The organism is Halobacteriovorax sp. HLS (assembly GCF_004006665.1).
In the GTDB taxonomy this organism is placed as follows: domain Bacteria; phylum Bdellovibrionota; class Bacteriovoracia; order Bacteriovoracales; family Bacteriovoracaceae; genus Halobacteriovorax.
In genome coordinates this window covers 172,795-230,465 of record NZ_QOCL01000003.1, presented here as the reverse complement: position 1 = coordinate 230,465, position 57,671 = coordinate 172,795, and the positions used below count along the sequence as shown (strand labels likewise).

Below are 57,671 nucleotides of genomic sequence, written 5' to 3'. Positions count from 1 at the left end.
AAAGCCTAATATTAAAGCCGGCTCCAACTGGAATATCATCCTCAAAAGAGTCACCTGTTCTAAATCTATACTTGGTTCCTACAGACCAGATTGGAAGACCAGTCACTTGAAATTCATATGGAATACTAAGCTCAACTGAACTTACTTCAGCATTACCTCGTCTCATGCCAAGACCTCCATACCAGGCCCATTTTTGTATTGAAGCAGGGTTATTATAGAAATAATAAAGAAGCTGCCCACCAAATGAACCTGTTGCAAACCGTCCATTAATGCCACCCAAATCAATATTTTCAATACTTCTTTGCGCAAAGATCTCTATCGAATATTTTAAAAGAGACATTGAAGTTCTCATAAGGTGATACTCATAACCTAAACTAAGAGAATAACCCTTATTTTGATGATTAAGATCTTCTGAAGATGAGTGACTAACTAGACCACTAGAAATACGAATAGATAGTTCATTTCCAGATTTTTGAGTAAGGCTTTCATATTGTCTTCGCTCTTCTTCTTCAATACCACTTTGAACCATATATCTTCTAAGACCATCATCACTGAAGTCTGCTGACCACAGATCACCATCACGATCAATCTTTCTGGCCTTAGTCTCACTTAAAACACGTTTACGCTTTCTATCCTGTCTAGCTGTTTCATAGACATTTTGAACATCAAGACGCTCTTTTAGAAAAATCATATTCTTATCTTTTTCTTGATCGTAGTAAAAGCCTGTGAGCCCATATTTCATATTATTAACTTTAGAAAGAAAGCCATCGATTTGCGCACGATAAATAGTTCTCTTTATTCTATCGCTTTCTTGTTGAGCTACAGAGCTATCTTTAAAATTCTCATCAACGTATTTACGCTCAAACTCACGCATAAAATCATCGACCTTAGTAAGTCCATTCCGTTTCGCCCAAGTATCGAATTGATGAATTTCAATATCGTGTTCTTTCGTTACTTTAGTATCTACTATTTTCTTAGAAACAACATAGTCATCTTCAGCGTGAACTAAATTTTGAGGTATACCATTTTCATTTTCATAAGTGACTTCACTATTTGTTGTGGATTCAGGGTAAACGCGCTTACGATTCACAACTTTAAACTTACGATTTCCCATCATATGTTTAGATTTTATATCCATTACAACTTTTACTGACTTATTAATTTTTCCAGGATTAAAAACTTTGTGCAAGAACCAATAGGATTTATTATCTAATGAGCGGACCAGTTCACCTTCTGCTAACTTTTCGAGCTTTGGAAAGTCCAAACTTCCCGACTGAATAAAGAATGTTGCGACCTGACCATCTTTTAGGCCGTGTAACCGACCATTTGAGATGACGATACTCTTACCCGAAGAGCTTGCTAAGATAATTTCTGAGCTTTCAAGTCCATTAGAAAAGGCATTTATGCTAATCAGAGAGATAATAAAGATCTTCACCAAAAAGAGATCAAACTTCATGTCAGATATCCTAAATTCCTTTTTAAGATTAATTACTTAAGTATTTTAACACATAGTGCTCTTTTTACTCAAATTTTGGAAAAAATCGCCACTTTGTCCACCATTCACAACGCGTCATTACTTGAATAATGAGCAAATCTGACCTATAACAGTCTGGAAATACAAAAATAAGGAAAAACAGTGGCCAGAAAACAAAAGAAACAGATTTTTCGTTACGAATGTTCGCTTACAGGTGAGTCATTTAAAACTACAAAAAAAGCTAAGAACCCAGATGAGCTTGTCTCTGTTGCAGCATACTATGAGATGCACCCTGAAAAAGAAGACAGACCAGAACATATCTTGAAAGAAATTCAAGAACAAGCTGAGGCGAAGGAATTGATATAATGGAACAAAGAAAGCTTGTTATCATTGGATCAGGACCTGCTGGATATACGGCGGCCCTATATGCATCTAGAGCAAATTTAAATCCTTTAGTTATTGAAGGACATGAGCCAGGTGGACAATTAACAACTACTACTGATGTTGATAATTTTCCAGGTTTCCCAGAAGGAATAATGGGTCCAGAACTCATGGCAAATATGAAGAAGCAAACGCTTCGCTTTGGAACTGAGTACTTACAAACTCATGTTACTGCTGTTGACCTTTCTAAGCGTCCATTTAAAGTAACATGTGAAAATGGAACTGAGCTACATGCTGAAACATTGATTATTTCAACAGGAGCTAGTGCAAAGTACCTTGGAATTCCAAATGAAAAAGAGCTAATTGGTAAAGGTGTTAGTGCTTGTGCAACATGTGATGGTTTCTTCTATAGAGACAAGATTGTTCACGTTGTTGGCGGAGGTGATACTGCAATGGAAGAAGCAACATTTTTAACTAAATTTGCTTCTAAAGTTTATATTGTTCACAGAAGAGATACTCTAAGAGCATCTAAGCCAATGCAAGAAAGAGCTTTTGCGAATGAAAAAATTGAAATGGTTTGGGATAGTGCAGTTACTGAAATTATTCACGACCAAACAGGTGTTACTGGTATAAAAGTAGAGAACTTAAAGACAGGTGAAACTACTGAGAGAAAGACTGATGGACTCTTTATGGGAATTGGTCATACTCCAAACACTGGTTTCCTAAATGGACAAATTAAAGTAGATGATCACGGATTTATTATAACTGGAGAACATCCTGATACAAATGTAGCAGGTGTATTTGCTTGTGGTGATGTGCAAGATAGTTACTACCGTCAGGCCATAAGTGCCGCTGGTAGTGGTTGCCAGGCAGCCATCAGAGCAGAACGTTTTCTAGAAGATCAAGAATAAAAAAAAGCTCCGAAGGGAGCTTTTTTTATTTCGCTTTCTTTTGACCAAAGCCTTTTTTAATTCTCATTATATTATACCTATTACTAATTACGTTAAAAATTGAAACCTCAGGCTTTTTAACAATATCTTCATCTTCATACACATACTCTTCATCTTTTCCAAGACCTGCCTTTAAATTTGAATAATCTCCACTTATATTATTATTTGAATTCAAACTATCTTCATCATCTAAATCATCAAGATTAAACTTTTTGATTTTAATAACAGGAGCTTCAATTGAGGTTAATAGTTTCTGCTTTTCTTTTTTCAATTCTTTTGGAACCTCGGTATCTTCAATGACCCCCTTAACATTCGACATATCTCCAATACCAAAGTCCGGAGAATTATTAAAGTTTAACTTCCCATCTCTTGTTGCACTCTTAACAAGCGCTGCAAAAGTTTTATTTTCATCAAAGAAGTCAGCGTCTGCTTTAGTAAGCTTTCCAGACTTATCAAGGTGATCTAAAATTCTCTTCTTAATTTGACGTGCTCTTGATAAATCTCTACTAAGAGCAGTACTTACATCAGGAGAACCGAAATCTAAATCCCCTTGTAACGTAGCATCTGTATTTGAAACGATATCCTCAACACCAGAACCTGTGAACATATCTCCTACAGAGGCCGGGGCTGAAGTGAAACTGAAAGTTGGACACTGTTTTCCAGCATCATTACAACAACCAGTTTCAGGCAACTCACGACATAGTCCTTTTTCAGCTTCAGTTAGATTCTTATTCGCAAAGCTATCTCCATCAGCGTCGGAGTTAACCTGCACATTTACAGGTGCATTTCCACTACCAATAACCTGTCCAGTCTCTGCTCCCGGAAGTTTATGAGAGCTAATAATTTGCTTAGAAAAGAATTCTCTATACTTGTTTAGAATTTGAGTAAGCTTTGCTGCTTCATCGTTATACTTCTTCTTAGCATCTGCGGCTCCTTTCTTGAGCAGCATACTGAAGCCAATCGTAACACCAGAAGATACTCCTGCCCATGCCGCACACTTTGCTCCTGGATAATTTGCTGCAGGAGTTGTACTCATATATACAACAAACTCTACTGCGGCCACGGCCATAACAAGAGTATGAAGAGTAATTTCTTGTTTATAGCCATTTTCTCTTTTGCCAGCAGCTGCTGAGGCCGCAACTAGAGCATCTCTATAAGCTTCCATGAGCTTAATCTGCATTTCAAATGATTTACCTTTAGATCTCTTATTCTCTGCAATCAATCTATTAAGCTTTTCAGTCGACTCTCGTAAATCCTTCTTTACCTCTTTATTCATTTTTATCTGATTATAGGTACCCATCACATAAGCACCAAGACCAAGAATCGCAGCATAACAAAAACCTGATTCCGCTTCAGCAATTCCGGCATAACAAATATCGATTGCATCCTTGGCCTTAACTAAGGAATAAATAGCTGAACCAGTTGAAACCAAAGATGAAACAGTATTAAACTTTCCTGTTTTTTCTAACTTTGAATTTCGAGACTTCATTACGGCGCTACCCTTAATTTTGTCTCCGGCAAATTCACGTAGTTGTTTATTACATTCGTCTCTTCCTGGCCCCTCTGGTGTATGCTGACATTCTATATGCTTATTATTAAGCATAGTATTATCTTTATGGTTTACACATACCTTTGCATATTCATTATAAAAGAGAGGGCGCTCACAAACCTCAAGAGGTTCTTCTTTGACTTCTGTAGTAGTATTTGAGGCAGCTCCTTCTTGACTGGCAAGCCCAACAGGAGCATGCAACATCAGAAGAAAGTAACTTATAACAAAATGTATTAATCTCTTTGTTTTCATAAAAGTCTCTTTGTATCGCCTTATATCTTATTATCTCTCGTAAAAAGACCATCAGCTAATCAAATATATTTAATAGGATTGCACTTATATATTTTCGGACACTTAACTCTATTACTTAATAGAATTTGTAAAAAATGACTGCATTAATAAGTTGGCAATATCAACAATTATGAGACGTTTTCTAGATCTTCAAGTTTTTGCTCTAGCTCAGGATAGAGCTCTAAGAATTCAGATTCAGTTAAACCGTGTGAATCACAAAATCTAGAAATAATTACGGACTTCAATTTATCGTTATCAACTTTAGAAAAGTCAATTTCAAGGTCTCTAAAAAGACCAAACTGACGAGCATATTGTCCAATAACAGGAAATTCCTTTTGAGGAAGTTCATCAATGAATCTGATATATGGATAATAATTTACAAGTCTTTCTACTGTCCTTTCTAACTCGCCTACATTTCCAGGCCAAGTGTAATTTTTAAGAACTTCCATTACTTGAGGGCTAACCCTCTTGGCCGGAAGTCCATAATTATGGCAGTAAAGATCAAGGAAGTGATTAATCAGATAAGGTATATCACTCTTTCTTTCCTTTAGATCTTCTAAGAAGAAGTCATTCACACTAATAATATCTAGAAGTGGTGTATCAAACTCACCAGCTAAAGAGAGCTTTTCAAGATTAAATACAGTGGTTACAATTATTCTTATATCTTCTCTTTTAGACAATTCTTCACGAAGTACTTTTTGGTTTTCAAGACTTAGTTTTGTAGGCTCATGAATTAGAAGAGTTCCACCAGAGTAAAGCTCAAGTCTACCAACATTTTCATCATCACCAAGTAAAAGAAGGCGAATATCATTACTGCCGATACTCTCACAATGGATCTGTCCAAAAGACATATTAGCACTATCGCTTTGTTCATGTATTTTCTTTGCCAAGTGAATTTTTCCCACACCATGGCTTCCCTGAATAAGTATATTATCTCTAGAGGATTTCGTAGATTCGATAAACTCAGATATTTTATCACCATTTTTCTGAGTGGCAACAATTTCACCATTATTCGTAAATTCGAAATTTTCAACGAGGTGATCAACATACTCACTCTTATCAAGATTTTCATAACACATCGTAAAAATGCTACTGAAAATCTCGATTACTCCAAGGTCGCGATCAGTATAACCACGCTCAGACTGAAAGTTAATAAACTCAAAAAATCCACACACATTTTTTTGAGAATCCAACATGGGAAAAAATAAAGCATGTTTAAAGTCTTGACCTTTGGAGTCTACAGCAAGACTTGGAAAAGTCCTTAAACTCAAGTGTCCACTTGTTCTAATTATCTTATACCTCTTCTTTGAGAGAACTTCGTTAATGAGATCTTGCCCTTCTAAAGAACAAAATTCACGCCTAGAATTATCCGAAATATCAAGTTTTAACAATTTGTCACGCTTCTTATTTAGAATAAAAATATTGGCACACTCAGAGTTTGAGATACGACAGCACTCATTAAATATCATGGAAAGAAAAGACTCCATCCCTTTAAACTGCTTCATATCTTGAAACAGATTCATAGAAAGAGCTAATTTTTGACCATCTGAAAAAGTATTTATATTACTTTCGTTAATGAGAAGATTAATTAAATGCCTCTTTAGTCTTTTAGAGCTAAATCCTGAGATAAAATGAGAAATAAAATCTCGGCCATTTTCTTGGTCTTGCGTAAAAAACTCTACTCCGTATAAGTAATTAACAATTTCAGAAAACTCATTATATAGAGGAGTAATACGAATTATTTTAGCACTCGCATTAAAACGGAATCGCTTATATTTCAACTCAATCTCAAGTACTGCGGACTCGTCAAACTTGGCACTACTTTGAAAGGCAACGCCTGTTAAGCTTACATTTTGAAGCTCCCACTTTACATGTTCATCACTGAGGAGAATACCGTCACATTTCATCAAGCTAAGATAAATATTATCAGTACTCTTAACTGGTATTCTAAAAGATCTGTAAGACTTTAATTTTGCGATATTTTCCATTTTAATTCCATAAAAGTGCTAATAACATATCGGGATTTTTAGCTTTTTCCTTAAATATATATCATCTTTATACCGACAAAGTTTTATGAGCATAGGACTAACAAATTTCAAATTTTATAGATCATTTAGAGTTAAAACCGACGAAAAAGACAAGGTTTTCATAAAAATTACAGTCTTAGATGGGGAAAACAGAGGTCAGATCATTCATGAAAATGTTTCAATAATTGACTTCAACCTATTTAGTATGTCCTTTAAGACAGATATTGAAATTAAAATTGATACCCATTTAAAGCTAGAGCTATATACCAAAAAGATATTTAACAAATGGGACTTCGAAGTAAATGCCAGAGTGATAAGATCTTTTTCAGAGAGTAAGGACTCAAAGCTGTATAACTATGGCGTTGAACTACTTAATCAAAATAATGACTCCGAACTTAAGTACTTTATCACAGATTACGTAGCTGGATTCTCTGGTAGTAAGTTAAAGAAGTTTCTTATAAAGTCTGCCCTATCGGCCAGAGAAATAAGTATCTCCGATGGGATTGAACTATTTAGCCTACTTAATGTTCTTTATAAAGAGTTTAACGAATCAAGTATTATTGAAATTATAGATGAAAGTAAACACCTTCTAAACTGTGAAGAAGTAAGGTTATGGAAGATAAATGTTGATAATGATAAGCTTGAAAATATTTATTCAAGTACGGGCTCAACGACTCTAAAAGAGAAGAACTTTTCGATGCAAGAAGTTGGAATGTCCTTTACCACTTCTCAATGTATTAACAAAGTTCTTAAAGATGGTAGAAAAAGAAAACAAGATGAAGTTGTCGAAAAAAGCATTTTATGTCTACCTATCTTAAACAAAGAACAGAAATGTGTTGGGGTTTATCAATTTATTAATAAATCTGAGAGCAGATTTAGCTTACAAGATGAAGTCACAGCAAGTTTTCTTAGCATGGTGATGTCAAAGTTCTTTCTAAGTTTTAGCCCTAAATCTAAATCAACTCGAATTGCTCATCTAAACCCAGAGCTTGAAGATGACTTTATCTACTTCGGCTCTGGTCAAAAGTCCGCCGCCATACGATCCACACTTAGAAAGCTTAAGTATGGAAGGAATAATATTCACATTGTTGGAGAAGTTGGACTAGGAAAGGCCTTCTTTGCAAAAGAATTAGCAAATACGAGCAAGACTGAAATCTACAACTGTAAAGACAAAGAAAAGCTAAAAGAGTTATTTGAAACATCTACTCCTTTGGCCAAGAGTGTTTCAATAGTTCTAAAGAATATTAATTATTTGACGGAAAAAGAACAAAATGAGTTATTCAATTGGTCTCAATTTCACGAGTGTCAAATTATATCTACGACCACAGAAGATCTTAATTATAAGGTAGAGACAGCAAAATTTAACAAATTACTCTATAAGAAATTATCACACTCTCTCTTTCATATAACTCCTCTAAGAAATAGAAGTGAAGACATTCTTCCAATAGCAAAGTATTTTATTAAGATGGAGTGCAAAAAAAGAAATTTATCTAATATTGAACTCTCTCCAGAGAGCCTTAGTTATCTAACAACATACTCATGGCCAGGTAATATTACACAATTAGAAAAGAGTATTATAAAAGCATTTATGGTTCGTGCGGATCAAGAAAGTAAAATACACTTGATAGAGGCAAGTAGCGACCTAGCGCAATCACCCAAAGAGATTGAATCAGTTATCGCAGATCATTGTGATTACAGTATTCATCCATATAAACTATTTGAGCTACTTGAGCAGCTCAATTCTAAGAAAGAAGCTTCATGAAAAGCATCTTTTTAATTCTTCTATTCGTTTTATCAATTGATCTAAAGGCCGAGATTTTTGTTAGTTCTATAAAAGGAAATTCTTTTATCTTTCAAGGTACGAACACTCCTACCAAAGTAACAACCATGGATAGAATCTCTAGTAATGATATTATTGTAACTTCAAACAATGGAATTGTTCTAATCGACTTTAATGATGAGGTTATCGGCACTGTAGTTGTTGCACCAAATTCTAAAGTCTTACTCAGGAAAACAAACTCTCATGGAGTTAGACTATTAAGTTTAATAGAAGGACATCTAAGATTTTTTAAACAAAAAGATCAGCTAAAAAAGAGATCTGGTCTTCTTATAAATATAAGAGAAAACTCTACTGCCTACCTTGGGGAGCATTTTGAAATCCAGTACACAAAAGAGCTCAAAAGCCTAACCAGTTTCTCAGGGAAGCTATCTAAAATCTCTCTGCTCAAATCTCAATCTAGAAAGAAAGAGCAAGTTCTTAAAATCAGAAATTCAACCGAGCTTACCGATCAGGAACTAGAAGAAGATCTGAAATTTCTTATGACAAATTAAAGTCTTAAACTACTGGAATTACTTTTTTTTTGAAGTTTTATGGTCCTATTACCAACTTTTTTTTGACAGAGTTTTACATAATTGAAAAAATTTATTTATGAAATCAAGGATCGATTTCAAAAAGACACCAAGGAAGGATAAATGTCACTGTTCAACTACAACACACTAAGTGTTAGTTTGAATAAAAATACAAGAAGTATTCTTATTGAACTAAACAGACCTGAACTAAAGAACGCTCTAAATACAGAGATGATCTTTGAACTTGAAACACTTTTCACATGGCTCTCAACTCACATTGAAATAAAATCCGTCTATCTTACTGGTAAGGGAGATTACTTCTGTAAAGGCCTTGATTCTGAAGAATTAGCAACTTGGAGTGATGAGAAAAGACAAAAGAACTTTGATAAGGTTCAAAAGATTATCTACAGTATGTTCTACCTTCCTCAAACAATCATTGCCGATCTTAAAGGTGGGTGTAGTGGTTTAGGTGTCGAATTATCAATGGGCGCAGATATAAGAATCGCTTCTAAAGAAACCCAAGTTCATTTTGATCATTTATTAAACGGAATTGTTCCAAGCTGTGGAGGAGTTGGTTTTACAACTGCCCTATTTGGAAATGCCATAGCAAGACAGTGGTTACTATCTTCTAAGAAAGTAAACTCTAGTGAATTACTTGCGACACAAACGATTGTTGAAGCGTACTCTGAACAAAGTACGTATGAGAATTACTTACAAAATATTTCAAACCAATCAGATATTGCAAGGATTCAGACTAAGAGAAGCTTACTAGAATCTATTATGCCTGAACTAGATAGAACGATAAAATGGGAAAAGAGATTTAGCATAGCAGGGATGTGCACTGGTGATTGGAGAAATATCGCCAAGAACTCTGAAGGTGCAAAACTAACAAATGTAAAAGAATTTGCGACAAGACTAAAAAGAGAAAAGGCCGAACAGCTTAGTAATTAAAAACGATACAGTGGCCGAATCTCATATTGATCCAATTCGGCCATGGCCTCTTTTATATTAGGAGTCATTCCTAATAGAAAGCCTCCACCTCCAGCACCACAAAGCTTAAGATAGAAATTTTCATACTTTAGACCATTTTCCCATAATTCATTATACAGTGTAGGAATCATTGGACCAAAGTGTCTGAATTGAAAGTCCGAAAGTTCTCGAAAGAACTCGAAAAGGCTTTCTTTATCTCCACTTAAAAATGAGTTAATGCAATTATTGGTTATTGGGGCCAGGACATTGTCACACAGATTTGAATAGGACTTCGATTTACATTTTTCTAAAAAGAGATTTACCAAAGGTTCAGTTCTTCTAGGACGACCAGTATTGAGAAGAAAGATCGCTCCTTCCCCCGAAGTCTTAGGTATATCGACTGTTTTATAACTAGTTTTTCCATCGATCAAAATAGGAGCATTTAAATAACTTATTAGTGGATCTGCTCCACTAGATGAACCATGAAAGTGAGACTCCATTTGAGCAAATACTGTTTTTAAATAAGACAAATCACTTAAGTGATTGTCTTCACAAGTTTTGTAATTTTCGAAAATAGAAGCAACTACTGCACCGGAAGATCCTACACCATATCCTTGCGGAATAGACGAATCGAAAAATATCCCCTGTCCAACATCAAATTCAAAACTAGAGAGGTCCATAGGACACAAGAGTTCATCTTTCGAACTCAGTTTCTTTAGATACTGACAAAATGCCTTTAGCTCACTATCAATACGAAAATTCTTATCTCTAGGAAAGGTCAACTTTCCTTCGAACAAGGAATATGGCACGGCAAGTGCCATGGAATTTCTTATTATGGAATACTCTCCAAAGAGAAGTACTTTAGAATAGAAGGATTTCATTACTATAGATACCTTTCAGGTCCAGTTCCAACATGATCATAAATAATCTTATTAGACTCAGTAAAACTCGAAAGCTCTGAAATGATAAATTCCTTAACTTGCTCAGAAATATTTTCTGGATACAGAATATGAACATTTGGTCCAGCATCTAAAGTGAAACAAACTGGCAAGGATGTTCGTTCTCTAAAGTCCCTTATTCTTTCAATGATGGCCAAGGTGTTAGGCCTCATTAAAATAAAGCTAGGGTTTGAATTCATCATTAACCCATGAAGCTCTAAGGCCTCAGACTCAACGATATTGCAAAACTCTAATAGGTCTGCAGTTTGCATCGCTTTAATGATTTTTTCGATATTAGTTCTAGCATTAGAAAACCTAATCTGAGAAAAAGGATGCTCAGTCATAAGAGCATGACCTGCTCTTGAGCTAACGGCCTTCTGTCCACTATCAACGATCAAAATAGTATCTTGGTAAGTTTTAAATACTTCATCAAGTTCTAAAACTTCTCCTGCAATCTCATTAGTTGAATTTATAAGCTGATGCTCAAAATCCCCCCAACTTACAACACCACCATAAATAGAACGACACGCGCTACCTGATGCTAATCTTGCCATGAAAGTTGCTTTTCTTTTTATTTCTTCTTGAGATAAGTCAAGGCCAAAGACCTCACTTTCTATTGTACATAAACCTAAGGCGAGAGCACTCATACTCGATGCACTTGAAGCAATTCCTGCAGAATGAGGAAATGTATTAGTAGATTCTATCTCTAAGCTGATATAGCGAAGAAATGGAAAATAATCAAAATGCTTTACGAGGTATTTGGATATTTTCTCTTGAAAGCTTTCATTCTTCTTGCCTTCAAAATAGAAATCTAACTGCACTTCAGTAGAGTCCTTGTCCTTAGGAGACCAAGAAAAATCCATTGTAGTCTTTGCTTCATTAAGAGTTAAACTTATAGAAGGATTTGAAGGCAGTTGGTCACCAAATTTTCCCCAGTACTTTACTAGAGCAATATTTGAGGGACTAATCCAAGAGATTCTCCCTGAATCATCCACTATATCTTTCTTTTTAAATTTTCTAATGAAAGAGTTCATTCTTTGTTTCGTCCCCTATGGCACCGAGTATTAAGTCTTCATATGGAATGAAAACATCATGACCCTTATTAAAGAAGTATTTCTTCGTTTCCTCAGGACTTCTATCACTCGTAACAAGAAGGAAGTCTCCTCCCCATGCTCCAAGAGACTTAACTTCTCCCCAATAGTTTGAGAATAGCTCATCCTTAACTGGTCTCAAATCTAGTGTTTGAGCAACAATCTTCTCGTGAGCGCCAATAAGGAACTCAAATTCTTTCAGGCTAGTTGTTGTTGAGATCTCTTCAGTAATATCTGAGATGCTCAAGATAATACCATTATCTATTGGCCTAAGAGAGTTATAATACTCTATCGCCTTTCTAGAGTCTTGCTTCTTTCCTCTATAGACAAAATAGAGGTTATCTTTAAAGCTTGGATTAAAAACTGTTGGAGACCATTTTGGCCCATGAGAGTTCTTAGAGTAGAAAATAGGCCCCTCAGATTGAGCGCAGGCCACATCATATCCAGATCCACCATATGTGTTAAAAAGAAGCTCAAAAGGGCTTACATATGCCCACTGGGCCATATTATGAACTAGAGTTGAACTAGAGCCAAGTCCCCACTCCATTGGAAAACCAAGATTAGTTTCAACGTGCACATCCACATTATCTCTTAGAAAATGAGGATTTTGTTTTCTTGCTTGACGTAAAATATTCTGAAGAACAAATTCTTCAGGTCTTGGGTCGTCACTGATAATCTCAAATCGCCAAAACTCAAATACCGACTCAAACCAAAGATTCGAAGCGACATCATAACTTTTCCAATATAATTTAGGAGAAAATGAAGGGGAATACTTAACATTTAATGACTGCCCCACTGTCGTTGGAAGAGCTAATGACTTAGCTCCATCAAGAACAAAGTATTCTCCAGTAAGTAACAATTTTCCATGTCCATAAAAGAAGTGATCAGACTTGTTATTGTCTATATCTGCATTTTTACGAATGTTCTTTATATACTCAGGTGTAATATTTTGATTAATCACTGATAGTTCCTAAGGGCCGCAATATAGTCTCGCACACCATTAAAAGTTATGACTTTAGTATCAAACTCTTTCTTCGCCAAGGCCCGCTCTTCATCATTGGCCTCTAGATGATTAAGTATATTCATCAAGTGCATTTTCATGTGCCCTTTTTGAATTCCAGTTGTCACCAATGAACGAACAGCTCCAAAGTTCTGAGCAAGTCCAATGGCCGCAGTTATCATCATGAGCTCACTTGCTTTAGGATGACCAAGCATATCTAAAGAAATCTTCGCCATTGGATGTAAAGAAGTTAGGCCACCTATTGTTCCAAGAGACAAAGGTATCTCAATTTCAAATTTAAACTTTCCATCTTTAACTTCACAAGTTGTAAGACTTCTATATTGGCCATCTCTTGCCGCGTATGCATGACCACAGGCCTCAATTGCTCTAAAGTCATTCCCGGTAGCGAGAATGACAGCATCAATACCATTAAAGATACCTTTATTGTGTGTGACTGCTCTACTCACATCTGCCCTAGCAATTCTAACCGCTCGAGCAAACTTTGAAGCAAAATCTTCACCACTCATTCCTAGCCCTTTATCAGCTAGATCTTTAACATCCGCCTCTACCCAACACTTAACCAAACAGTCTGGTGTATAGTTAGAGAGAATGCACATAACAATTTGAACATTTCTTTGAGCTTCATCAAAACTATCTTCTACATTAATGAGCTGCTCAAGCTTTTTTCCAAATCCTTCAAGTACACTATTAATAAAATTTGCACCCATAGCATCGCAAGTTTCAAACTCAGCATGGATTTGGTAGTAGTCAGTTTCTAAATCCGTGCAGTTTTTTAGCTGAACAGACTTTATTCCTCCTCCTCTTTTATTCATATTTTGAACAAGAGGAGAAACAGCTTCGATTAATTCATTCTTTTTTTCATTGAAGAACTTTTCGAGTTCTTCAAATTGTCCGCTCCAAATAAAGTGAACTTGCCCAACTTTTGTTGTTGAGACGACTTCAGCTTTAAAACCACCACGATCAAGCCAAAACTTAGCCGCCTTAGCACTAGCTGCTACGACTGAACTCTCCTCAATAACCATAGGGATACAGTGTAATTTACCATTGAGTAAAAAATTAGGAACAACACCATATGGAGAATAGAAGTTAGTTACTGTATTTTCAGAAAAATCATCGAACACTTGTTGCTCTTTAGCATTATCATGCCAATAGCTTTGGATCTTATTCTTAGAGAATTGATTATTTTCTAAATAGTTTTCGACAAGGTAATTAATTTTTTCTAATTTCGAAAGTCTAGAGAAACCGCTAATTCGATTCAACTCTCCCCCTTACTTAGCGACCAGGTAAGCCTTGGCCATTTTTAGTGTGTCTATCTGTCCTTGCACAAAAGCTCTAAGATCTGCAATATTTGAAGCATGATCAAGATAACCCTTGGCCCTTCCTATAACACTCGAGCAATTAAGCTTTTCACTCAGCCACAGGCCATGAAGTGTATTGCTAATTCCACCTGAGATAATAATATTCTTACACAAGCATTTATTATTTAATTCATTAATAAAAAGGTTGATCTGATCTACCATCTCTAGTGCACTATGTCCAACAAACATTAAGTCTTCAGGCCTAGTTAGATTGTGACTTTTTTCACGTAATTTCTCTAACTTAGAGAAGTTAGTACCACCAAAAGCAGCAAGTTCTAACCCCTGAATGGGTAATTCTAAGAGCTTCTTAATAGACCTAGGCCCCATTCCCTGACCCACCTCTTTTACGACAACAGGAATCTGCGAATTGAGTATGGTACTAATAGTCTCAATAGGAGATAATCTGAAACGATCACCTTCAGGCTGATACCATTCTTGAAGTGGGTTTACGTGGATGATCAATCCATCTGCATCTAGCCGAGTAAGCATATCTCTGATTAAAGATACTTTTCCATCAGCAATAATTTCTTCGAGTTGAGCTATCCCTAAATTCGCATAAAAAGGACACTGCTCCCCTAAGTACTTTCTTAGGTCGAAGTCACTAAAGTCCTTCGAATTATCTAGTAAAGGACGACAAGAACCTAGCCCCATCCCTAATCCATACTCACCAGCAATCTTAGCAAGATTTTCATTAATTATCTTCGCACTACCAGTTCCACCAGTCATGCTAGAGATCCACAAAGGGGCCTTCATAGTTTTACCTAAGAACTCAAGAGACAAGTCCACTTCACTTGGATGAGCACTAAATAATGGTTCATAATCAAAATGTTGATTAAGGAAGGAGATATCTGTTTGAGACTTCTCTGCCAGAACTATATGTTCAAATTTTCTATCAGCTATATTTACCATAGAGCGTAATTAACATAGTTCCTATGGCCAGTCTAGTTTGATGGGCCAATTATTAAAATGAACTCACGCTTGAAGTCACTGATATTGTTAATAAAAGAAGAAATCTTTCCAAAGTAACACTCTTGCGTCTCGCAGTTTAGATCCATGGCCAAAAAAGCTATTCGCCCTGAACTATGGGATTGAATTTCTTGTAAGAGCTTTTTCATGCGATAGGGAGTATCCATGAAAATAGTGGTTTCACCTCTTTTGAGAAATTTATCTAATTGCGACTCTCTTTCAGGAGACTTAATAGGCAAGAAACCTGCAAAACTAAACGAGTTGTGATCTAGGCCACTCATTGCAAGGGCCAGTGAAATTGAATTTGAAAAAGGTGCTGAACAAACTTCAATACCACTTAAATGGCACTCCCTAACCAAGTCAACACCTGGGTCACAAAAAGCTGGTAGTCCACCATCGCTCATTAGAAAGACATTCTTTCCAGACTTCAAGTCTTTTAGTAAGGCCTTACATGCCTCTTTCTTCGTATGTTCATTATACAAGACAAAGTCTTCTACTACATCACGAGTAAGACCAAAGTGGAGCCATCTCCTTCTTCCTGGTTTAAGGTCTTCAATGGCGAGCGTATTCTTTGAAAGGTCACTAGCGGCTTCACTTAAGAGATTGAAAGCAGTTTGCTCTAGAGGACTAGACTCATCGATGGGAGTAGGAATAAGAGTTAACTTACCTTTCATAAATTCTCCTTACAGAAACAGGAATTACACTTGCAGAAAATTTGTAACTGAAGATCACAAGTGGAATTGAGCTAATTAAATCTAATGTATAGTGATATCTTAATGAAACTGTCGCAAGAATAATACTAATTCCCATAAAGCATGAAAAATAGAAATGCTTTGATTTCATTTTAAAAAACCACAGGCTCATAAGCAAAGAGATACCAGTATGACCACTAGGAAAACAATCTATAAATGTAGGTTGACCATTTTTAACGATAGAATTCAAAAAATATCCGTAACTAGATAGAGGTAATGGCTCTACAAAAGCAGAAGGAATAAAGAACTGCGGGCCAGTCACGGGGATAACAATGTAGAGAAAATAATTAAAGCAAAAAAAGATGGTCACACTGGCCATAGGTCTTGCGACTTTAAACTTTAATTTCTCAGGTAGAGAGCAATAATAGACAGTGCACATATAAAAGGGAAATAGGAAATAAAAGAGATAAGCAGTTTGAATCCAATCATAATAAAGAGTAGCAAAGAAGCTAGTTCCGGCCAAACGTTGAATAATATTTGCAATGGAATCACCCCAAAGCTTCTGGTCGAAAGTAGCAAAGAATTCGTCAAATCTTTGCAGACCATGACCTGTTTCATCAAGAATTCCTGTTTGGTCATATAAAAAAGGAATCATAGATCCCAGAAAAATTACATTAATCAAAAATTTAGCGAAATGAGACGAACTCTTAATCTTTGCTCCAAAAAGAGTCATGCAATAAACAATCACAATTGGTATCAAGCTACTAAAGCGAGCATCGTTTAAAAAAACCAAAGAATAGATAAAAATGAAGAGACAAAAGAAGCAAATAATTAAAGAGATACGGCCAAGTCCGAAGTCGTCTCTATAATTGTCCCATGATTTCTGTAATTTGTACTCAAACATGACTTGCTCTTGCTCACTTAACTGATTGACTATATATTGGCACAATGACAACAAACAGTATATCTCAATTTAGCTTAACCATAATACCTGGACTAGAAGAAATTGCCATAGATGAATTCAACACCCTATGGAGATTAGTAAATACTTCTCAAGCTCCGGCCATAGAAAGAAAGAAAGGAAAGCTCTATTTAGAAGCTGATATCTCTCTATTTTGTAAAATAATTCCATTTTTAAGAGTTCCTACTCAGGCCCTAATGCTAATTGACACTTTCGTTTGCAAGGATACACCAAAGTTATTTAATAAAATTTCGAAAATAGACTGGTCAAAAATAGTAAGAGGTCAAACACCCCTCTTTACAGCGAGTGCTAAAGAATCAAAACTAATAAATACAGCAATGATCAAAGAGAAAGCGCAAAAAGCATTCTTAGCTTCGGCCAAACATTCTCCGATAAAAGGAGCTCCGAAAGAGAAAAGTGAACTCAAAAATAAAGTTCACATTGATATCTATCAAGATACTGTGAAGATTGAATTTAATCTCGGAGGAGAAAGGTTAGACCGAAGGGGATTAAAGAAGAATACCGACCAGGCTCCTCTGAGAGAGAGTATTGCAGCGGCAATGGTTTGGAAACTAAGAGAATTTGAAAAGCAAAGACTCCTAGATCCTATGTGCGGTACAGGAAGTTTCTCCCTTGAGGCCGCCACTATATTTATGTATAACAAACATAGGGATTATGATTATCAGTATGCTCCATTTTATACCGGCCTACCTCTCCAAAAAAGAGTTCAAATCCAAGAGAGTACTTTCGAAGAGATTATTTACTGTGATAAAGAGGCAAAGGCCGTAAAAGCAAGTAAGGAGAATCTAAAGAAATTAAACTCCACTAAACTGAAGTGCATTGATGTCCAAGACTTCTTTAAACTAGAGGATTGCGAAGAGGAATACTCAATTATTCTTAATCCTCCTTATGGTAAGAGAATAAAGCTTGATGAAGGTCTACAAGATCTTCTAACTAAAATTATTACTAAGAGTAAATCCCTAAAAAAGGCCCGCCACCTAGCGATGGTATTTCCCAAGTGGGCCATCTCGTCTCTAAAGAATGAAATAATTGAATTTAAAACTGAATTCAGTAATGGTGGCATCGAAGTGGTTTTTATTATTGTGAAATTAAACTAGAATTAAGAATTTTCTGTAAATCTTTATATAATATCCTACTTCTGCGAGGATGAGCTTTCTTCTTTGATGCAAGCTCTCTTTCATTACTCTTCATTATTGGACCAACAAAGCGAGAATCTTCTTTCTTGTTTTCTAAAATTAATTTTTCTCCATCAGGTAATTCAATGACAATTGAATCCTCACCTTCAAGAAGTAAACTTTCCAAGAAAACCTCTCTATTACTAACTGGTATCGTATCAAGATCAAATTCCAATTTTACTACACGAGAATCCTGTGTTGCTTCAACTCCTGTAGACTTCCTTAATGAAATGGAACTTGAATCAACAATCCCTAGTAGGTTCAGTCTATCTGCTTCAACATTACTACCTGACAACACGGCTCCAGATGTACTCTTAATTTTAGAGTTATCATTGTTAGCTAGACTCGAAGAGGAAGAAGTATTAGCAGGAGCAACTATTTTACTACCTGCAACTTCTGTTTTTGAACTACTCGTCCGCTCTCCATTAGTAACACTAGGTCTACTTATTTTAAAGTCCTCGGACTCACTAACCCGTTCACGATCAAAGCTCTCTCTAGTACTAACCTTAGTGGCCCCCTCATCGTTTTGAACTCCAGTAGCGGGTTTACTTTGAAGAGCTTGCAACTCATTTTCCAAACGTATTTTTTCGTTCTTAACTTTTTGTAACTCGACTTCTTTTTTTAGCGCATCGATAGACTTATCTTCAATATTTGTTTTTACTACTTCTTCATTCTTATTGTTATCTTCAATGTACTTCTTTAAGCGATCAAGCTGCTTTAATAACTCTGTCTCACGTTTAGAAGGCGTATCAGACTTAACTGAATCTTGAATTTTCACCTTATTAAAGTCTAAACTTGATTGGCGTTTCCCTATACTAAAGTACGGATCACTTTTAGGCACTTTTGATATCACCTCAGATCGATCATCTCTATTTATTAATTCAGAACTTACAGATTTCTGTGTATTCTCTTTTTTCTTAATTTCTGTCGCACTAGATACAAGAGTTTCACTTGCAGACAACTCCTTAAAGTAGGTCTTTAATCCTCTCTCTCTAGATCTCATATAGGTTAAATCATCTATCGTATTAGTTCTTTGAGTATCTTTATACGTTTTAGCAATATTTAAGACTCTACCAAGATGATGATTTGTCTTTGCATTTTCCTTACTTCGATCGCGTATGAATTCAGCTCGCGAAGTCCCCACTCTAACCTCAAGTCCTCTAAAAGTTTTATTTATTTCATCATCTATAGCTTGAAGCTTTTCTTTTAGTTTTGCTCTTTCTTTTTCTTTTTCAGCTAATAGAGTCAAATTCTTATCATTAACTTCCTTATTAGCATCAACAGACATCTTAAAGTAGTCCTTAAAATCTTTTAGACTCTCAAGATTAACAATTCTGTGACTCTTTCCGTTTTCATCGATATGCTTAACAGAGATCTCATCTAGAAATGGATTTGATTTGAGTTTACTAGTGAATTCTTCACTGACATTATCTAGATTTAAAAAATGGCCGTCTTCTGTTTTATTTTCAGGATTGATTAGATTTTCAATTTCAATCAGAAACTCTAAAGACTCTTTGTCTTCTCTTGTTGTGTCAATAAGGCTTACGACTTCCCCTTTAAGACCTTCAATCTTTCTATCAAGCTCAAGAATCTCAGGAACGACTTCTTCTCTACTAGCATATAACTTAACCATATTATTCGAAGCTTCTTGCTCATCTAAGTTTTCATAAGTTGGAGGACTAACTACTCTTCTATTATGTTTACAGAAATACTTATCAACATTGAATATAACTTCATCTACAAGCTCTTTGAATACTTTTTCTTTAGTATCTTCATTACTCATAACTTCTGGATATTTTCTTAAGACCACCTTCTGCGCAGCGATTCTAAGTTGTTTAGAAAAGCTATCATTTTCATCATTAAAGTCTTGCCCACCAGTATCTAAAATATTTTGAAAGATTGCTTCTTTTTGTGGTTTATATGAGTCCATTTGAGACTCTATCTGATTCGATACTTCAAGACATCTATTGTCAAAGTGCTTCAGAAGTCTTTGCTTAGAGTCTGTGAGAATATTCCTTATATTCTTATTCGAAATTTCAATACTAGACCTTTGAGTGACAAACTCAACCCTATCTTCTTCATTAAGGATATTTAACAAAGGAATATGTTCAAAACTCGATAAGTCTTTTTCAGTAATTTCTCTATTCTTAGAGCTAGATTTCTCTAGGAGAAGCCTTCCCATGACCATATCAAAAGGCACGTTTTTATAAATTGGTGAGTAAGTATCATAATCTTTTAATAATGTGTGATAATACTCTAATTTTGCCTTTTCTAAACTCGATAGTTCACTATCCTTCTTTTTCTTAAGTGTATCTATCTCTTTAAAGACACCATCTTTTCCAGAAAAGCATTTATCAAATAGTTCATCAAAGTGAGATGAACCCATAAATTCCCGATATGAAGTTGTATTAGACTTTAGGTCGTTATGAAAAGAGTCTAACAGTATTGTGTCAGAAACATTATTAAGCGTTTCCTTGGCCAATGCCTCATCTTCAGCAGTTAAAGTGAGCCCATTACTGGAGATTTTTTTCACACACCTACAATAAGGAACATGCTCAACTTGATTATTGCAGTTGAACTTCATCATATTATTACTTAATTGCTCTAGTGGTGAGATACCTTGAGTAAATTGATTCTGACATTGAATTGCTTCAGAGCTAAATAGCGTTTGAGACTTTGAGAAATCATATTGCACAGAAACCATTCCAGGCAGTGCAAAAACCTCCGCCATACATGTCACTAAAAATATTGAAAGTAATAATTTCTTCAAAGCATCCTATATCGTAAATTTATATACAATAATCGGAATACTTGAGTGAAAACTTAATTTTAAAGTATAAGTGAGCTAAACTATTCAAATTCTTGCTGTGAAGTGCCAACCTTTAGAAGTTTTTTAAGGTCAACATACCTCTTTCGGTCATCCTTACTTCTTTTTGGCCTTTGCTCTTTCTCATCTTTTACAGCTCTCTTTAACTGACCAGTCTTCTCAGTTTTGGCGACTTGATTATTTTCAACAAATAGCTTCTCTCCATCAGGTAGCTCTAAGATTAAAGAGTCTTCTCCACTATAAAAGAGATTTTTGATAAAGGCCTCTCTTTCAGATGAATCAATCTTATTAAACATAAAATCGATTTTGACAACTCTTGAGTCACTGGCCCTTTGAGTATTATTAAGATCAGATAGGTTTACAATTTCAAAACTAGAGCTACTATCTTCTAATAAAGAGAAGCTTGAGCTAGCTGGTGCTCTGCTTGATCTAGCTTCCGAACCTGTAGTACTTGCAGAGATACTCTCAGCAGATACGCTTGAAGAGCTTACAGCACCTGAGCTTGCAGCAGGAGCACTTGGCACGGCACTAGAAACTGGTAATGAGCTTGATGCTGACTTGCTAGAGTTAAAAGAAGCTCCAGTACTCGCACTTAGAGTTTCAAAACTAGCTGGTCTTGAGCTATTTTTTGAAGCTGGGTCTACAAGAGAGTTCGTATCATTTGATTTAGCGAGTGCCTTCTTTTGCTGTAAATTGCTCTTTTCACTTTTAGTTTGAGCAATTTTCTTTTCAAGATTTGCCTTTTCAATATTTAACTTTTCAAGTTCAATTTTATTTTTTAGATTTTCAATTTCTTTGTCTTCAGCTGATTGCGAAGACGAGCTGAGTTTCGTTTTTTCCGAGTTTTCACTAACTAGCTTCTCTAGCCTAGCAATAGCATCCTCAATCTCGCTCTTCTTTTGCTGCTGATCTTCTTGTTCGACTTTAGATACAATTGTATTAACTTGTGTATTATCAGTAACTGCCCCAGGAGCTTTAAAGTACTTCCCTAAGCTTGAAATGACACCTTCACTTTTAATAATACTTGGTTTCTGGATTGGTAGTGAGTCTTGAACTAATTTCTTAGGAGTGGAATTTGTACTTGTCACATAAGCCTTTTCATTTACTTCAAAATTAAGCTTAGAAAGAGCGTCCTGAACTCTCTGTCTACGACTCTTTCTACTAGTCGTCAGGCCAACGTTTTGGTTGAATGATCTCATATGTTGTCTACCAACTTCAGAAGAAGCAATGATTTCGCTATACCCTTGGTCTCCGAACTCCTTTTTCAAGTCAGCAATAAATGCATTTCTACCTTTATTTAAATCACTATAACCTTGGTTCAAACGAGATAATTTAGCTTGAACATCTTTTTGTCTCGTGGTCAAGACATCAATCTTCTTTTGTCTGTCTTCAACTGAAGTCTCTTCATAGCCTTTAAGGATCATATCAAGCTCTGGCTTAAACTCATCATAGCTGATATGAGGAACAAGACCTACCGCTGTTAAAAGAGGATCGCACCTTTGTGAATCACAATTATTTAGTAAATTTCTTAAATCTTCATTCTCAAGATCAATAACTTTTATTCCATCAACAACTTTTGAAAACTCCCCTTTACTAAGAGAAGTAAAAACTGCTTGCTCAACATGAGAATTCTCTAAAGACTCTTGCTCATAAGCAAGCTCATTATTAATTGCTTCCAACTCATTAGAGGCCTCTTCTATAGACCCATGAAGAAGTTTAAGAGAGTCATCAAATGTCTTAAATGTTGCAGACTTAGATTTTATAATTTCTTCATTAATTTCAAGAGACTGAAAAACATGAGTTAGTTCTTTTTTTGAACAATAGAGTTTATCAATATCAAATAAAAGAAGCTTTTTCGTAATGTCATCATCTGCAAGATTTTTAGCTAAGAAGCTTTCAATTTTTTCTAGAGTAGCAAAATCCTCTTTAGTCTCAGGATTAATAACACTTTTCATCATGACATCATACTGCTCATCTAAATTAAAGCTTAATGCATTATCTACAACTTTTCGAAACTCTCTACATTCACCTTCAACAATTTTATTTGCAAAGTTCTTTGTGAGCATTTTATTTTGATCACTCTTAAGTTTCTGTAATCCTAATTTAAACACTGAACGCTGATCTAAAGACACCCCTCTTAAGCTAACATTAGGTACAGCATAACTGATATCTTCAAATTCTGGATATGCGCTTAACTGCTTACTCAAAAGAAAATTTCTTCTTTTGTTTTTGGACATCATTTTAAAATACGGTGAAACAGTTGATAATCTTTCCCAGTCAATTGCTTCAGACTTAGTCTCTTTTAAGCTAATCATTAAGGCATTCAGTTGAATAAGCTCTTCACCTCTATCAAAGTGAGTATTCTTTAATTCATTTACGATATCATCAAATGCCGTAACCTTTGCCTGCTGATTAATTGAGGCCTTAGCGTCTGATCTCGAATTATTAACTTCTTGAATATTCTGATTAGAGACAGAGGGACTTAAACATTTATCAACAAGGTTAGTTCCAGAAATAGTCATTGAGAGATTCAAAAAACTATCAGAGTTATATATGTGCTCCTTAGCTTTTAAAATATTTCTCTGTGCAATCATATTCTTTACATATTCCACAACTTTAATTTCTTTTTCTGCAGATAGATTAAATTTATCTTTTGAAATTATGGCAATACATTCACAAAACTCTTTCGGATCACTCTTACTATTACAGTCAATTTTATTAAGGTAATTCGAAAGAACAGCGAGCCCTTTTTCAGAAGAGTTTGCTTTTACACATTTTAGAGCTTCAGTTGAAAGAGAGCCCTCTAGATTGCTAAAGTTCATCTGAACATTTGTCATGCCTGGTAAGGCCCATGAGCTAGAGATACTAAATGTGAAAAGAAATAATATTGTTTTCAATTTCTATTACCCTCGTTATATCTGACTATCGTGATACGAAGCCTTTTACTTAAGTAATTTTACAGTTAAATCATGGTTAAAATGTAGTGAATACAGGTAAATAAAAGTTAACAAAAATAATTCTTCTTTAAGTTAGTATGAATTTTTGGAGACTTAACGGTAATAAACAATAATTTCTAATTAATGAGCTTTTCATATTTTTCTAAGCTCAATAAAAAATACACTAGCTCTTTATTTAGGCAATTTTACTCTTTTAAATAAACAGCTGTCTTCACACTCACACCAGAGACATGTTTAATAAAACAAATTTCATTAGTAGATGCCTTTGTTATTTGTTCATGCTTAGAGTTTAAAAGATAATCTATTAAAATCTCTTTGACTTTACCATCGGGTGTTTTGAGAATAAGTACTGAACCTTGTTCAACTCCAAGATCTCTACTCTTGACCATAATTGCAATATGCTTCTTCTTTTTAACATCGAGAACTTCACCGATATAACACTTATCAGTTCTTTGAGTTATTTGGTTTTTAAGTTTCTTAAAAAGAATATCCGATTTATTAACATGGTAGAAGCCACGAATAATGGTCCCAGGATATGCTTCTTTTAGATTACGAGCATTTTCATCGCAAGGGTTGTTTAGTTGTTTGGTAGTTAGTGAAACAAGCTCTGAAAAAGGCACATGCCGAAGGTCAATTCTAACAGTATCAATTCCAATATCCATGAGTTCTTCTATATGTTCACAAAGATAGTGGTCTTTAGTATTAAACATAAAAGTTCCATGAATATTCTCTACAATTGGAAACCCTTTATGTGGACTCTCTTCACTTGATCCTGCTAATTCGATATAGCTTTGATTAGAAACCTTTTGCTCTTTTTCATTATTTAAAATAAAGGGAGACACAAGACTTCTTGGCGTATAGAAAAGTAAAATTCTTCCAAATGCTAGAAACTCTATCGGAATATTAATTTCTTGAATATACTCTTTTAGAATATTCTTAGGAAGTTCAATTGATAGAACGACTCTTTCAAGATTATTTCCTGCCAGCTCAATCCACTTCTTGATTCCAATGAGGTTATGATTTCCATTTTCCAGAACTAACTGTATTGCTAAATTCTTATTATTCTTAATCCAATTCAAGGCACCTGCATCTTGAACTCTTACAGCATCAATATTAGAGAAATCGACTTGTGCAATCTGATCAATTCTTTGATTAAAGATAGTTTCAGTCATTAAGATATCCCAATCAAAAATGACTCTAAAACCCATCTCTTTTAATTGGGCCGTAAATTCATTGTATCGGTTTGGAGAAACTTTTCCAAAACGAGAAAATAACATATGACCAACAATAACTTCTTTAACTTGGTTTTCTTTTAAAACCATAGCTTGTTCAATCGTATCAACAGGACTAATTATCTTCATCTAGAATCCCTCGATCTTAAGAGGTTCCACTGCTTTGCCCCTTCAACATAAGGAATCTTAAGCAATATTCCTGGTCGTGAACGATTCGTTCTTTCTCCATCCGTCTCAATTAAGAAGTCTGCCTTAAAAGCGACACTATCTCTATCAAAAGGAACTAGCTCTAGATCATCCCCTTCCTCAAAGGCACTTCTTACTTCGACTAGAAGAAAATCATTCTCAACAACCTCTAAAACGACTCCTGCGATGGTATAGTCGCCTTGCTCATGCTCTCGATCAGAATAGATGGAAGTCGCATCAGCGGGCTTAATAAGACTCGCTTGGGTGTACTCACGATGAGTGATTTTTCGAAGCTCTCTTTCCCATTCAAGCATTTGTTCTGAAAGGACGTGGCCATGCTCACGGTAATATTTTAGAGCACTAGAGTAAACCTTACTTATAGTCCCTGCATAGTGAGGGCTTTTCATACGCCCCTCGACTTTCAAAGAGTCAATCTTTCCTTTAATAAACTCTGGAAGAACTCTTATTCCCTCTAAATCTTTTGAACTCATAAAGTATGCATTCTTCTGTTCATGAGTCGCACTGTCAATATTTGAAAAATCAAGTGAGTATTCAAAGCGACAACTATGAGCACAACCTCCACGATTACTATCTCTACCCTGCGTAAAATTTGAAATGACACAGTTTCCAGAATAGGCCATACACATGGAACCATGAATGAACATTTCCACTTCAAGCCCACTGACTTCTTTAATCTTTGCTGCCTCAGCAACAGAAACTTCTCGACCCAGGACGATTCTAGTGACACCCATCTCTTTCCATAGAAGTGCGGCCTGAGAATTTAAACAACTTGCCTGAGTAGATAAGTGAATATCGATAGAACAGTTTTGGGCAACTGTTTCAACCACACCAAGATCAGAAACAATTACGGCGTCCACTTTTATTTTCTCAATATAAGAAAGAAATTCTGGCAACTCTTCTAGATCACTATCATGTAAGAAACTATTGAGAACCACGTAAACCTGAGCGCCTCTTTCGTGAGCAAATTCTACTCCTTCTTCTAATTCAGCATAAGTGAAATTATCAGCAGCAGTACGAAGACCAAATTTTTGTCCTCCAAGGTATACGGCATCAGCACCATACAAAACGGCGACTTTCAGTTTTTCGAGCGAACCAGCTGGAGCAAGTAATTCAGGGACCCAGTGTGTCATTAGTTATCCTATTTAAATTTAAGAGTTTTATGTAGCAAAGTTTTTATATACAATAAAGGAAGAAAGAATTTTTTACCTGAACAAGTGACTGAAATTACATAATGATAAAAAAAATACTAATACTACTTACAATTATTACTCTTGGTGGCGCTGGATTTATTTATATTAAATATAAAAATACTATCGCAACAGTCTACCCTTATCCATATTTTGTGAAGTATGAACTTCCAAAAGAGGTCAATGAAATTGAAAATGCTGACGTTCTCATCGTTGGTGATGCCTTGGGCGTATCCCTTAACCGTTTCTTACCCGAGATTATTTCAACCCTATCTAAGAATCTAAGAACAGAGTTAAAGATTTATAATTGGTCGGAATCTGAAGCTGCGCTACACAGAACATTAATCAAGCTTAGAAAATTAAAAAAAACTCCCCCTATTGTTATCTATATTGGTTCAACGCAAGAGTTTCTTGAAAAACGCCTGATGGTAGCAGATAGAAAAGTGTATGATGCAAATTTGGCCCTTTTTGAAGATGAGAGATTTTCTTCTGCCATCATGAGCTTTCCTATATTGAGCAAATTCATCTATCAGAAGCCATCAAAGTACTTTATTCTTGATGATAAAGTCGTTCCCTTTAATAGAGCAAAGACATCTTTTATTTCTCAAACGAGAGCCGAATATATCTATAAGTATTACCAACTCCAACTTAAGCAACTTACAAGTCTTATGAGAGAGAGAGGATCAACACTTATTGCTGTAACGACTCCGATTAATTTAGAGGTTGCTCCAAGACTAGTTTGTGACAACGCAGAGACAAATACGATTATGATAGAGCAAAATGATATTGAAAAGCTCCTTAAAAGTGGAAAGAGTAAAGAAGCTTTAAAAAGATCAAAAGCTCTTGTCGCCAACTCTACAGGAAATGCAAGAACGTATTACCAACTTGGAAGAGCTTATCTCTTAGAGGGTGATCTTTCAAAAGCAAAAGAGAATCTCTCTCTTGCCAGTGCTTTTGATTGCGAAAACTGGAGATCAAATCCAATATTCAATAAAATTCTAACTAAACATTTTCAAGAAAATGGTCATAGAATAATCGACTTTGCAAATATTGTTGAAAGTGGACTTGGAAGAGATATTACATTTAAAGATGATATTTACGCTCAAGACGTCTATTACCAAAAGCTGTCGAAAGAATTTATTTCTACAATTAAAACGATTTTAAAGATATAGGACTATTATGAATCAACTAAGTGGACCTTTAACATTAAATTTAAAACGAGGCGATATCATTTGCGCGGAAGGCGAAAATGAATATGACCTATTCATAGTTCACTCCGGAAAAATTTTAATCTTTGTGACTAGTGGTACTAAGGTGACACCCCTGGCGCACATAGAAGCAGGAGAATACTTAGGAGAACTTAGCTTCTTTGACAAAAAAAGTCGCAGTGCGAGCGCCGTTTGTCTCGAAGATACTACTGTCATAAAAGTTCCCGTTGAAGAAGTTTCCAATCAGTTTCCAGACTGGCTAGAAACTCTTGCCACAAGTATTACAGCAAGACTAAGAGTTGCCGATGAACTTCTCGCCAAAAAAGGAATTAGAAAGAAGAATGTTAAAACGATGCCTTCTCTATCTATCGAAGAACAAAGAGAATATTATTCATACTTGCAAGCTTATAAAAGTGAAAATGGATTAATTGATAAAGAAGAATAAAAAAAGCGGGGAAGACTTCCCCGCTCATAAAAAAACTAGATCAGTTTCATTTCGGCAACTGATTTCTTCTCTGCACGTAACTCTTCAAGTGTACTAGCAAATTTTTCAGAACCAAAATCATTGTGCTTAACAGATTCAACTACAATTAACTTCCCGCCTTCAACTCTACATGGGAAAGAGAAGATAAGACCTTCATCTACGCCATACTGACCTGTTGAAGATAGACACATTGAAAATGTCTCACCAGGAGCTGTGTCGTGTGTTAGATTATAAACACCCTGAACACAAGCATTTGCAGCAGACGCAGCAGAACTTGCTCCACGAGCTTTAATAATTGCAGCCCCTCTTTTTTGAACAGTAGAAATAAACTCTCCACTTAACCAATCGCTATCAGTAATTACTTCTGCAGCTGGTTTTCCAGAAATAGTTGTGTTGTAAAAATCTGGATATTGAGTAGCGGAGTGATTTCCCCAGATAGTCATATTTTTAACTTCAGTAACATCAACCCCTGCTTTCATAGCAAGTTGAGTTTTCGCTCTATTCTCATCTAAAGTAGTCATTGCAAAGAATCTATCTTTCGGTAGTCCAGAATTTTCCATTGCGATTAAGCAGTTTGTATTACAAGGGTTACCTACAACAAATAATTTACAATCGTCTGCACCATGTGCGGCCATTGCTTTTCCAAGTGGTCCAAAAATTCCACCATTTACTTTAAGAAGATCTGCTCTTTCCATTCCATCTTTTCTTGGAACTGCACCAATGGCCAAGATCCAATTACAACCACTGAAGGCCTCTTCCATTTTATCAGTACAAACAATATTCTTTAATAATGGAAAAGCACAATCGTCTAATTCCATTTTTACACCCTCAAGTGCTCCAAGAGCTTGAGGAAGTTCTAATAGATTCAGTTCGACCTCTGTATCTGTTCCAAACATTTGTCCCGATGCAATTCTAAATAAAATTGCATAACCAATTTGTCCTGCTGCACCTGTTACGGCCACTCTAACGCGTTTAGTTGTCATTAATTTCTCCTTCATTAATAAATCACTATATTTTTAATCACTTTTAAACATTTTTCAAAGTCTTGCCGTGTTAACAAAATGAAACTAAATGGCCTCATAAATTGACTAATACCTGCATGAACCTTAAACTTACACTTTAGAAAATACATTTTAAATGATTTAGATTATAGAATCTATGAGGAATGAATGTCAGAAAATCAGGCAAAGCCACAACATAAGAAAAAATCCAAGGGAAAATATAGAGGAAAGAAAAAGCCTCGGTCTTTTGATAATAAGTCTGGAGGCAAAGGTCCTTCTAACAACGGCAACAAGAATAACAATAATAAGAAAAAGAAGTTCTTTAAAAAAGGTCCAAGACTTTCTGCCGAAGAGCTTATTACCCTTAAATACAATAACCTCCTAGAGCAACATCTACTTGCTAGAAAGAAGTACTTTGCCCTATTTCATAGAGCTGACCCTAACCAAAAGGCCAAGCTAGAGAGAATTTACTATAATACAGCAAGTAAACTTCGAGAGTTTGAGATGACTCTTACAGGTGAGAAAAAAGAACTCTTTAAGAAACACTTTGATTCTCTAAAGCCTGATTATCAATACAGTACTAATCATGATCTTCCACCTGAGCCAGAGCACGTATCTCACCAAGAAGAATTCGAAGATCCTCACTACCTAGAAATGCAAAAAGAAGCTAAATACGCTGACGATACTGAAGAAAGTATGGGCAGCATCGAAGACTACAAAAAGTATAAAGGTTTAGTATAAAAAAAAAGGTCTTAGAAAAGACCTTTTTTTATACTTAAAATGTCATTAATTAATAAGTGATTAAAGAGCAACACTTACTTCTGACGCTCTCTTTACAGAGTTAGGCATCATTTCCGAAGCACCTTCAAGCTTTAAGTAATTATCTAAAGTTTGATCATGATCTTTTAAGATCGCTTCTTTTAACTCTAAAGAGTTAATGTCTAGAACTTCACAAACCTTCTTAAGCATTTTAAGAGGGATGTTACAAAGAGCTCTTTCTACGTTAGAAATAAACTGTCCATTTTTGTAACCAAGTAAGTGTGAAAGTTCAGATTGAGAGTAACCCTTTGGGTGATTGATTCTCTTAGTTCTGATTAATTTGGCAATGTTTTCAAAGCAGCGCATTATATTCTCCTATTGTGTCTTGTTGATCTTCACAATTTTCTATAAATAAAATATCAAAGAAGTGTGGTTAATTCCAAACAACTTTTGGTTATATTTAAAGCTACCTAAATTAACTAACGTTTATTTTCAACAACTTAAGCTCTTGAAAATAAATAAAGTCCCTTTTCACATTTCAAAATTGTGAAATGGATTAAAAGCTAATCGGCTAACCTATAGCTTATCTTAAGACCATTTTAATTAAAAAACAATAACTTATAATATAAATCTTAAAACAAGCTTAAGGCTTTTGAGTAATTTTATCAACTAAATTTTTAGAGATGTGAAAACTTTTAACGTATAAAAACACACTCACCTTTATAAAAAGTTTGCTCCACCATATTATCGTAGCTTGCGCGCTTATTCTTATTCTTAGAAATGATCTGAGAGAGAACTTCTTCACTCTTATCACCTAGATTCTTAGGTGCATTAACTAAGATAAAGTTTGCAAACTTTCCAGAATCCAGTGATCCGTGAGTTTTTGACAACTTTAAGGCCTGAGCGCCAGCAACTGTCGCTCTAAATAGGGCCTTAGTATATGTGGCGCCAGAGACCTTTGCTTTCGCATTTTGAGAAACAAATGATTGCATTACATCAAACATAGAAACGAATGGGCCACCACCAATGTCACTAGCTAAAGACCAGTGAATCTTATACTTCTCTGCCTTTTTAAAATTAAAAAGTCCCGAACCAAGTCCAAGTTGCTTAACAGGAGCATTAGAAGTAGGACAATGAGCAATAGAAGTCTTTGTATTAGATAAAGTCTTTAACTCAGCATCACTTAAATAGATCCCATGTCCCATGATTGTCTTAGGACCGAGCATTTTGGCCTTCTTATAAATATCTGTGTAAGTTTTAATTTTTTCATAGCCTTTAATCTTAGAATAAAGACCTAGTACATACTCAATTTCATTTGTGGTTTCACTTAAATGAGTTTGAATAAATGACTTATTCTTCTTAGCAAATTTAGAACTCTCAATCATAACATCAGGATGAGTTGTAGGTGCAAATCGAGGAGTAAGAGCATACTTATTTTTAAATTTTTCAGTTTGCTTCTTAACTAGAGCGATGGCCTGCTTCTTCGTCTGTGTTAAGTAGTCCGGTGACTCCATTGTCATCAGAACATTCCCAACAACGAAATCTCCTACAAAATACTTTAATGCATCATCTGCAGTATGAGCATGTATTGACGCATAGCAAGCTCCTCCCAGAGTTCCAACAGAAACCAGCTCATTAGCAAATTTTTGTGCCTTATCCTTTGAGTAGCCCTTATCCTTAAACTTGGCCTCATAAGGCCATGTGTAGTTTATAAGCCATTGTAGTAGATTCTTCTTAGGCATTAGCCTCACATCGTCCTGCACCCAATGAAAGTGTGTGTCAAAGAAGCTTGGCATACAGACCTTGCCTAATGTATCCATAACTTCAATTGATCTTTTAGCGTTATATTTTGGAAGTATTGATTTTTCCTTACCAATTTCTAGAACTTTGTAGCCATCTTTCGACCTTTTTAAGACAAGTGCTCCATTTTTAATAAATTCACATGACTTATCAGATTTAGGATTTAAAATATGACAAAGAATAATTTTATATAATGGCAACAACGGGAATCTCCTATGATTAGTTCAAAAAATAGCAAAACCTATCAGATCACGCTTATCTTAACAATGGTCTTCTTATTTTTTTGCAATAATTCCCTGGCCAGTAACCACAAGATAAATAAAGTCTTAGAACTAAATATTGACTCTGCCATTGGAGCGGCAACCCTTAATTATACCAAAGAAGGTTTTAAAAAGGCCGATGAAGGAAAGTACTCTCTCATACTCATTCGCATGAATACTCCCGGAGGGTTTCTTTCAACGACTAAAGAAATTTTATCATTGATTGGTGATAGTAATATTCCTGTCGCGATATGGATCACACCTGAAGGAGCCAGTGCAACCAGTGCAGGCGCAATTATAGCTTCGGCCTCTCACCTTCTCTATATGAGTTCTGCAACGAATATTGGCGCGGCCACACCTATTCAAATGAGTGGTGATTTGGATAAAGGAGATGTGAGAAATAAAGCTGTAAATGACCTAGTTGCATTAGTTACTGGCTTTGCACAAACGAGACATAGAAATACTGTCCTCTATGCAGATATGATTGATAAGGCGTCAAGCTTCGAATCGAGCTCTGCTCTAAAGAATCAATTAATTGACGGTATCGCAAACTCTAAAGAAGAGCTCTTTAAACAAATTAATGGCAGAGAAATTTTGGTTAAAGGTGAACCATTAACACTTGCTGTGGAATCTTTAAGCTTCACTCAATATGATATGGACCTTGGCCAAAAACTTCTTAATATTTTAGGCGATCCAAATACTTCATATATTCTCTTTCTCATTGGAGCAGCTCTACTTTATTTAGAATTTCAAGCGGCAGGTGGTTTTATTGCGGGCTCTATTGGTGTTATTTTTCTTGTCTTTGCCGGTATAGGGTTTCAAGTACTACCGCTTAACTTTGGGGCCCTCGCCCTTATTGCATTAAGTTTCGTTCTCTTTGTTTTAGAGATGTATATAACCAGTTATGGAATACTGTCCTTAGGCGGACTTGCAAGTCTTGTCTCAGGATCACTGTTTCTCTTTAGAACTGATAATGCCTATATTTCCGTTAGTAGAGAAATAATCTACTCCAGTGCTGGTGCCATAACAGTATTTATGGGATTAGTTTTCTATATGATGGTGCGAGATCAAAAGTACATTGGTAAGAAAGTTTTCAATCCAATTATTGGTCAAAGGGCGACAATCATCCAAGAGCTAGAGAAGCATGGAGAGCACTATACATACCAAGTAAAAGTACACGGAGAAGTGTGGAAGCTAGAAACACTTAGTCCAAAAGAAGTTAATGAAGAAGTAATTATCGAGTCAATAACAGGACTAACTTTAAAGGCGTAGCTCATAGCGAAGCATAATCGACTCTTCACTATCTGGATCATCACGCAACTGAATAGAGAAAGTCTGACCTTCGCTTAGTTCATGGAGAGACTCCACGCTATAGGCCGTACCTCTAGTTGTATTAATTATTGAAATTTTATTTCGATGCCTTTTATCCCCAAGTACTTCAAAATTTATTTTTTGTTCGTTGTCTGTATTTAAAACTAATTCACTTTTTAACTTATACTGACTTGAAAAAAGATCTATTTTTCCTGGAACTATTAATTCAGCTTTCTTAGGATCAACTTCAACTTCAAAGTATTCCTTACCTCTTTCATTAGTTAACGCCAAACTAGATTTAACTTTTTTCGAACTAACTTCCGTTTTCGTTTTGAGACTAAAAAGTTCTGAAATTGGAGTGAGGGACTCACCTTTAATTAAAGTTAAGCTCCTTGGAACATAATCTTTTTGCTCATAACGAAGACCTAGGCCATAGTTTACATAGTCACTCTTATTCGGAGTATCGTCATCATCCCAAAGACCCCACTCACTAACTTCAATTTTACTAGGTTTTGATCTACTCGCTAGCTCTTTAAGTTCTTTTTCATTTTTTTCTGCTCTAATAAAGTCAGCATCTTTTTTAACTTTATAGTAGCTGACTATGGCCTTTTCACTCCCATTAACTTCAATCTTAACAACTGTATCTCTATTTGGAGGTGCAGCTCTGTAAAAATATATTCGTCTTTTATTGTCACGAAAATGAATCGATTGAACTGTACTTAAAGGAATCGAATTATCGAAGATAAGATCTGAACTCTCCTCATCAAAACGAGCAAAGTTATATTGCATAAAAGATCTATTAAAGCCGTCTTGAAACTTAAAACACTTTGGCTGATCGCTATCACTATTATCCATTACATAGTGATACATAGCATCTAGTGACTCAACTTTTTCGATTGAACGTTGACTAGGATCAGCTCTATCTATATCCCTGGCCAGAACATGCAATATTTTATTAACCTGAAAAGTTAGCTTCTTCGTTTCTAAGCAACCAACACAAAGATCGAGCTTTTCTATCTGATGCTCTCTTTCAAGCCTTGCCTCTTCTTTTCTTTCGACTTTTAATTCTTTATATGCTTTTTTGGCGACCTTAAAGAATTCATCTTTAGTTAAAAGCGAATCAGCATCGATATTTAGAAGACCAATCGCCGAAAAAGAAATAAATAGCTTAAATAAGAAAATATTTGAAACTTTATTCATATACTCTTATCGTCAATTAAATGAGCAAACTGAAAGAAAAAAGAAATTTTCTCAAGTATTCTAGACTTGATTTTAATATTCTAATCAATTAAAAGTAACTAATAGAATTTTTTAGGATTATTATGTCGATTACAAACAAAACTCTTTCACAAATCTTTACTCTTGCTCTAGCAATTAACACCAATGGCGTCACGACACTTGAAGATATCTCGTGGCTTAGAAGAGAATTATTTGACTGGGCGAATGCAAAGTTAATTAAGATTGGTCTATAGAAGCGCTCCCCTAAAAGGAGCGCGTGAAATTAGTTCATTTTATGCTGATCAAGAATCTTTCTTTCAGTTTCTAAATCTCTATTTTCCGCTTTTTCTTCAGAAAACTTTTCTCCATACCTTGCTTTAAGTTTAGCAATATTCTTATCCATCACGTCTTCAAGATCTAAACCAAGTTCATCAGCAACAATAGCGATATACCAAAAGAGATCTCCAACTTCTTCAGCTAGGTTCACTCTATCAAGTTCTTTTCCATAAAAAATATGTTTCTTAAGAGCATCCAAAAACTCTCCCGACTCTGTCGAAAGTCCAATTCCTGCATGTAGTAATCTCTTTAATCCATCGTTACTCAATCTATCATTCATTGCATTAAAGTCAGTGGATTCTGTTTTAATTGCGTTTTTAACATATTCATTTGCGTTCATAGCTAGTCCTTTGTGTGTGTTCAATATATTGGTAACTGTCTTATGCACAGATCATTTAGTCAAAGAAAAATTAAGGTATATGTGGGAAGAATTTCCCTCCCAAGACGCTCAAAGTTAGGTGGGACGGTTTAGGTGGGCTCAGTAGATATTCGTTGCGGAGGGAATAATTTAGAACCTTTGATCGCCTTGCAAGATTATAATCACATAATAAGACCTCTGAGTTGTCATAAGATTGTCAACTCTTAGTCAAATGGCGTCCGTTATTTTGCAATGCTATATAAAGGCCGCAAACCAAATATTTAACCAATAATAATTTGCAGCTCAAGCAAAGTCCTCTACTATAAGTACGAACAAAAAAATGGAGAAATTATGAATTTTACCGCTTACTTGCCCTTTATAGTTATTTTAGTAATTCTACTATTTAATACAATTAAAGTTCTTAATGAATACGAAAGAGCTGTTGTTTTTAGACTTGGTAGATTTTCTGGAGTTAGAGGACCTGGACTAATCATCCTCATTCCTGGACTTGAAAAAATGAGAAGAGTTGATTTAAGAACAGTTACTATGGATATTCCATCTCAGGACATTATCTCAAAAGATAACGTAACATTAAAAGTTAACGGAGTAGTTTACTTTAGAGTAAGTGTTCCATCAAGATCAATTATAGCTGTTGAAGACTACCTTTCTGCAACGGCACAAATATCACAAACAACTCTGCGTTCTGTTATTGGACAATTTGAGCTTGATGAGATTCTCTCTAATAGAGACACAATTAATCAAAAGCTACAAACTATTCTTGATGATCAAACTGAGCCTTGGGGAATAAAGGTTTCTGCAGTTGAAGTAAAAGCAATTGATTTACCTATTGAAATGCAAAGAGCTATGGCAAAACAAGCTGAGGCCGAAAGAGATAAGAGAGCGAAGGTTATTTCAGCATCAGGTGAGCTTGAAGCCTCTATTAAATTATCTGAAGCGGCAGAGATTCTTGGAAAACAAAAGCACGCCATTATACTAAGATACTTAGATACAATGAAAGAAATCTCCACAGGAAGTGATAAGACTACAACATTCTTCCCACTTCCACTTGAATTTCTAACAAATGTAATGCCTGGGAAAAACCAGCAAAATGATCAATAAGAAGTTTCAACTTAAACCTTATAAAGAATCTGACCTGCAAGTTCACTTGCAGGCAGAGTTTTTGCTAAAAGATAAAATAATAGAGCTTCGTTTTGAACTAAGAGACCCCCATTGCAAAGTCAATTTAGAACAATTAAATGTAGCAAAGAGAGTTATTGGTCTTTGGGAAAAGACTTGTTTCGAATTCTTTATCTTAAATACAAAATCTAAAGACTATTACGAGTTCAACTTTAGTCCAAGTAGCGACTGGAACTGTTTCTATTTTTCAAAAAAGGGAGACCCCTTAAATGAATATACTCAGATTGAGTCTATTGAAACAGAAGCTCTTAAGACAAATGAGTCATATCAACTTACTGTAAAGTTGCATGCAGATAGTTTTCACAATGAATTTCTTAAACCAGAATTTATGAAGATTGCTTTAACCAGCGTACTGAAGAGCAATGAAGAACTTAGCTACTGGGCCATTTCACATCAAGACCTGCGCCCTAACTTTCACCACTTTGACTCTTTTGTAAAACTAAAACCCTAAAACGCAAAAGCCAGGTAACAAAAATTAATTTGTTACCTGGCACCCACACACTACACATCTTTTGCTAATGGCATAGGCCAGAAGCAGAAGAGATATCAATTCTCATTAAATCTTTAAAATTTGGATTGGAGCTTTTCTCAATTAATACATCAACTGTGTAGAAAGCTTCTTCTTCAGTCTCTGCATCAAAGTTTCTAAACTCAAATGAGACAAGAATTCTTGTGTCAAATGATGTCTTAGAGTTCTCTGGAATCTCAATAATTGATGTCATAGCATCAGTCATTAGAATATCCATTTGAGTGTTGATTGATTCAACGTCACCACCAAAGCATCTATTTACAATAGTCTTACTTAGTAGCTTCTCCATTTTAAGATCAAAATTACCAGCGAGGTCTGTATTCAAATATCTATAGACAACTTGCGTATCAGCAAATGCGCTAATAACAATCATCGATATAATAAGTGATAAAACTTTCTTCATTTTTGTCTCCAAATTTATGAATGATTTCTATTATTAAAGTAATGGAATAACAACGGTTCAAAAGCAAACTAGTCAAGTTTCCCTACGCACTTTTTGTGAATACTTCGCAAAATATGTGAAAAATACTTAAGCATAAAATATATTTACCGATAAGCTTATGTAATTATGGAAGAACAAAAGAAACTAAATATTTTCGACTACAGTGATTATCGTGAATTTCTACGTGATTTTTTTGAAATGAAAAAGCGTGTAAATCCTTCATGGTCATATGGACTGTGGTCTTCTAAATTGGGTCTAAACTCCATATCGTCAATAACCATGGTTATTAACGGCCAAAGACACGCTGGAAAGAAAATTCAAAAATCACTTATCGACTTTTTTAAGTTCGATGCAAAAGAAAGTTATTACTTTGAAGAGCTCGTAAAAATAGCCAAAAGTACCAAGAGTGATCCCAATTTAACGATCCTGATGCTAGAGCAAAATGATGAACTCAAACAATTAAGAGAAAAGAATACTCCAAGTATAGATCTCTTTTTTAATTGGAAGGCCCATTGTGTAAAAGAGCTAACACAACTAAAAGATTTCTTTCCAACCGGAGCATGGATTGAAAATAAAACTGGTGGACTCATTAAAAAAGAGGAGGCATCTGAATTACTTGAAGCTCTACTTGAAAAGAAATTTCTTATTAAAGAATTTAGAGATGGCAAAGAAGTTATCGTTGCAGCAAGCTCCATCCTACCTACTAAAGAAGTAACACTTAGTGGTGCCCATGCCTATCATAAAGGATTAATGGAAAACTCCTTTGAGGCCATTAAAACTGATAAGGATAAAAGATCACTACACGCTACAACTCTATCACTAACGAAAGAAAATATTCCTAAAGCAAAAGAGTTAATTAGAGAGTTTCAAATCCAATTCTCCGAAGATATTGAATCTTCTCCCGGTGATGAAGTCTATCAGTTAAATATCCAATTCTTTCCTCTTACAAAATAATATCAATTGTATTATTCAACAATTTTCATACTAAAATTAGATAGTTAGCATTTTTTCTGTAGATTATCTGGCCAGTTTCTGACAACTCTGCTCAAATATTCGCCTACACACATTCACAACCTTTACATTGGAGATAATCGTGGAAATGATGCCTATGAGCGATATCAAAGTTAATAATAAATATCTTAGATTCAACACTGACGTAGATACTCTTGTTGAGAGTATTGAAAATATCGGTCTCATTAATCCACTTATTATAAATAGCAAAGATCAGTTGATTGCTGGCGGAAGAAGATATTCTGCTCTAAAGAAACTAGGTCGCGAAGAAGCTCCAGTAATTAAAGTCGATGAAGGAGATCTAAAAGAAGAGCTGATTTCTATCGATGAAAACTTAGTAAGAAAGAATCTCACTGATCTTGAGTTTGAAAACTGCTTAAGACGTGGAAAGGAAATTTTTGAAAAGCTTAACCCTGATGCATTTGAAGATATCAAACTAGAAGACTTAAAAAGACCTTCTAAGAAAAAGGTTGAAGAAGCTAATGTAGATATTGAAGCTCCAGCTGAAGAAGCAGTAAGAACATTTGTTAAAGACACTTCAGACAAGACTGGCTTAAGTGAAAGAGCGATAAAAGCAGCAATTCTAAGAGACCGCGAGTCGGCCCATGGAGTAAAAACAGCTAGACTTAATGGTGAGCTCGGAGCTACTGGTGCAAATGAATTGATAAAGCTTCCGCAAGATGTACAGGAAGAGATTCTTCCATATATCAAAGAAAAAGCATCCAATGTAGTTAGAGAAATTGTAAAAGAAGTTCAAACTCATGGTGCCAATGAAGCAATTGAAAAGATTTTAGCTAAAGATCCTCTTATGGCAGATTTTAAGGCCATTAAGAATACCTCAAAGAGACTTAATAGAAGCTTAATAAAAGTTCTTTCTGAACAGAGATTTGCTAAAGGCACTGAAAAAGACGATGCTATAAATGAGTTAATTATCTTAAAAAATAGTATCAACGAAATTCTACAAGCATACGAATCAGAATCTTAATACTTTTTTAACAATTGGCCGTTAGATTTATGCATATGAATTTAACTGGCCTCACTATTATAATTTTCACTTTATTCATGTCCCCTAGTGTTTGGGCCCAGAGTTCACTTCAGCTAAAAGTTGAACACTACCCTCCTTTGTTAGATATGAACTCTCCTAAGCAGGGTCTGGTTTATGAATTGGCCGAACAGGCCTTTGCAACTCAAAGAATTGAAACAGAAATCATCTACACTTCAAAAGAGGATATACTGAGATCAGTCGATGATTTAAGATGTGCGACCTTTTCCTATGAAAGAGATAAAGATAACTCCAAAGACTGGTACTATTCAAGGGCCATCGTTCTACGTCCCTATATCTATTTAAAACATATAGATTCAGATATTGAACTTCATGACAGAAGTGATCTAAGAAAATACTCCCTTAAGTTTACACAAAAAGAGCCTCTTTACGATATCACGAGTATGGAGGAGTTATTAGATCACAAACTCGACCTCTTTTCTGTTCCACTTTATAGTGCCGTACATTATTTAAAGAATAATTTCACAAAATCAGATGCCAAAAACCTAGAGTTTCTCTTCAGCCCAAGTATTAGAAGTGAGAATATCTATCTCGCATGTCATAAATCCCATCCAAGCTGCTTTAACCTCATAAGAAAGTTCAACAAAGGACTTGAAACCATTGAACAAAATGGTCATAGACAAAGAATTGTGAAGAAGTATCTTAGTTGGCAATAAATGACGCAATATCTCTGGAAACTCTGCCATTAAGTAACTAGAATCATCCTAGAAAAAACTAAGGATGATTAATGAAATTACAAAACTATGCAATGGATAAGTGGGTAGATGGATCTGGTGATGGTGCCCAACTTTTAGATGCTTCAACAAGTGAATCTATATATACAGCGAGTTCTAAGGGACTTGATTTTGGACAGATGCTCGACTTTGCGAGAGTGAGTGGAAATAAAAATCTAAGAAATATGACCTTCCATGAAAGAGCAAGGGCCTTAAAAGCGCTTGCAATGCACTTAATGGAAAAGAAGGAAAAATTCTACGAAGTCTCTTATCAAACAGGGGCCACTAAAGTTGATAGTTGGATTGATATTGAAGGTGGTATTGGAAATCTCTTTGTCTACTCCTCTAAAGGTAGAAGGGAACTTCCAAATGAGAAGTTTCTAGTAGATGGAAATCCTGAGATGCTTAGTAAGGGTGGTACTTTCTTAGGTCACCACATTTGGACACCAAAGCGTGGATGTGCTGTTCATATCAATGCATTTAATTTTCCTGTATGGGGAATGCTTGAGAAGATTGCAGTAAATATTCTGGCCGGGGTTCCTGCGATTGTTAAACCGGCAACAGCGACAAGTTATTTAACGGAAGTAGTCTTTAGAGAAATTATTCAAAGTGGTCTACTACCAGCGGGCTCTTTACAACTCATTTGTGGAAGTGCAAATGGAATTTTAGACCATGTGACAAGCCAAGATATTGTAACATTCACAGGTTCTGCCTCGACGGGGAAAATGCTTAAGTCTCATGAGAATATTTTAAATCGAAATGTTCCATTTAATATGGAAGCAGATTCACTAAATGCGACAATACTAGGCCCTGATGCAACTCCAGATACTGAAGAGTTTCAACTATTCATCAAAGAAACGGCCAAAGAGATTACCATAAAATCTGGACAGAAATGTACGGCCGTTAGACGTATTATAGTTCCAGAATCCCTTGTAGATGATGTTCAAAAAGCATTAGCAAAGAGACTAGAAAGCGTCGCTATTGGTGACCCTAGAAATAAAGATGTTCGCATGGGACCACTTGCTTCTATTGCTCAAAAAGAAGAAGTACTTTCTAAAATTCAAGAACTAAGAAAAACTTGTGAGCTAATAACTGGAGGAGATATTCCTAAAGCACTTATTCAAGGTGATCCTCAAAAAGGGTGTTTTGTTGCTCCTACTCTATTGTACTGTGACAAACCTTTTGAGAATTTAGACGTTCATAATATTGAGGCCTTTGGTCCAGTCAGTACAATCATTCCTTATAAAACCGCTGAACAGGCCGCTGAACTTAGCCACTTAGGCCAAGGTTCATTAGTAAGTTCAATCGTCACTAATGATAATGATTTTGCCAAAGAGATGGTCTTAGAGACAGCTTCAAGTCACGGTCGAATACTTGTGCTCAATAGAGATTGCGCTAAAGAATCAACTGGTCATGGCTCGCCAATGCCTCAGCTTGTTCACGGTGGTCCAGGTAGAGCTGGCGGTGGTGAAGAAATGGGCGGAATTCGTGGCGTTCATCACTATATGCAAAGAACTGCAATTCAAGGACACCCTACAACTTTGACATCGATAACAAATGTTTTTCAACCTGGAAGTGAATTAAGAGAGTCTGATATTCATCCATTTAGAAAACACTTTGAAGAGATTCAAATCGGAGATACTCTTACAACTCATAAGAGAACAGTCACCGAAACAGATATAGTAAATTTCGCAAATGTGAGTTGGGACCATTTCTACGCCCACACAGATGACACTTCATTAGAGGGTACGATTTTTGAAAGAAGATGTGCTCATGGCTACTTTGTGATCTCTGCAGCGGCTGGACTCTTTGTCGATCCAGGAAAAGGGCCAGTTCTTGCCAACTATGGACTAGATGAGCTTAGATTCATAAAACCAGTCTATGTAGGCTCTACTATTAGAGTAGAACTTACTTGTAAGCAAAAGATTGATCAGGAAGCTCGCGAAGGAGAAGACCCTCGTGGAGTTGTTAAGTGGCAAGTCAATGTTATTGATGAAACTAATGAGACAGTAGCTCTTGCAACTATTCTTACTTTAGTAGCTAAGCTTAAATAATGAATTGCCTTAAGTTCACATCAAGTGATCTTAAGGCATTTTATCTTATTAAAAAGTTAGTTCTAGACCAAAGTCGATTCTATCTTCTTCAAATTGGTACCCATTAGTCTCGTACTCTATCTCTTTTTTTCCAAGTTTCAATTTAAGCTGACTATTTTTATGCAAGAACTTGAACGGTTGATTTCTTTGATAAGTTGCTCCAAAAAACTCTTCTGTAATCGTCGTGTTAGAACCTAGAGTCCATTTTTCATACTCATATGTCATTTTGTAATTTTCTTCAAAAGAGATATTAAAATCAAATTTAGCTCCAAGAGACATACCTCTTCTTTCTTGATCAATAGAATCAAATTTTAATGACTCTACAGCAGCTCCAACACCTACGTTAAAGTCCATTTGAATTTGATCATTAATATTATAGATAAGTCCATAGCTAGCTTGCCAAGACGCCGCTTTCATTCTGACGATATCATGAAATTTATTCTGATCATAACTCAAGTACTCTTGTGAGGTTTTAATCTGCCAACGTAAATCCTGATCACCTGCTAGATAAATGGCAACATTATCAATAATTAAGTTAAACTCTTTTTTTAGAAGATCAAATTCAACTACTGGAACACTTTCAATATCACTATTCTTATTTGCTAGAGGAACAATCACATTGGTATTAAACCACCGATAAATCTTTTGCGACTCCAGTCCATAACCTTTAGCATTTTGCTCTTCATTCAAACTATATTTAAAGGCAACAACATTATAGTCTTTACCATTTACGCTAATCTTTCCAGGCGAGACAGTGAAGTCATTCATTACATTATAATTACCGCCAGCATAGGCCTCTAAATCGGCCCAATCCTCAATAAAACTTCCTCCATGTCCTTCTGCCAAATAAGACAGACCTACAGTAGGTAAGTATAAAGGACCTAAGGTTGCACTAGCTACAGAGTGACCCCCCTCATGTTTATGAGCATAGCCTCCCACTTGGAAAAGACCTAAAGAATAAGCTCCACTAAAAAAAGGCGGTGAATTCTCGATTCCCATTTGAATAACTTCTGTTTCTTCATCATTATGAACTTGAAACTCTGGCCCATCATCAAAAATCATATACCAAACGATATGAGAAGCACCTAGTACAGTCTGTACTGCACCGACAGTTGCATTATCAAATAAGTGCACAATCTTCTTAGCGGTATTACCTTTATTACTTTTTGCAAATGAACTAAATGGCATGAGTGCCACCAGCATAATAATTAAATAATTCATAGAGTCTCCAAAAATAGTGAATGGAGATATAAAAGCAAAAATCAGACCATTTGCTTTACATGATTTCAGTAACTTATTTAATTAAAAATCGTCTAGGTTTATACACCACTGTCAAAAAATCAATCAAAAGTACATTAATTAGAAATATCGAGCTTTGATAATTTGTAGACCTTATTCAAAACAGATTGACTCTCTAAAGTCTAAGCATTAATCTCTATTCAAAATATTAAATATATTACATATTTGTAATATAAGTTAATTTTCAAGGACTTAAGATGACGCAGGATTATAAATCCCCTGTTGAAGAAGAGCTACTCAAAGAGCTACCAGCTTTTGAGATATTTCTGAATCAAATAGGTTTTAAAAGAGTTGAAGGATCAGTTTACGGTCTTCTCGTTCTCTCTCCAGTAGCGCTAACAAGTGTTGAAATCGAAAAGACTCTTAATCTGTCTCAGCCAGCAGTTTCAAATGCACTGAAAGTACTAACTCATTACGGTGCTGTTATTTCTAGAGATATTAAAAAAGACAATGTGGACAGACGACTAAAAGTTCATACAGTCAAAGAGGATAGCCTATCTATTGTATCTTCTGTTTTTAGAAAAAGAGAGCAAGAGATTATCTCTGAGTTCAAACTTGTTGCTAAGAAAATTGAGAGAATATCGGCCCAATCTGAAGTAAAAAGTGAAGTTAGAAAAAAGAGACTCAGCTCAATTATCACAACTTGTGAAATTGCTGAAAGTGTCATGAGTTTTGTTGTTGAGTTGACTCAAAGTAAACTTCCAAATGACTACCCTCAAATCGTTAAACAATTACCAAAAACTTTTCAACTGCTAACTAGTGGTGTTGGACCAATGACCAACCTGACCGAGCAAGTTAAGAAAGGTTTAACCAGCAAACTAATGGGAAGCTTAGAAAAGCTTTCAGGAGATATATCAAAATGAAACATAGAATCGTCATCACCGGTGTAGGACTAACAGCTCCAAACGGTAATAACCTCACTGAATATAGACAAGCCTTACTAGAAGGAAAGTCTGGAATTACCCATACAGAAATAAGACATATGGGTATTCAAGCTGCAGGTTTATGTGACTTTGATGAGTCTAAGTACCAAAGCCGTAAAACAAGAAAGCGTGGAACTCGTGTGGGTGCGATTTCAATTTACTGTGCTAATGAAGCAGTTGTAGATGCAGGCCTTGACTGGGACAACACTGATAAAGATCGTGTTGGTGTTTATCTTGGTATAACAGAGCATGGAAATGTCGAGACGGAAAATGAAATTCATGAATTATATCAAAATGATTTAAAGACTGAGTTTTGGTCTCATCATCATAATCCAAGAACAGTTGCAAATAACCCGGCCGGAGAAGTAACTTTAAACTTAAATATCACTGGTCCACACTACACAATTGGAGCGGCCTGTGCTGCCGGAAATATTGGACTTATTCAGGCGTGCCAGATGCTTCAACTAGAAGAAGTTGATGTTGCTCTTGCAGGTGGTGTTAGTGAGTCTCCACAAACTTTTGGTATCTTTGCAGCATTTGCTGCTCAAGGAGCACTAGGACAACACGAAGACCCAACAAAGGCAACAATGCCACTGGATAAAGATAGAAATGGAATTGTCATCTCTGAAGGTGGTGCAGTCTACACTCTTGAAAGATTAGATGATGCTCTAAAAAGAAACGCAAAAATCTACGCAGAAGTTGTTGGCTATCACACCAATAGTGACGCTACAGACTTTGTTCTACCAAATACTGAGAGACAGATTCAATGTATGAATAAGGCCATCGAAAGAGCAGGTCTTAAGGCAGAGAATATTGACATAGTAAATCTTCACGCCACTGGAACAGTTATGGGTGATATTCAAGAATGTGAAGCTGTAAGTCAGGTTTTTGGTTACAGCGAGAACACTTATATTAATTGTACAAAAGGTTTTATCGGTCACTCAATGGGAGCAGCAGGTGCCTTAGAGCTTGCAGGAAATCTTCCAAGCTTCAGTGACAATATGATTCACCCTTGCAAGAAAATTGAAAATATTGACCCAAAGTGTGATCTTAAGAACCTAGTTAACGGTGAGAAGATTGATAAAGAAGTTAATTACATTCTAAATAATTCATTTGGAATGCTAGGAATAAATTCAAGCTTAATTTTAAAGAAATATACCCATTAGGAGGCAGAAATGGAAAAAGAACAAGTAAGAGCGCACGTATTAGATATTATCGCAGATGTAGCATTAGATGATGATGTAACAACAATTGATGATGGAGTTGCTCTTAGAGACCAACTTGACTTAGACTCAATGGACTTCTTAGATATCGTAATGGAGCTTAAGAAGAGACATAAAATCGAAGTTCCTCAAGAAGACTACCCTCAACTAGCTAGTATGAATAGCTGTGTTGAGTACTTAACACCTAAGTTTGTAGCACAAATGTAATATGACTTGCCCACTCAAAATGAGTGGGCATTTTTTTAAGGTATAGATGAAATACGACGCAATTATTATCGGCGCAGGAATGAGTGGAATGGCAGCGGCCATTCGCCTGGCTATGTTTGACAAGAAAGTACTTCTACTTGAGAAACATATTATTAGTGGTGGACTCAACTCATACTACACGAGAGCGAAGAAGGATTTTGATGTAGGTCTTCACGCACTTACAAATTACATGGAAAAAGGTGAGAAGAAAAAACCCCTTTCCAAACTCCTCAAACAACTTCGCATACCCTATGATGAGTTACAACTATCTCCACAACGACACTCAAAAATACTCTTTCCAGATAAAGAGTTAAAATTTACAAATGACTTAAATGATTTTGTAGATGAAATCGCAAGTAAATTCCCTAATCAAGTAGATGGTTTCCTTGCTCTTGTAAATTACATTAATAACTTTAACGAGACGGCACTTAATAATGAACAAGTGATGGCCAAAGATCTTGTCAGAAAATATATAACTAATGAGCAATTACTAGAGATGATTTTTTGCCCATTACTGATCTACGGTTCGGCCTGGGAAAATGATATGGACTTTTCCCAGTTTGCGATTATGTTTAAGAGTATATATATAGAAGGTTTTTCAAGGCCAAAAGGTGGCGTAAGAACAATTATTAACCTTCTCCTAGATAAACTTGACTCCCTAGGTGCTGAAGTTCGTTTTAGATCCGAGGTAAAAAGTATAGAAACAAAGAACGGTGTCGTCTGTGGAGTCCACTTAAAGAATGGACAATATCTAGAAACTGATAAAGTCATCTCCTCAATGGGATATCCAGAAACTCTGAGTGTGGTAAACACACAACAAGAACTTCCAAGCCCAGCTGTAGGGAAGATGACCTTTACTGAATCTATTTTACTTTTAGATAAGAAACCTATTGATTTTGGTTTAGATAGTACTATTATTTTCTATAATGATAGACCAAAGTATCTCTATAGAAATCCAACAGAGTTCTTTGACCCTGCTTCAGCAGTTATATGTCTTCCGAATAACTTTACCCATGATGATTTTGATGATGGTTGGATAAGAATTACGAATATGGCAAACTTTGATATTTGGAATAACTATGAGCGCGGCGAATATAAAGCAAAGAAAGAAGATGTCTATAAAAATGCGCTAAAGATTACCAAGAAGATAATGCCAAATTGGAACGAAGAGGTCGCTTTTAAAGATATCTTCTCCCCTACTACTATAAAGAAATACACATCACACTTTGGTGGAACAGTTTATGGTTCTACACAAAAATCACGTGATGGCTCAACTCCTATAAATGGCCTCTACCTCTGTGGAACAGATCAAGGTTTTCTGGGAATCGTAGGCTCGATGCTTTCAGGAATCTCAATGGCAAATCTCTACGGATTAATGGAATAAAAATGAAATACAAAAATGTTCGATTACATAGTTATGATTATATTTTACCTGAAACTTTTCTCTCCTCAGAACAAATCGAAGTAGAGTTAAATGAATTATATGAGAGGATCAAGCTTCCACACGGAAGACTTGAGCTTATGACAGGAATTAAAACACGAGGTCTGTGGCCAAACGGAACAAGACCTAGTGATCTTTCAAGCGCTGTCGCAAAGAAAGTCATTGCAAAGAGTGAAATTACAAAAGAAGATATTGGCCTACTCATCCACGCAAGTGTTTGTCGCGATTTTCTAGAACCATCCACAGCTAGCGTTGTTCATGCCAACTTGGAATTAAGTGAAGATGCCATGATTTATGACCTTTCTAATGCATGTCTAGGTGTTGTAAACGCAATGGTTACTGCCGCCAATATGATTGAACTAGGCCAGATAAAAGCTGCACTAATCGTTAGTGGTGAAAATGGTGGTCCCCTTTTAACTCAAACACTTGAACATCTAAAAAGTGATGAAACGATTACTAGAAAATCAATCAAGAAATATATAGCTAATCTAACAATAGGCTCTGCCTCTGTTGCATATCTTCTCACACACAAAGATTTAAGTCCCAATGGTCATAAATTACTCGGTGGAGCTGTATGTACAGACTCAAGTGCAAATACACTTTGCCAAGGTGATGGAGATACAACTTCACTTATGATGGAGACAGATTCAGAAGAGTTGTTAAAGCATGGACTCATTCTGGCCAAGAAGAACTGGAATAAGACTAAGGATTCGCTTGGATGGACAAATGCCGATGTAGATTGGGTTATCGGACACCAAGTTGGGACTGCACATGAAAAGCTAACAATGGAAGCTATGGAGCTTTCTGATCATAGAACATACACAACATATGAAACTTTAGGTAACACAGGCTCAGCAGCACTTCCAGTGACTCTTGCCAAGCTTAGTGAGACCGATCAAATAGAAACAGGACAAAAAGTTGCTCTACTTGGAATAGGTAGTGGACTAACTTCAATAATGCTAGGAGTTGAGTGGTGAGTTTAAAAATACCGAGTAGTTTAAAGTATGAGTACCCTTTTTCTCCTAAGCAAATAGAGCTTGGTAGCGGCCACAAACTTAACTACGTTGATGAAGGACAAGGGCCTGTCGTTGTGATGGTTCATGGAAATCCAACATGGTCTTTCTATTATAGAAATGTCATTAAAAAGTTACGTACAGACTTTAGAGTTATCGTTCCAGATCATATTGGTTGTGGTCTGTCAGATAAACCCCAAGACTATGATTACACTCTAGATAATCATATTAAAAATTTGAGTGAACTACTAGATCACTTACAGATTAAAGACTTTAGTCTTATTGTTCACGACTGGGGAGGTGCAATTGGAATGGGTCTCGCAACAAGAAACCCAAGCAGAGTCAATAAGGCAGTTATCTTAAACACAGCGGCCTTTACAGACACATTTATTCCTAAGACCATTAATCTATGCAAGAACTCTCTATTTGGTGAGTGGATGGTTAGAAAATTCAATGCATTTGCTTGGCCTGCAACTTTTATGGCAGTTGAAAAGCCTCTGGCCAAAGAAATAAAAGAAGGCTACCTACTTCCATATAATAACTATGCCAACCGTATTGCAACGGCCAGGTTCGTAAAAGATATACCAATGAAAGAGAATCATCCAACATGGCAGGTTCTAAAAGATATTGAAGACAATTTAGATAAAGTGAATTGTCCAAAATTACTTCTATGGGGTGAAAAAGATTTTTGCTTCAATATGCATTTCTATAAGAGATGGAAAGAAATTTATCCAACAGCAAAGAGTAAGACCTATCCCAAAGCAGGTCATTACATTCTTGAAGATGCAAAGAATGATGTAAATGCAGAGATCTCTTCATTTCTTAGAGGATAGACTTAATGAATATTGCAGATATTTTAATTGAACAAGCAAATAGAAATCCGAATAAGATTGCTATTAAAGCACCAATTAAACAACTAAAAGACAATTCATATATCTATGAGTCTCTAACTTTTAGTGAACTCATTGCAAAGGCACAGTCAATTGCTAATGGCCTATTAGAGATGGGGTTAAAAAAAGGTGACAAGACACTCGTTTTTGTCAGACCAGGACTTGATTTCCCTGCTATTACATTTGCTCTATTCGCAACTGGTATTGTACCTGTGTTTATAGATCCGGGGATGGGACGAAAGAACCTTTTAAAATGTATTGAACAAGTTAAACCCGTTGGCCTGATCGCTGTTCCAGAAGTACACATATTACGATTGGTATTTAGAAAGAAGTTTAAATCTGTTAAACACTTTGTGACCACAGGAAAATTAAGATGGTCTTCAATGAAAACACTTAGGGCCCTTACAACATATCCAGCAAAGAATTTTGAAACTCCAAAGAATGATGATGATCTAGCTGCAATTCTTTTTACTTCTGGTGGTACAGGCTCTCCAAAAGGTGTCGAATACACGCATAAGATTTTCACAACACAAACAAAAATGCTGCAGAAAATGTTCTCTCTCACAGAATCAGATATTGATATACCTGGTTTTCCACTATTTGCACTCTTTACTATGGCAATGGGGATGACAAGCTGTATTCCAGACATGAATCCCTCTAAACCTGCCAGTGCTGACCCAAAGAAATTAATTCATAATATTAATGATAATAGAGCAACTTTTGTCGCCGGATCACCTGCTATCTGGGAAAGGGTTGGAAAGTACTGTGAACAGAATAAGTTAACATTACCAAGTGTTAAGTACTTAGTAATGTTTGGTGCTCCTGTAAGTTTAAAAATCCACGAACAATTTTCTAAAATACTTACTAATGGTACAACTTATACGCCCTATGGAGCAACGGAGTCGCTTCCAGTTGCTTGCATCTCAGGTAAAGAAATTTTAGAAAAGTATGCCCAGAGAAATAAAGAAGGAAAGGGAACTTGTCTAGGTCCAGCTGTCGCCGGATGTGAAATAAAAATCATTAAAATTACCGACGCTCCTATTGAGTCTGTCGATCAAATGCATGAGCTACCTATAAATGAGATCGGAGAAATTATAGTCAAAGGAGATACAGTTACTAAGAGCTACTTCGACTTGGCCGACAAAACAAAAGAAGCAAAGATTTATGACACAGATTCTCTTTGGCATAGAATTGGAGACATAGGTTATCTGGATGAAGATAATAACCTATGGTTCTGTGGAAGAAAAACTCATAGAGTAGAAACTCAAAAAGAGCTCATCTCTTCAATTCAAGCAGAGGCCATTTTTAACAATCACGAAAAAGTAAAAAGAAGTGCGCTCGTTGGAATTGGCCCTTTTGGAGCTCAAAAGCCAGGCATCGTAATTGAACTTAACGATAGTAAAGTAGATAAGAATCAGCTTAAACAAGAGCTGAAGTCACTTGGTAAGAAGTATAGTCATACACAAGATATTGAAGATTTTTGGTTTCACCCTTCTTTTCCTGTCGATGTGAGACATAATATAAAGATTGATCGAGTTAAGTTATCTCAGATGGTCTCACAAGGTGAATTAAAATGAGCATTCTTGTTACAGGGGCCGGAGGATTCCTTGGAAAATATATAGCAAAACTGCTCATAGAGCAGGGACATCATGTTGTGAATTTTTCTAGAAACTCATATCCAGAACTTGAAGAACTTGGAGTTGAAAACCGTACAGGAGATCTGCAAGATCTAGCTTCAATTGACAATGCCTTAGAAGGGATTACTGGCATTTTTCATGTAGCAGGAAAGGTTGCCATGTGGGGAAAGTGGGAAGATTTCTACAATGTGAATACTGTCGGAACAATGAACTTAATCAAATGTGCTAAGAGAAGAGGTATTTCAAAATTTGTCTACACCTCTACTCCTAGTGTTGTTTTTGGAAAAGAAGAAATACACGGAGAAAATGAAACTCTTAACTATCCAAAAGAATACCTAAGTCTATATGCGAAATCCAAAATGATGGCCGAAAAATATGTACTTGAGAGCAATAGTGAGAATTTTTACACATGTGCGCTAAGGCCACATCTTATTTTTGGGCCAGGGGATCAAAATATTATTCCTCGCCTGCTAGATGCTGCTCAAAAGAACAAGCTCAAAATAGTTGGAGATGGAGAGAATCTAGTAGATATTATCTATGTAGAAAATGCGGCCAAAGCTCATGTCCAGGCATTCGACAAACTAGGAAGTGGATCGAAGGTATGTGGTCAGGCCTACTTTATAGCTCAGGAAAAACCAGTAAAGCTTTGGAGCTTTATTAATACTATTCTTGAAAAGAAAGCAATTGCTCCTGTAAAGAAGAAGATCTCTCTTAGAAAAGCATATTTTATCGGTTCCGTTATTGAATTTATCCTTAGAAGTTTTAGAATTTGGAATGTTCATCCGCCAATGAGTCGTTTCGTCGCCCTACAATTATCAAAGAGTCACTATTTTTCTCATGGTAAAGCGCTTGAGCACTTCGACTATAGTCCTGAAGTTTCTATTGAGCAGGCCATAGACAGAACGATAGCATCCCTCTAGTTTCGATCTACGCCAACTGAACTTGGTGAGCGTAGATTATTAGAGCTTCTATAATTGTCAACCACCCCAAGACCTGAAAAGTTCCCCTCATCAAAGTATGAGACAAATGGAATTGAATCTGTACGGTTGGCCTTAAAGTGTCCATAATGGAAGACATTTCTAGTGCCATAAAAGTTAAAAATATCGATCTTATTCTTATGCTCCAAATAAATAGTCTGTGCCAGATCTTTAAATCTCCATAGAGGTACAATTTTAAGATCTCTATTTAGCTCTCTTTTAGCGAGCTTCTCCATGCAGGCCCTTCTCATACGACTTCTTTTAAAGAATCGATACTTTCTAGAAATACGCTTACATTTTTGGTAACTACTAGCACTAAAGTCATCTAATTCCCATTCTTTATAGAATCTCTTAGAAGAGACTTTCATCTTTCTTAGACAGCTATTAAAGAGATTTCTAAACCAGCTAAACTTTGATTTAGATTTAGCTGAGCACATTTGACGATACAGTCCTTCTAGCTGTGAAGGAGAATGCTTTAAAAAGAAATCTATTCCATCGCGATTTACTTTGTAATCACTCTTAATACTAACTGGTCCAATTATATGGCCTTGTTCAAATAGAGTGATTGCCAGTGGATCAACACCTGAATACTTGTATAAAATGTCGAGAGCTGCTTTTTTATGCTTGGCCCTTCTTTTTCCATCTGTTTTATAGGTATAGAAATTATGCGTAAACGCCATTGAAATCTTCTCTTCTTCACTTGTATCAATATCTTCTTTTGAAGCGACTAAATCTTCTTGCGAACTATATTCGATGACAATTTTTTTGGAATCACTACTGTCTTTATTTACAACAGAATCTAACTTTAGAAATGACTTTACTAATATTGACATAAGTCTTGAAAAAACATTTTGCTTAAACTTTATTTTCTCGTAGTAATGTCTAAAGAACCTTTTAACTTTTCCATCTTTAGAGATTTCTATTTGCTGTGTCTTTGCTTCTTTTTGACCACCCCACAGAAGTACTGCATACTTTGAATTCTTCTGCTGCGTCTTTCTTAATTCATGGGATACAATATTTTTCTTAAGCGCCATTAAATCGGCCTTCTTCCCTTTTAGAATTCTTTCCACTTGTGAAGCGTAGTATGAATCCGATTTTAATTTTTCAAAATCACTTTCAAAAAATGATAAGTAAGTCTTCTTAGATTCTTCTAATTTATAGGTAAAATCATATTTTAGTAATGTTACCTGTAATAACTTTAGAAACTCTGCCCCGATACTAGCAGAGACACCAACACTGGCCGATTTTGTTTTTTCAAAGCTAATTCTAATCTTTTCTTCATCACTTGATCGTTCATCAGGATGAATTGCTTCGACATCTACTCTTGATAATTTCTCATAACTAGCAAGTACACCAATACTACCTGTGATAGGTCCATAAATTGGTGCTCCAGCAATGCCTCCGGCCTTAAAGGAGAGGTAATCTTCTTTTTGAATAAATTCATAATGTCCAAGGTTTAAATAATCCTTATTATGAAATTTCATAAAACCTAAAAACAATCTATCGAAGTGTAGTGTAAGACCCTCTGTATAAGAATTTGCAAAGTGTACCGTTCTATATAATCGCTTGAAAGAGACCCCTGCAAAAGCTGCATACTGTGCCTCAGTAAAGTCAATTGTCCCCTCTTCTTTCAAATTACTTAAGAGCTTAGAAGCATCAATTGAAATGGTAAATTCATCAGTGACAATCCACTTGTCGCTAAATAAGTCAGGAGCAACAGTTCTTCCAAGATTAATTGAAAAGTCCACGAAGCTCTTTGAATAACGAATCCCAACATTATTAAGCCCACCAAAAACAGAAACATCATTTCCATTAATAACAGCATTAGATTGTCTAAGTCCTATTTGATCATAGGTTTGCCCAAGTTCTGTAAGAATCTCGCGATACAGAGGATTATCATCTGCCAGATCAAGATCAGAGAAACCTTTATTTGAAATTGTATTTTGTCCATATAGACTTTCTAATTTTGCAGCATCCGTAATTTTGAAGTGTTTAAATTGTCCAATAGCGAAGACAGAAGAACTGAATAGAGAAAATAAAAGAATAAACTGCAAAAGTTTCATGTCGCTACCTATGGTTAAAGTATCCAAAAGAGAGACTGATTCATTTGATCAAACGTGCAGTTTATTATCAGCTAATTTAGAATACTAACATAAGCCTATCGGTGTTCCCTAAGCCCATCTTTACAGGAGTTACGAGTATTTTCACAATGCATATGATTACGGCCAATTAGGATTTTCTTAGATTTTAAGAGTAAACTAAATTCAGCTAGTTACAGGATAGTTAATGACTATTGATATACTCATCATCATTTAGGAAAGCTATTTAGCCAATTACTAGAGACACTCAAAACTAGAGTGAGACCAATAAAGTCGGCAAAAAACTTAGGATTTTGTTAAATTTTATAGCTTGGAGAATTATGTACTATACCTCTAAAGAGACGACCTAGAATATCAGAGCCAGTTATGACTTTTCTATGATACTCGCTCCAAAGAATAACAACATCGTAATCGATAACATCATCCTCGTCATGTTCTGAGTCAACTTTAAACTGATAAGCGATATCAGCAACCTTTGCTTCGTTAGATTTAAATACAATTGGCCTGTGACAATATTGAAACTTATCGTGTAAGTTTTTAGAGTAGTAAGATTTAATATAAGCATCAGTATTTAAAACTAATACTGGAAAATTATCTTTATCAACAAAGATGGCCCACTTCACTGGACAGTGTACAATTTTACTAAAGAATGTATCAAAGCCTTCTTCTGATTGATCGGGAATACTTGGCAAGTCTAAATTAGTGTCAATTTTAATAATACTATCTGGATGAATATCTTCACCCTCTTCAGTAATACTTAAATCATCCATACTAAGAAAGTTCAAAGCACCTACACCTTCAAACTTTTCAATATCAGAGTCTGCAGACTCAATATGTTTTTCCAGTAAAATTTTCAGCGTTTCTTCGGAAAAGAAATGAAGTCCTTCTTTTCCAAGCCACCTATCAAGAAGTAAGGCCGTTGGCTTGGCCAATGGGTAAAGAAAGAATTGGAAAAGCTTAATCAATGGACGAAGAGCACTACCAATCTGAAGAGCATTTCTAGAAAACCAGGCCTGAGGAATAATTTCACCAAAGAATGTGATTATAAAAGTTGTAAAGATAAAGGCACCAAGACCAGAAAATACAGATTCAGTTAACAAGGCCAGAAGAGTATTAACGGAAACATTTCCCCATAGAAGAGTGGTCAAAAGAAAGTTAGAGTCTTGCCTCATTTTTAGTACATTCTGGGCCATAATATTGCCCGCATCAGCTTCACTTTCTAGCCTCAGACGGGCCAGTCCGAATAAACCGATATTCAGTCCAGAGAAAATACCAGACAGAACGACACAACAGAAAATTGCAATCCAAGTTAAGTTTTCAGACATAATTATGACTCTCTAAAAAAAATAAAAATCAAAGTAATCCTAAAGATCATCAAATTCATCATTGCCAGGAATCTCTTCCGGCATTGGTTCAATCTCATCAAAACCAAGATGCACTAAACGACTTCCGGCATGACAGTGTGGAGAAACATTTCTTCCAATGACAATCCCCGACCTATCAGAGCGAACCTTTTCCTTTATAGAGCCAAAGACATCGTAAATATGAGCAATAACTTCACCTTCTTTAACATGATCAGTAAGGTTAGGCATCACATCAACAATTCCTCCCTTACTAGAATAAATCCAATAGGAACGATCTACTACTGTTGCATTGGCAACCATATCTTTAACTTCCCCATCAATCATCTCAAAATGTCTCATCGTATTTAAAATACCTTCGAGAGTTTCATCTATGAGAGAGTGTTGAAAAGCATTAGGGTTTCCAATTTCAATAGTGATAGCAGGGATTCCATTTTCATTGGCCCACGATCTCAATGTTCCATTTTCATCATATTTTTTAACTATAATTTGTGGATTTTGAAGATAGGCAAGTGTTCTACACTCTTCATTATCAAGATCTGCTCTAATGTAGAGACTATTTACTCTACCATATGAAGCTGTATGTAGATCTAACATACAGTGAAACTTAGAAAGAATCTTAGTCGTTAACATATGAGCATATTGATTACTCGAACTTCCAGTTGGAGAACCAGGCATAATTCTGTTAAGGTCTACATTATCGGAAAAATGTCTCGTCTTAGAAAGGTATCCAGGAACATTACAAATAGGTAACAGAACAAGTGTTCCAGTTAACTTAGTTGGATCAATTTCTTCAATGAGCTTGAATATAGTAGAGATTCCATTTAATTCATCTCCATGAAGTGCTGCCGTCAAACCAAGAATTTTACCCTTCTTAGCACCTCTGATAACAATGACAGGAACCTGCCAAGGAAGAGAGAGAGCATTCTCAGACATATTCACATAAACTCTATGCTTCTCACCTCTTTTAAAATCAGTAAGTTTAAATTTGTCTTTTAGCTTGATTGTAATGATCTTATTCATATAATCCTTTTAGTTCATAATTTCATCTAATAATGATTTATCATTATCTAGAGATTTAAATAGTTTCAATCTAAATGCACCTTTCTTATTTACTAAGTTCTGCGCCATTTGATCAATTGCAATAATACTTAATACAGTCTGAATATAGGCCTCAATTAAATCATCAATCCCCACTCCCAAACTATTAAAGTCCTTCTTATCCATGAGCATCAGTCTACTTGTATCAGATGTCCATTCATTTTCACCCTTTTTTTCAGAAAGGTTAGTTCCTAGAACTCTCCAGCTATCCTCAGGAACAGAAGATTCTAAAGGAGAGCTCGCCCTACGAGCATAAATTGCACAAGGAGAAAACCCTTCTGGTGATGAGTAAGTCATTACTCTCAAATCTGCAATAAAAATATTTCCTTTTTTATTAGGAACTGTACCGATATGAAAGAACTTGCCTTGAGAGCTATTGGAGCTCCACTCATAGTGACCAATCAAGCTCTGAACAATGAATTGGTCATAGGTGTACTCTTCTTTCATAAATGCTTCAAGCTCTTCTTCATTTGTTATTGTAAAGACGCCTTGGCCAGCATTTGAGTATGGATTTTTAATAACGGCCTTGCCACCAAATTTCTTTACCCACAGAGGAATTTCAAGCTTACTAACATCTCTTATTGTTTCTGGAGTGTGAATTTTAAGTCCACTATCTGCTATTTCGGAATTGTACATTTCGTACGCCTTACTTGCTAAGAGCTTATTTCTTCCACCAGATAAACAAACGAGAGTGGAGTTATAAATAAAAGTCTTAGTTGTAGCAGGAATTCTATTCCAAGGCTTTTGAGTAACATATCTAAAGGCCGCGCGAATTGGAACTTTCTTTCCATCATCTAAAGTCACAGTAAGAACACCATCTTCAAAAATAGCGCTTTGATCTTCATTATTAAAGTGAGGTATAAGATATACTTCTTCCCCTGTTAGATCAGATAATGTTTGAGCATACCCAGAAGTTTCCATATAGTTCTTATCGTAGATAACGCCAAGTGCACCTTTAGGTAGTCGCTTTTTCTTTTTTAATATTGGCAAGAATGAGTTCTCGATTAAGTAACGATAACCTCTATGCTCATCCGCATCAGTTCTTGGAGGCATTG

Annotated in this window: 50 protein-coding genes (2 of these 50 only partly in view); 25 read left to right on the top strand and 25 right to left on the bottom strand. The window is 35.7% G+C overall.

Annotated features, from left to right (window positions below; all coding sequences use genetic code 11):
* A protein-coding gene (locus DPQ89_RS05785; RefSeq protein ID WP_127715971.1) for a hypothetical protein crosses the window boundary here: on the bottom strand, nucleotides 1-1,456 show its 5' portion. 110 nt of this gene lie to the left of the window's left edge; the window shows 1,456 of its 1,566 coding nt (coding positions 1-1,456); its start codon is at nucleotides 1,454-1,456; its stop codon lies off the left edge, out of view.
* 180 nt (nucleotides 1,457-1,636) lie between these two features.
* Between DPQ89_RS05785 and DPQ89_RS05780 the strand changes: the two genes are divergently transcribed.
* Together DPQ89_RS05780 and trxB are read left to right on the top strand one after the other, a co-directional pair.
* Nucleotides 1,637-1,840 (top strand): hypothetical protein, encoded by a 204-nt coding sequence (locus DPQ89_RS05780; RefSeq protein ID WP_127715970.1) that lies wholly within the window; start codon nucleotides 1,637-1,639, stop codon nucleotides 1,838-1,840.
* Complete coding sequence (gene trxB / locus DPQ89_RS05775; protein WP_127715969.1) at nucleotides 1,840-2,766, top strand: thioredoxin-disulfide reductase; 927 nt, start codon at nucleotides 1,840-1,842, stop codon at nucleotides 2,764-2,766. The genes DPQ89_RS05780 and trxB overlap by 1 nt, the downstream gene beginning before the upstream one ends.
* Nucleotides 2,767-2,791: 25 nt before the next feature.
* Here the strand turns inward: trxB and DPQ89_RS05770 are convergent, their stop codons facing one another.
* Nucleotides 2,792-4,606, bottom strand: coding sequence for a hypothetical protein (locus tag DPQ89_RS05770; RefSeq protein WP_127715968.1), 1,815 nt, complete (start codon nucleotides 4,604-4,606; stop codon nucleotides 2,792-2,794).
* A gap of 167 nt (nucleotides 4,607-4,773) precedes the next feature.
* Nucleotides 4,774-6,633 (bottom strand): sigma 54-interacting transcriptional regulator, encoded by a 1,860-nt coding sequence (locus DPQ89_RS05765; RefSeq protein WP_127715967.1) that lies wholly within the window; start codon nucleotides 6,631-6,633, stop codon nucleotides 4,774-4,776.
* Between the two features lie 85 nt (nucleotides 6,634-6,718).
* Here DPQ89_RS05765 and DPQ89_RS05760 point away from each other — a divergent pair, with 85 nt between their 5' ends.
* The 3 genes from DPQ89_RS05760 (at nucleotide 6,719) to DPQ89_RS05750 (ending at nucleotide 9,972) form a co-directional block, all read left to right on the top strand.
* Complete coding sequence (locus DPQ89_RS05760) at nucleotides 6,719-8,434, top strand: hypothetical protein (RefSeq protein ID WP_127715966.1); 1,716 nt, start codon at nucleotides 6,719-6,721, stop codon at nucleotides 8,432-8,434.
* Nucleotides 8,431-9,003 (top strand): FecR domain-containing protein, encoded by a 573-nt coding sequence (locus tag DPQ89_RS05755; RefSeq protein ID WP_127715965.1) that lies wholly within the window; start codon nucleotides 8,431-8,433, stop codon nucleotides 9,001-9,003. The genes DPQ89_RS05760 and DPQ89_RS05755 overlap by 4 nt, the downstream gene beginning before the upstream one ends.
* Before the next feature lie 141 nt (nucleotides 9,004-9,144).
* Nucleotides 9,145-9,972 carry an enoyl-CoA hydratase/isomerase family protein gene (locus tag DPQ89_RS05750; RefSeq protein ID WP_127715964.1) on the top strand — a complete coding sequence of 276 codons (828 nt, stop codon included), beginning with the start codon at nucleotides 9,145-9,147 and terminating at the stop codon, nucleotides 9,970-9,972.
* On the opposite strand, the gene DPQ89_RS05745 is transcribed toward DPQ89_RS05750, so the two are convergent.
* From DPQ89_RS05745 to DPQ89_RS05715, 7 genes are read right to left on the bottom strand one after another with little or no spacing between them, the layout of a single operon-like run.
* Nucleotides 9,969-10,871, bottom strand: a complete 903-nt coding sequence (locus tag DPQ89_RS05745; protein ID WP_127715963.1) for a mevalonate kinase — start codon at nucleotides 10,869-10,871, stop codon at nucleotides 9,969-9,971. The two genes, DPQ89_RS05750 and DPQ89_RS05745, sit on opposite strands and share 4 nt — an antisense overlap.
* Before the next feature lie 2 nt (nucleotides 10,872-10,873).
* Nucleotides 10,874-11,962: a diphosphomevalonate decarboxylase gene (gene mvaD, locus DPQ89_RS05740; protein ID WP_127715962.1), complete on the bottom strand. Its 1,089-nt coding sequence runs from the start codon at nucleotides 11,960-11,962 to the stop codon at nucleotides 10,874-10,876.
* Nucleotides 11,946-12,980, bottom strand: coding sequence for a GYDIA family GHMP kinase (locus DPQ89_RS05735; protein ID WP_127715961.1), 1,035 nt, complete (start codon nucleotides 12,978-12,980; stop codon nucleotides 11,946-11,948). Before DPQ89_RS05735 ends, mvaD begins: the two co-directional genes overlap by 17 nt.
* On the bottom strand, nucleotides 12,977-14,299 hold the full coding sequence (locus DPQ89_RS05730) for a hydroxymethylglutaryl-CoA reductase, degradative (protein WP_127715960.1): 1,323 nt from the start codon (nucleotides 14,297-14,299) through the stop codon (nucleotides 12,977-12,979). Before DPQ89_RS05730 ends, DPQ89_RS05735 begins: the two co-directional genes overlap by 4 nt.
* Nucleotides 14,300-14,308: 9 nt before the next feature.
* Entirely contained in the window at nucleotides 14,309-15,307 is a 999-nt protein-coding gene (locus DPQ89_RS05725; protein WP_127715959.1) for a type 2 isopentenyl-diphosphate Delta-isomerase, read from the bottom strand.
* Between the two features lie 32 nt (nucleotides 15,308-15,339).
* Entirely contained in the window at nucleotides 15,340-16,038 is a 699-nt protein-coding gene (locus DPQ89_RS05720) for an SAM-dependent methyltransferase (protein ID WP_127715958.1), read from the bottom strand.
* Nucleotides 16,028-16,960: a phosphatase PAP2 family protein gene (locus tag DPQ89_RS05715; RefSeq protein ID WP_127715957.1), complete on the bottom strand. Its 933-nt coding sequence runs from the start codon at nucleotides 16,958-16,960 to the stop codon at nucleotides 16,028-16,030. The genes DPQ89_RS05720 and DPQ89_RS05715 overlap by 11 nt, the downstream gene beginning before the upstream one ends.
* A 44-nt stretch (nucleotides 16,961-17,004) precedes the next feature.
* On the opposite strand from DPQ89_RS05715, the gene DPQ89_RS05710 reads away from it, so the two are divergent.
* Nucleotides 17,005-18,135 carry a hypothetical protein gene (locus tag DPQ89_RS05710; RefSeq protein WP_127715956.1) on the top strand — a complete coding sequence of 377 codons (1,131 nt, stop codon included), beginning with the start codon at nucleotides 17,005-17,007 and terminating at the stop codon, nucleotides 18,133-18,135.
* On the opposite strand, the gene DPQ89_RS05705 is transcribed toward DPQ89_RS05710, so the two are convergent.
* From DPQ89_RS05705 to DPQ89_RS05690, 4 genes are all read right to left on the bottom strand, one after another.
* Nucleotides 18,116-20,983 carry a hypothetical protein gene (locus DPQ89_RS05705; RefSeq protein WP_127715955.1) on the bottom strand — a complete coding sequence of 956 codons (2,868 nt, stop codon included), beginning with the start codon at nucleotides 20,981-20,983 and terminating at the stop codon, nucleotides 18,116-18,118. The genes DPQ89_RS05710 and DPQ89_RS05705 overlap by 20 nt on opposite strands.
* Before the next feature lie 80 nt (nucleotides 20,984-21,063).
* Nucleotides 21,064-23,937 (bottom strand): hypothetical protein, encoded by a 2,874-nt coding sequence (locus tag DPQ89_RS05700; protein ID WP_127715954.1) that lies wholly within the window; start codon nucleotides 23,935-23,937, stop codon nucleotides 21,064-21,066.
* Nucleotides 23,938-24,182: 245 nt separating this feature from the next.
* Nucleotides 24,183-25,358: a peptidase U32 family protein gene (locus DPQ89_RS05695; protein ID WP_127715953.1), complete on the bottom strand. Its 1,176-nt coding sequence runs from the start codon at nucleotides 25,356-25,358 to the stop codon at nucleotides 24,183-24,185.
* The gene (locus DPQ89_RS05690; protein ID WP_127715952.1) at nucleotides 25,355-26,566 is read right to left on the bottom strand and encodes a U32 family peptidase; all 1,212 of its coding nucleotides are present in this window, start codon (nucleotides 26,564-26,566) and stop codon (nucleotides 25,355-25,357) included. The genes DPQ89_RS05695 and DPQ89_RS05690 overlap by 4 nt, the downstream gene beginning before the upstream one ends.
* A 101-nt stretch (nucleotides 26,567-26,667) precedes the next feature.
* Here DPQ89_RS05690 and DPQ89_RS05685 point away from each other — a divergent pair, with 101 nt between their 5' ends.
* Together DPQ89_RS05685 and DPQ89_RS05680 are read left to right on the top strand one after the other, a co-directional pair.
* Nucleotides 26,668-27,795: a hypothetical protein gene (locus tag DPQ89_RS05685; protein WP_127715951.1), complete on the top strand. Its 1,128-nt coding sequence runs from the start codon at nucleotides 26,668-26,670 to the stop codon at nucleotides 27,793-27,795.
* A 7-nt stretch (nucleotides 27,796-27,802) separates the two neighbouring features.
* Nucleotides 27,803-28,276 (top strand): Crp/Fnr family transcriptional regulator, encoded by a 474-nt coding sequence (locus DPQ89_RS05680; RefSeq protein WP_127715950.1) that lies wholly within the window; start codon nucleotides 27,803-27,805, stop codon nucleotides 28,274-28,276.
* A 35-nt stretch (nucleotides 28,277-28,311) separates the two neighbouring features.
* Here DPQ89_RS05680 and DPQ89_RS05675 read toward each other — a convergent pair whose 3' ends face one another.
* Nucleotides 28,312-29,298 (bottom strand): malate dehydrogenase, encoded by a 987-nt coding sequence (locus tag DPQ89_RS05675; protein WP_127715949.1) that lies wholly within the window; start codon nucleotides 29,296-29,298, stop codon nucleotides 28,312-28,314.
* A gap of 186 nt (nucleotides 29,299-29,484) precedes the next feature.
* Here DPQ89_RS05675 and DPQ89_RS05670 point away from each other — a divergent pair, with 186 nt between their 5' ends.
* The gene (locus tag DPQ89_RS05670; RefSeq protein WP_127715948.1) at nucleotides 29,485-30,057 is read left to right on the top strand and encodes a hypothetical protein; all 573 of its coding nucleotides are present in this window, start codon (nucleotides 29,485-29,487) and stop codon (nucleotides 30,055-30,057) included.
* Nucleotides 30,058-30,117: 60 nt separating this feature from the next.
* Here DPQ89_RS05670 and DPQ89_RS05665 read toward each other — a convergent pair whose 3' ends face one another.
* Together DPQ89_RS05665 and DPQ89_RS05660 are read right to left on the bottom strand one after the other, a co-directional pair.
* Nucleotides 30,118-30,441, bottom strand: a complete 324-nt coding sequence (locus DPQ89_RS05665) for a helix-turn-helix transcriptional regulator (protein ID WP_127715947.1) — start codon at nucleotides 30,439-30,441, stop codon at nucleotides 30,118-30,120.
* 329 nt (nucleotides 30,442-30,770) lie between these two features.
* Nucleotides 30,771-32,078, bottom strand: a complete 1,308-nt coding sequence (locus tag DPQ89_RS05660; RefSeq protein ID WP_127715946.1) for an amidohydrolase family protein — start codon at nucleotides 32,076-32,078, stop codon at nucleotides 30,771-30,773.
* Between the two features lie 12 nt (nucleotides 32,079-32,090).
* Here DPQ89_RS05660 and DPQ89_RS05655 point away from each other — a divergent pair, with 12 nt between their 5' ends.
* Nucleotides 32,091-33,407 carry a nodulation protein NfeD gene (locus DPQ89_RS05655; protein ID WP_127715945.1) on the top strand — a complete coding sequence of 439 codons (1,317 nt, stop codon included), beginning with the start codon at nucleotides 32,091-32,093 and terminating at the stop codon, nucleotides 33,405-33,407.
* Here the strand turns inward: DPQ89_RS05655 and DPQ89_RS05650 are convergent.
* Nucleotides 33,396-34,646, bottom strand: a complete 1,251-nt coding sequence (locus DPQ89_RS05650; protein WP_127715944.1) for a hypothetical protein — start codon at nucleotides 34,644-34,646, stop codon at nucleotides 33,396-33,398. The genes DPQ89_RS05655 and DPQ89_RS05650 overlap by 12 nt on opposite strands.
* A gap of 122 nt (nucleotides 34,647-34,768) precedes the next feature.
* Between DPQ89_RS05650 and DPQ89_RS18455 the strand changes: the two genes are divergently transcribed.
* Nucleotides 34,769-34,918: a hypothetical protein gene (locus DPQ89_RS18455; RefSeq protein WP_164848276.1), complete on the top strand. Its 150-nt coding sequence runs from the start codon at nucleotides 34,769-34,771 to the stop codon at nucleotides 34,916-34,918.
* Between the two features lie 29 nt (nucleotides 34,919-34,947).
* Here DPQ89_RS18455 and DPQ89_RS05645 read toward each other — a convergent pair whose 3' ends face one another.
* Nucleotides 34,948-35,340 carry a nucleoside triphosphate pyrophosphohydrolase family protein gene (locus DPQ89_RS05645; RefSeq protein ID WP_127715943.1) on the bottom strand — a complete coding sequence of 131 codons (393 nt, stop codon included), beginning with the start codon at nucleotides 35,338-35,340 and terminating at the stop codon, nucleotides 34,948-34,950.
* A 369-nt stretch (nucleotides 35,341-35,709) separates the two neighbouring features.
* Here DPQ89_RS05645 and DPQ89_RS05640 point away from each other — a divergent pair, with 369 nt between their 5' ends.
* Nucleotides 35,710-36,477, top strand: a complete 768-nt coding sequence (locus DPQ89_RS05640; RefSeq protein ID WP_127715942.1) for a slipin family protein — start codon at nucleotides 35,710-35,712, stop codon at nucleotides 36,475-36,477.
* Complete coding sequence (locus DPQ89_RS05635; RefSeq protein WP_127715941.1) at nucleotides 36,467-37,006, top strand: hypothetical protein; 540 nt, start codon at nucleotides 36,467-36,469, stop codon at nucleotides 37,004-37,006. The genes DPQ89_RS05640 and DPQ89_RS05635 overlap by 11 nt, the downstream gene beginning before the upstream one ends.
* A gap of 64 nt (nucleotides 37,007-37,070) precedes the next feature.
* On the opposite strand, the gene DPQ89_RS05630 is transcribed toward DPQ89_RS05635, so the two are convergent.
* Nucleotides 37,071-37,487: a hypothetical protein gene (locus tag DPQ89_RS05630; protein ID WP_127715940.1), complete on the bottom strand. Its 417-nt coding sequence runs from the start codon at nucleotides 37,485-37,487 to the stop codon at nucleotides 37,071-37,073.
* Nucleotides 37,488-37,652: 165 nt separating this feature from the next.
* Here DPQ89_RS05630 and DPQ89_RS05625 point away from each other — a divergent pair, with 165 nt between their 5' ends.
* The 4 genes from DPQ89_RS05625 to paaZ all read left to right on the top strand — a co-directional run bounded on the left by DPQ89_RS05625 (nucleotide 37,653) and on the right by paaZ (nucleotide 42,367).
* A complete protein-coding gene (locus DPQ89_RS05625) occupies nucleotides 37,653-38,480 on the top strand; it encodes a TIGR02147 family protein (protein ID WP_127715939.1) in 828 nt (275 codons plus the stop codon).
* Nucleotides 38,481-38,634: 154 nt separating this feature from the next.
* Nucleotides 38,635-39,522, top strand: a complete 888-nt coding sequence (locus DPQ89_RS05620) for a ParB/RepB/Spo0J family partition protein (protein WP_164848275.1) — start codon at nucleotides 38,635-38,637, stop codon at nucleotides 39,520-39,522.
* 35 nt (nucleotides 39,523-39,557) lie between these two features.
* The gene (locus DPQ89_RS05615; protein ID WP_127715937.1) at nucleotides 39,558-40,256 is read left to right on the top strand and encodes an ABC transporter substrate-binding protein; all 699 of its coding nucleotides are present in this window, start codon (nucleotides 39,558-39,560) and stop codon (nucleotides 40,254-40,256) included.
* A gap of 71 nt (nucleotides 40,257-40,327) precedes the next feature.
* Complete coding sequence (paaZ, locus tag DPQ89_RS05610) at nucleotides 40,328-42,367, top strand: phenylacetic acid degradation bifunctional protein PaaZ (protein ID WP_127715936.1); 2,040 nt, start codon at nucleotides 40,328-40,330, stop codon at nucleotides 42,365-42,367.
* Nucleotides 42,368-42,415: 48 nt separating this feature from the next.
* On the opposite strand, the gene DPQ89_RS05605 is transcribed toward paaZ, so the two are convergent.
* Entirely contained in the window at nucleotides 42,416-43,627 is a 1,212-nt protein-coding gene (locus DPQ89_RS05605; protein ID WP_127715935.1) for a hypothetical protein, read from the bottom strand.
* A 275-nt stretch (nucleotides 43,628-43,902) separates the two neighbouring features.
* On the opposite strand from DPQ89_RS05605, the gene DPQ89_RS05600 reads away from it, so the two are divergent.
* Genes DPQ89_RS05600 through DPQ89_RS05565 form a run of 8 tightly spaced genes read left to right on the top strand, consistent with a single transcriptional unit; the run spans nucleotide 43,903 to nucleotide 51,998 of the window.
* The gene (locus tag DPQ89_RS05600; RefSeq protein WP_127715934.1) at nucleotides 43,903-44,568 is read left to right on the top strand and encodes a GbsR/MarR family transcriptional regulator; all 666 of its coding nucleotides are present in this window, start codon (nucleotides 43,903-43,905) and stop codon (nucleotides 44,566-44,568) included.
* Nucleotides 44,565-45,794: a beta-ketoacyl synthase gene (locus tag DPQ89_RS05595; protein ID WP_127715933.1), complete on the top strand. Its 1,230-nt coding sequence runs from the start codon at nucleotides 44,565-44,567 to the stop codon at nucleotides 45,792-45,794. Before DPQ89_RS05600 ends, DPQ89_RS05595 begins: the two co-directional genes overlap by 4 nt.
* A gap of 9 nt (nucleotides 45,795-45,803) precedes the next feature.
* Entirely contained in the window at nucleotides 45,804-46,058 is a 255-nt protein-coding gene (locus DPQ89_RS05590) for an acyl carrier protein (RefSeq protein ID WP_127715932.1), read from the top strand.
* A 46-nt stretch (nucleotides 46,059-46,104) separates the two neighbouring features.
* Nucleotides 46,105-47,481 (top strand): NAD(P)/FAD-dependent oxidoreductase, encoded by a 1,377-nt coding sequence (locus DPQ89_RS05585; protein WP_127715931.1) that lies wholly within the window; start codon nucleotides 46,105-46,107, stop codon nucleotides 47,479-47,481.
* A gap of 2 nt (nucleotides 47,482-47,483) precedes the next feature.
* Nucleotides 47,484-48,515 carry a 3-oxoacyl-ACP synthase III gene (locus DPQ89_RS05580; RefSeq protein ID WP_127715930.1) on the top strand — a complete coding sequence of 344 codons (1,032 nt, stop codon included), beginning with the start codon at nucleotides 47,484-47,486 and terminating at the stop codon, nucleotides 48,513-48,515.
* A complete protein-coding gene (locus tag DPQ89_RS05575) occupies nucleotides 48,512-49,384 on the top strand; it encodes an alpha/beta fold hydrolase (RefSeq protein ID WP_241558794.1) in 873 nt (290 codons plus the stop codon). The genes DPQ89_RS05580 and DPQ89_RS05575 overlap by 4 nt, the downstream gene beginning before the upstream one ends.
* 5 nt (nucleotides 49,385-49,389) lie before the next feature.
* The gene (locus DPQ89_RS05570; RefSeq protein ID WP_127715928.1) at nucleotides 49,390-51,018 is read left to right on the top strand and encodes a fatty acid CoA ligase family protein; all 1,629 of its coding nucleotides are present in this window, start codon (nucleotides 49,390-49,392) and stop codon (nucleotides 51,016-51,018) included.
* Nucleotides 51,015-51,998, top strand: a complete 984-nt coding sequence (locus tag DPQ89_RS05565; protein WP_127715927.1) for an NAD-dependent epimerase/dehydratase family protein — start codon at nucleotides 51,015-51,017, stop codon at nucleotides 51,996-51,998. Before DPQ89_RS05570 ends, DPQ89_RS05565 begins: the two co-directional genes overlap by 4 nt.
* Here DPQ89_RS05565 and DPQ89_RS05560 read toward each other — a convergent pair.
* The 4 genes from DPQ89_RS05560 to DPQ89_RS05545 form a co-directional block, all read right to left on the bottom strand.
* Nucleotides 51,995-54,118, bottom strand: a complete 2,124-nt coding sequence (locus tag DPQ89_RS05560) for a hypothetical protein (RefSeq protein ID WP_127715926.1) — start codon at nucleotides 54,116-54,118, stop codon at nucleotides 51,995-51,997. The genes DPQ89_RS05565 and DPQ89_RS05560 overlap by 4 nt on opposite strands.
* Before the next feature lie 332 nt (nucleotides 54,119-54,450).
* The gene (locus tag DPQ89_RS05555; protein WP_127715925.1) at nucleotides 54,451-55,479 is read right to left on the bottom strand and encodes a DUF21 domain-containing protein; all 1,029 of its coding nucleotides are present in this window, start codon (nucleotides 55,477-55,479) and stop codon (nucleotides 54,451-54,453) included.
* 39 nt (nucleotides 55,480-55,518) lie between these two features.
* On the bottom strand, nucleotides 55,519-56,538 hold the full coding sequence (locus DPQ89_RS05550; protein ID WP_127715924.1) for a succinylglutamate desuccinylase/aspartoacylase family protein: 1,020 nt from the start codon (nucleotides 56,536-56,538) through the stop codon (nucleotides 55,519-55,521).
* Between the two features lie 9 nt (nucleotides 56,539-56,547).
* Nucleotides 56,548-57,671, bottom strand: the 3' portion of a protein-coding gene (locus tag DPQ89_RS05545) for a hypothetical protein (RefSeq protein WP_127715923.1). Its footprint extends 307 nt past the window's final position; the window shows 1,124 of its 1,431 coding nt (coding positions 308-1,431); its start codon lies beyond the right edge, outside the window; it ends in the stop codon at nucleotides 56,548-56,550.

Coding starts and splice junctions, on each gene's coding strand:
- DPQ89_RS05595 (WP_127715933.1), top strand. CDS start 44,565: ATGAAACATAGAATCGTCATCACCGGTGTAGGACTAACAGCTCCAAAC.
- DPQ89_RS05640 (WP_127715942.1), top strand. CDS start 35,710: ATGAATTTTACCGCTTACTTGCCCTTTATAGTTATTTTAGTAATTCTA.
- DPQ89_RS05550 (WP_127715924.1), bottom strand. CDS start 56,538: ATGAATAAGATCATTACAATCAAGCTAAAAGACAAATTTAAACTTACT.
- DPQ89_RS05615 (WP_127715937.1), top strand. CDS start 39,558: ATGAATTTAACTGGCCTCACTATTATAATTTTCACTTTATTCATGTCC.
- DPQ89_RS05710 (WP_127715956.1), top strand. CDS start 17,005: ATGACAACAAACAGTATATCTCAATTTAGCTTAACCATAATACCTGGA.
- DPQ89_RS05720 (WP_127715958.1), bottom strand. CDS start 16,038: ATGAAAGGTAAGTTAACTCTTATTCCTACTCCCATCGATGAGTCTAGT.
- DPQ89_RS05590 (WP_127715932.1), top strand. CDS start 45,804: ATGGAAAAAGAACAAGTAAGAGCGCACGTATTAGATATTATCGCAGAT.
- DPQ89_RS05715 (WP_127715957.1), bottom strand. CDS start 16,960: ATGTTTGAGTACAAATTACAGAAATCATGGGACAATTATAGAGACGAC.
- DPQ89_RS05695 (WP_127715953.1), bottom strand. CDS start 25,358: ATGAAGATAATTAGTCCTGTTGATACGATTGAACAAGCTATGGTTTTA.
- DPQ89_RS05755 (WP_127715965.1), top strand. CDS start 8,431: ATGAAAAGCATCTTTTTAATTCTTCTATTCGTTTTATCAATTGATCTA.
- DPQ89_RS05605 (WP_127715935.1), bottom strand. CDS start 43,627: ATGAATTATTTAATTATTATGCTGGTGGCACTCATGCCATTTAGTTCA.
- DPQ89_RS05670 (WP_127715948.1), top strand. CDS start 29,485: ATGTCAGAAAATCAGGCAAAGCCACAACATAAGAAAAAATCCAAGGGA.
- DPQ89_RS05770 (WP_127715968.1), bottom strand. CDS start 4,606: ATGAAAACAAAGAGATTAATACATTTTGTTATAAGTTACTTTCTTCTG.
- DPQ89_RS05685 (WP_127715951.1), top strand. CDS start 26,668: ATGATAAAAAAAATACTAATACTACTTACAATTATTACTCTTGGTGGC.
- DPQ89_RS05750 (WP_127715964.1), top strand. CDS start 9,145: ATGTCACTGTTCAACTACAACACACTAAGTGTTAGTTTGAATAAAAAT.
- DPQ89_RS05600 (WP_127715934.1), top strand. CDS start 43,903: ATGACGCAGGATTATAAATCCCCTGTTGAAGAAGAGCTACTCAAAGAG.
- DPQ89_RS05565 (WP_127715927.1), top strand. CDS start 51,015: ATGAGCATTCTTGTTACAGGGGCCGGAGGATTCCTTGGAAAATATATA.
- DPQ89_RS05665 (WP_127715947.1), bottom strand. CDS start 30,441: ATGCGCTGCTTTGAAAACATTGCCAAATTAATCAGAACTAAGAGAATC.
- DPQ89_RS05555 (WP_127715925.1), bottom strand. CDS start 55,479: ATGTCTGAAAACTTAACTTGGATTGCAATTTTCTGTTGTGTCGTTCTG.
- DPQ89_RS05725 (WP_127715959.1), bottom strand. CDS start 15,307: ATGGTAAATATAGCTGATAGAAAATTTGAACATATAGTTCTGGCAGAG.
- DPQ89_RS05745 (WP_127715963.1), bottom strand. CDS start 10,871: ATGAAATCCTTCTATTCTAAAGTACTTCTCTTTGGAGAGTATTCCATA.
- DPQ89_RS05650 (WP_127715944.1), bottom strand. CDS start 34,646: ATGAATAAAGTTTCAAATATTTTCTTATTTAAGCTATTTATTTCTTTT.
- DPQ89_RS05560 (WP_127715926.1), bottom strand. CDS start 54,118: ATGAAACTTTTGCAGTTTATTCTTTTATTTTCTCTATTCAGTTCTTCT.
- DPQ89_RS05635 (WP_127715941.1), top strand. CDS start 36,467: ATGATCAATAAGAAGTTTCAACTTAAACCTTATAAAGAATCTGACCTG.
- trxB (WP_127715969.1), top strand. CDS start 1,840: ATGGAACAAAGAAAGCTTGTTATCATTGGATCAGGACCTGCTGGATAT.
- DPQ89_RS18455 (WP_164848276.1), top strand. CDS start 34,769: ATGTCGATTACAAACAAAACTCTTTCACAAATCTTTACTCTTGCTCTA.
- mvaD (WP_127715962.1), bottom strand. CDS start 11,962: ATGAACTCTTTCATTAGAAAATTTAAAAAGAAAGATATAGTGGATGAT.
- DPQ89_RS05585 (WP_127715931.1), top strand. CDS start 46,105: ATGAAATACGACGCAATTATTATCGGCGCAGGAATGAGTGGAATGGCA.
- DPQ89_RS05630 (WP_127715940.1), bottom strand. CDS start 37,487: ATGAAGAAAGTTTTATCACTTATTATATCGATGATTGTTATTAGCGCA.
- DPQ89_RS05645 (WP_127715943.1), bottom strand. CDS start 35,340: ATGAACGCAAATGAATATGTTAAAAACGCAATTAAAACAGAATCCACT.
- DPQ89_RS05765 (WP_127715967.1), bottom strand. CDS start 6,633: ATGGAAAATATCGCAAAATTAAAGTCTTACAGATCTTTTAGAATACCA.
- DPQ89_RS05680 (WP_127715950.1), top strand. CDS start 27,803: ATGAATCAACTAAGTGGACCTTTAACATTAAATTTAAAACGAGGCGAT.
- DPQ89_RS05570 (WP_127715928.1), top strand. CDS start 49,390: ATGAATATTGCAGATATTTTAATTGAACAAGCAAATAGAAATCCGAAT.
- paaZ (WP_127715936.1), top strand. CDS start 40,328: ATGAAATTACAAAACTATGCAATGGATAAGTGGGTAGATGGATCTGGT.
- DPQ89_RS05580 (WP_127715930.1), top strand. CDS start 47,484: ATGAAATACAAAAATGTTCGATTACATAGTTATGATTATATTTTACCT.
- DPQ89_RS05760 (WP_127715966.1), top strand. CDS start 6,719: ATGAGCATAGGACTAACAAATTTCAAATTTTATAGATCATTTAGAGTT.
- DPQ89_RS05620 (WP_164848275.1), top strand. CDS start 38,635: ATGAGCGATATCAAAGTTAATAATAAATATCTTAGATTCAACACTGAC.
- DPQ89_RS05675 (WP_127715949.1), bottom strand. CDS start 29,298: ATGACAACTAAACGCGTTAGAGTGGCCGTAACAGGTGCAGCAGGACAA.
- DPQ89_RS05655 (WP_127715945.1), top strand. CDS start 32,091: ATGATTAGTTCAAAAAATAGCAAAACCTATCAGATCACGCTTATCTTA.
- DPQ89_RS05690 (WP_127715952.1), bottom strand. CDS start 26,566: ATGACACACTGGGTCCCTGAATTACTTGCTCCAGCTGGTTCGCTCGAA.
- DPQ89_RS05625 (WP_127715939.1), top strand. CDS start 37,653: ATGGAAGAACAAAAGAAACTAAATATTTTCGACTACAGTGATTATCGT.